Origin of the sequence: Streptococcus downei MFe28, assembly GCF_900459175.1 — a bacterium.
In the GTDB taxonomy this organism is placed as follows: Bacteria; Bacillota; Bacilli; order Lactobacillales; family Streptococcaceae; genus Streptococcus; species Streptococcus downei.
In genome coordinates this window covers 2,015,760-2,070,759 of the sequence record NZ_UHFA01000002.1, presented here as the reverse complement: position 1 = coordinate 2,070,759, position 55,000 = coordinate 2,015,760, and the positions used below count along the sequence as shown (strand labels likewise).

General features: G+C 42.9%; 65 protein-coding genes, 1 tRNA gene and 1 pseudogene (2 of these 67 only partly in view). 54 read left to right on the top strand and 13 right to left on the bottom strand.

Features of this window, described 5'->3' with window-relative positions; genetic code table 11:
* Positions 1-691: the end of an isoleucine--tRNA ligase gene (ileS, locus tag DYE66_RS09940; RefSeq protein ID WP_044123725.1), read on the top strand. 2,105 nt of this gene lie to the left of the window's left edge; 691 of the gene's 2,796 nt are visible here — the last part of the coding sequence; the start codon falls outside the window, past its left edge; the stop codon is at positions 689-691.
* Between the two features lie 329 nt (positions 692-1,020).
* On the opposite strand, the gene DYE66_RS09935 is transcribed toward ileS, so the two are convergent.
* The 3 genes from DYE66_RS09935 to DYE66_RS09925 all read right to left on the bottom strand — a co-directional run bounded on the left by DYE66_RS09935 (position 1,021) and on the right by DYE66_RS09925 (position 4,351).
* Entirely contained in the window at positions 1,021-1,323 is a 303-nt protein-coding gene (locus DYE66_RS09935) for a DUF1827 family protein (protein ID WP_002996895.1), read from the bottom strand.
* Between the two features lie 64 nt (positions 1,324-1,387).
* Entirely contained in the window at positions 1,388-1,840 is a 453-nt protein-coding gene (locus tag DYE66_RS09930) for an NUDIX hydrolase (RefSeq protein WP_002997123.1), read from the bottom strand.
* Between the two features lie 213 nt (positions 1,841-2,053).
* Entirely contained in the window at positions 2,054-4,351 is a 2,298-nt protein-coding gene (locus DYE66_RS09925; RefSeq protein ID WP_044123724.1) for an ATP-dependent Clp protease ATP-binding subunit, read from the bottom strand.
* Positions 4,352-4,561: 210 nt separating this feature from the next.
* Between DYE66_RS09925 and argF the strand changes: the two genes are divergently transcribed.
* From argF to DYE66_RS11190, 12 genes are all read left to right on the top strand, one after another.
* Complete coding sequence (gene argF, locus DYE66_RS09920) at positions 4,562-5,536, top strand: ornithine carbamoyltransferase (protein WP_002996892.1); 975 nt, start codon at positions 4,562-4,564, stop codon at positions 5,534-5,536.
* A 228-nt stretch (positions 5,537-5,764) separates the two neighbouring features.
* On the top strand, positions 5,765-5,995 hold the full coding sequence (locus DYE66_RS09915) for a DUF1797 family protein (RefSeq protein ID WP_002996805.1): 231 nt from the start codon (positions 5,765-5,767) through the stop codon (positions 5,993-5,995).
* 62 nt (positions 5,996-6,057) lie between these two features.
* Positions 6,058-6,645, top strand: coding sequence for a hypothetical protein (locus DYE66_RS09910; RefSeq protein WP_115325167.1), 588 nt, complete (start codon positions 6,058-6,060; stop codon positions 6,643-6,645).
* A gap of 287 nt (positions 6,646-6,932) precedes the next feature.
* Positions 6,933-7,625 carry an amino acid ABC transporter permease gene (locus DYE66_RS09905; protein WP_002997193.1) on the top strand — a complete coding sequence of 231 codons (693 nt, stop codon included), beginning with the start codon at positions 6,933-6,935 and terminating at the stop codon, positions 7,623-7,625.
* The gene (locus DYE66_RS09900; protein WP_002996920.1) at positions 7,622-8,356 is read left to right on the top strand and encodes an amino acid ABC transporter ATP-binding protein; all 735 of its coding nucleotides are present in this window, start codon (positions 7,622-7,624) and stop codon (positions 8,354-8,356) included. Before DYE66_RS09905 ends, DYE66_RS09900 begins: the two co-directional genes overlap by 4 nt.
* A 289-nt stretch (positions 8,357-8,645) precedes the next feature.
* On the top strand, positions 8,646-9,122 hold the full coding sequence (locus tag DYE66_RS09895; protein WP_002996574.1) for a ferrous iron transport protein A: 477 nt from the start codon (positions 8,646-8,648) through the stop codon (positions 9,120-9,122).
* Position 9,123: 1 nt separating this feature from the next.
* On the top strand, positions 9,124-11,277 hold the full coding sequence (feoB, locus tag DYE66_RS09890; RefSeq protein WP_002997451.1) for a ferrous iron transport protein B: 2,154 nt from the start codon (positions 9,124-9,126) through the stop codon (positions 11,275-11,277).
* A 419-nt stretch (positions 11,278-11,696) separates the two neighbouring features.
* On the top strand, positions 11,697-11,843 hold the full coding sequence (locus tag DYE66_RS09885) for a FeoB-associated Cys-rich membrane protein (RefSeq protein WP_002997166.1): 147 nt from the start codon (positions 11,697-11,699) through the stop codon (positions 11,841-11,843).
* Between the two features lie 285 nt (positions 11,844-12,128).
* Positions 12,129-12,986 (top strand): bifunctional methylenetetrahydrofolate dehydrogenase/methenyltetrahydrofolate cyclohydrolase, encoded by an 858-nt coding sequence (locus tag DYE66_RS09880; RefSeq protein ID WP_002996854.1) that lies wholly within the window; start codon positions 12,129-12,131, stop codon positions 12,984-12,986.
* Positions 12,983-13,825, top strand: a complete 843-nt coding sequence (locus tag DYE66_RS09875) for an NAD(P)H-hydrate dehydratase (protein ID WP_002996646.1) — start codon at positions 12,983-12,985, stop codon at positions 13,823-13,825. Before DYE66_RS09880 ends, DYE66_RS09875 begins: the two co-directional genes overlap by 4 nt.
* A 134-nt stretch (positions 13,826-13,959) precedes the next feature.
* A complete protein-coding gene (locus tag DYE66_RS09870; protein ID WP_002997409.1) occupies positions 13,960-14,247 on the top strand; it encodes a hypothetical protein in 288 nt (95 codons plus the stop codon).
* Positions 14,248-14,270: 23 nt separating this feature from the next.
* Positions 14,271-14,594: a DUF6036 family nucleotidyltransferase gene (locus DYE66_RS11190; RefSeq protein WP_002996999.1), complete on the top strand. Its 324-nt coding sequence runs from the start codon at positions 14,271-14,273 to the stop codon at positions 14,592-14,594.
* Between the two features lie 276 nt (positions 14,595-14,870).
* On the opposite strand, the gene DYE66_RS09860 is transcribed toward DYE66_RS11190, so the two are convergent.
* Positions 14,871-15,527 carry a prepilin peptidase gene (locus DYE66_RS09860; protein WP_002996790.1) on the bottom strand — a complete coding sequence of 219 codons (657 nt, stop codon included), beginning with the start codon at positions 15,525-15,527 and terminating at the stop codon, positions 14,871-14,873.
* Between the two features lie 265 nt (positions 15,528-15,792).
* Here DYE66_RS09860 and DYE66_RS09855 point away from each other — a divergent pair, with 265 nt between their 5' ends.
* The 18 genes and pseudogenes from DYE66_RS09855 (at position 15,793) to DYE66_RS09770 (ending at position 29,725) form a co-directional block, all read left to right on the top strand.
* Positions 15,793-16,317: a Dps family protein gene (locus DYE66_RS09855; RefSeq protein WP_002996912.1), complete on the top strand. Its 525-nt coding sequence runs from the start codon at positions 15,793-15,795 to the stop codon at positions 16,315-16,317.
* Between the two features lie 232 nt (positions 16,318-16,549).
* A complete protein-coding gene (locus tag DYE66_RS09850; protein WP_029236882.1) occupies positions 16,550-16,774 on the top strand; it encodes a YqgQ family protein in 225 nt (74 codons plus the stop codon).
* A complete protein-coding gene (locus DYE66_RS09845) occupies positions 16,767-17,732 on the top strand; it encodes an ROK family glucokinase (RefSeq protein ID WP_002997312.1) in 966 nt (321 codons plus the stop codon). Before DYE66_RS09850 ends, DYE66_RS09845 begins: the two co-directional genes overlap by 8 nt.
* A 75-nt stretch (positions 17,733-17,807) precedes the next feature.
* Positions 17,808-18,197: a rhodanese-like domain-containing protein gene (locus DYE66_RS09840; protein ID WP_002997091.1), complete on the top strand. Its 390-nt coding sequence runs from the start codon at positions 17,808-17,810 to the stop codon at positions 18,195-18,197.
* Between the two features lie 101 nt (positions 18,198-18,298).
* A tRNA-Thr gene (locus tag DYE66_RS09835) sits at positions 18,299-18,369 on the top strand.
* 73 nt (positions 18,370-18,442) lie between these two features.
* Entirely contained in the window at positions 18,443-19,207 is a 765-nt protein-coding gene (locus DYE66_RS09830) for an alpha/beta hydrolase family protein (protein WP_002997228.1), read from the top strand.
* Between the two features lie 2 nt (positions 19,208-19,209).
* On the top strand, positions 19,210-20,148 hold the full coding sequence (locus DYE66_RS09825) for an AEC family transporter (RefSeq protein ID WP_002996423.1): 939 nt from the start codon (positions 19,210-19,212) through the stop codon (positions 20,146-20,148).
* A gap of 40 nt (positions 20,149-20,188) precedes the next feature.
* A complete protein-coding gene (locus DYE66_RS09820; RefSeq protein ID WP_002996786.1) occupies positions 20,189-20,443 on the top strand; it encodes a DUF1912 family protein in 255 nt (84 codons plus the stop codon).
* Between the two features lie 202 nt (positions 20,444-20,645).
* Entirely contained in the window at positions 20,646-20,984 is a 339-nt protein-coding gene (locus tag DYE66_RS09815) for a helix-hairpin-helix domain-containing protein (protein ID WP_002962117.1), read from the top strand.
* A 355-nt stretch (positions 20,985-21,339) separates the two neighbouring features.
* Positions 21,340-21,909: a TetR/AcrR family transcriptional regulator gene (locus tag DYE66_RS09810; RefSeq protein WP_002996434.1), complete on the top strand. Its 570-nt coding sequence runs from the start codon at positions 21,340-21,342 to the stop codon at positions 21,907-21,909.
* A gap of 103 nt (positions 21,910-22,012) precedes the next feature.
* Positions 22,013-22,291: pseudogene (locus DYE66_RS11150) on the top strand (hypothetical protein).
* A 41-nt stretch (positions 22,292-22,332) separates the two neighbouring features.
* The gene (locus tag DYE66_RS09800; RefSeq protein WP_002997213.1) at positions 22,333-23,094 is read left to right on the top strand and encodes a ferredoxin reductase domain-containing protein; all 762 of its coding nucleotides are present in this window, start codon (positions 22,333-22,335) and stop codon (positions 23,092-23,094) included.
* Positions 23,095-23,396: 302 nt separating this feature from the next.
* Positions 23,397-23,963 carry a GNAT family N-acetyltransferase gene (locus tag DYE66_RS09795; RefSeq protein WP_044123723.1) on the top strand — a complete coding sequence of 189 codons (567 nt, stop codon included), beginning with the start codon at positions 23,397-23,399 and terminating at the stop codon, positions 23,961-23,963.
* A gap of 36 nt (positions 23,964-23,999) precedes the next feature.
* Positions 24,000-25,091, top strand: coding sequence for a hypothetical protein (locus DYE66_RS09790; RefSeq protein ID WP_244914172.1), 1,092 nt, complete (start codon positions 24,000-24,002; stop codon positions 25,089-25,091).
* On the top strand, positions 25,084-27,735 hold the full coding sequence (locus DYE66_RS09785) for a valine--tRNA ligase (RefSeq protein WP_002997072.1): 2,652 nt from the start codon (positions 25,084-25,086) through the stop codon (positions 27,733-27,735). The genes DYE66_RS09790 and DYE66_RS09785 overlap by 8 nt, the downstream gene beginning before the upstream one ends.
* 114 nt (positions 27,736-27,849) lie before the next feature.
* The gene (gene relB / locus DYE66_RS09780; protein WP_002997275.1) at positions 27,850-28,146 is read left to right on the top strand and encodes a type II toxin-antitoxin system RelB/ParD family antitoxin; all 297 of its coding nucleotides are present in this window, start codon (positions 27,850-27,852) and stop codon (positions 28,144-28,146) included.
* On the top strand, positions 28,127-28,477 hold the full coding sequence (locus DYE66_RS09775; protein ID WP_002996813.1) for a type II toxin-antitoxin system RelE/ParE family toxin: 351 nt from the start codon (positions 28,127-28,129) through the stop codon (positions 28,475-28,477). Before relB ends, DYE66_RS09775 begins: the two co-directional genes overlap by 20 nt.
* Before the next feature lie 150 nt (positions 28,478-28,627).
* Positions 28,628-29,725: a HEPN domain-containing protein gene (locus DYE66_RS09770; protein ID WP_002996732.1), complete on the top strand. Its 1,098-nt coding sequence runs from the start codon at positions 28,628-28,630 to the stop codon at positions 29,723-29,725.
* A 99-nt stretch (positions 29,726-29,824) separates the two neighbouring features.
* Here DYE66_RS09770 and DYE66_RS09765 read toward each other — a convergent pair whose 3' ends face one another.
* Complete coding sequence (locus tag DYE66_RS09765; RefSeq protein WP_002997078.1) at positions 29,825-30,112, bottom strand: Txe/YoeB family addiction module toxin; 288 nt, start codon at positions 30,110-30,112, stop codon at positions 29,825-29,827.
* A complete protein-coding gene (locus DYE66_RS09760; protein WP_002996844.1) occupies positions 30,109-30,348 on the bottom strand; it encodes a type II toxin-antitoxin system Phd/YefM family antitoxin in 240 nt (79 codons plus the stop codon). Before DYE66_RS09760 ends, DYE66_RS09765 begins: the two co-directional genes overlap by 4 nt.
* Before the next feature lie 199 nt (positions 30,349-30,547).
* On the opposite strand from DYE66_RS09760, the gene DYE66_RS09755 reads away from it, so the two are divergent.
* Positions 30,548-31,597: an ATP-binding protein gene (locus tag DYE66_RS09755; protein ID WP_019788103.1), complete on the top strand. Its 1,050-nt coding sequence runs from the start codon at positions 30,548-30,550 to the stop codon at positions 31,595-31,597.
* 106 nt (positions 31,598-31,703) lie between these two features.
* Positions 31,704-31,991: a UPF0158 family protein gene (locus DYE66_RS09750; RefSeq protein WP_167410117.1), complete on the top strand. Its 288-nt coding sequence runs from the start codon at positions 31,704-31,706 to the stop codon at positions 31,989-31,991.
* A gap of 217 nt (positions 31,992-32,208) precedes the next feature.
* On the opposite strand, the gene DYE66_RS09745 is transcribed toward DYE66_RS09750, so the two are convergent.
* Genes DYE66_RS09745 through DYE66_RS09730 form a run of 4 tightly spaced genes read right to left on the bottom strand, consistent with a single transcriptional unit; the run spans position 32,209 to position 35,196 of the window.
* Entirely contained in the window at positions 32,209-32,859 is a 651-nt protein-coding gene (locus DYE66_RS09745; protein WP_002996692.1) for an amino acid ABC transporter permease, read from the bottom strand.
* A 14-nt stretch (positions 32,860-32,873) separates the two neighbouring features.
* Positions 32,874-33,581 carry an amino acid ABC transporter permease gene (locus tag DYE66_RS09740; protein WP_002997337.1) on the bottom strand — a complete coding sequence of 236 codons (708 nt, stop codon included), beginning with the start codon at positions 33,579-33,581 and terminating at the stop codon, positions 32,874-32,876.
* Positions 33,582-33,596: 15 nt separating this feature from the next.
* Complete coding sequence (locus tag DYE66_RS09735) at positions 33,597-34,418, bottom strand: transporter substrate-binding domain-containing protein (protein WP_002997113.1); 822 nt, start codon at positions 34,416-34,418, stop codon at positions 33,597-33,599.
* A gap of 13 nt (positions 34,419-34,431) precedes the next feature.
* On the bottom strand, positions 34,432-35,196 hold the full coding sequence (locus tag DYE66_RS09730; RefSeq protein ID WP_002996862.1) for an amino acid ABC transporter ATP-binding protein: 765 nt from the start codon (positions 35,194-35,196) through the stop codon (positions 34,432-34,434).
* A gap of 220 nt (positions 35,197-35,416) precedes the next feature.
* Here DYE66_RS09730 and yycF point away from each other — a divergent pair, with 220 nt between their 5' ends.
* From yycF to DYE66_RS09715, 3 genes are read left to right on the top strand one after another with little or no spacing between them, the layout of a single operon-like run.
* Entirely contained in the window at positions 35,417-36,124 is a 708-nt protein-coding gene (gene yycF / locus DYE66_RS09725) for a response regulator YycF (RefSeq protein WP_002996549.1), read from the top strand.
* The gene (gene vicK, locus DYE66_RS09720) at positions 36,117-37,478 is read left to right on the top strand and encodes a cell wall metabolism sensor histidine kinase VicK (RefSeq protein WP_002996580.1); all 1,362 of its coding nucleotides are present in this window, start codon (positions 36,117-36,119) and stop codon (positions 37,476-37,478) included. Before yycF ends, vicK begins: the two co-directional genes overlap by 8 nt.
* Positions 37,471-38,280 (top strand): MBL fold metallo-hydrolase, encoded by an 810-nt coding sequence (locus tag DYE66_RS09715; RefSeq protein ID WP_002997143.1) that lies wholly within the window; start codon positions 37,471-37,473, stop codon positions 38,278-38,280. The genes vicK and DYE66_RS09715 overlap by 8 nt, the downstream gene beginning before the upstream one ends.
* 118 nt (positions 38,281-38,398) lie before the next feature.
* On the opposite strand, the gene DYE66_RS09710 is transcribed toward DYE66_RS09715, so the two are convergent.
* On the bottom strand, positions 38,399-38,788 hold the full coding sequence (locus DYE66_RS09710; protein ID WP_019784487.1) for a MerR family transcriptional regulator: 390 nt from the start codon (positions 38,786-38,788) through the stop codon (positions 38,399-38,401).
* A gap of 79 nt (positions 38,789-38,867) precedes the next feature.
* Between DYE66_RS09710 and DYE66_RS09705 the strand changes: the two genes are divergently transcribed.
* A complete protein-coding gene (locus DYE66_RS09705; RefSeq protein WP_002996535.1) occupies positions 38,868-39,620 on the top strand; it encodes an SDR family NAD(P)-dependent oxidoreductase in 753 nt (250 codons plus the stop codon).
* Between the two features lie 73 nt (positions 39,621-39,693).
* On the opposite strand, the gene DYE66_RS09700 is transcribed toward DYE66_RS09705, so the two are convergent.
* Together DYE66_RS09700 and trkA are read right to left on the bottom strand one after the other, a co-directional pair.
* Complete coding sequence (locus DYE66_RS09700) at positions 39,694-41,133, bottom strand: TrkH family potassium uptake protein (protein ID WP_002997365.1); 1,440 nt, start codon at positions 41,131-41,133, stop codon at positions 39,694-39,696.
* Positions 41,134-41,143: 10 nt separating this feature from the next.
* Positions 41,144-42,493, bottom strand: a complete 1,350-nt coding sequence (gene trkA, locus DYE66_RS09695; protein ID WP_019788512.1) for a Trk system potassium transporter TrkA — start codon at positions 42,491-42,493, stop codon at positions 41,144-41,146.
* Between the two features lie 391 nt (positions 42,494-42,884).
* On the opposite strand from trkA, the gene DYE66_RS10840 reads away from it, so the two are divergent.
* From DYE66_RS10840 to DYE66_RS09625, 17 genes are all read left to right on the top strand, one after another.
* Positions 42,885-43,046 carry a hypothetical protein gene (locus DYE66_RS10840; protein ID WP_019781142.1) on the top strand — a complete coding sequence of 54 codons (162 nt, stop codon included), beginning with the start codon at positions 42,885-42,887 and terminating at the stop codon, positions 43,044-43,046.
* Positions 43,047-43,052: 6 nt separating this feature from the next.
* Positions 43,053-43,178, top strand: a complete 126-nt coding sequence (locus tag DYE66_RS11090) for a hypothetical protein (protein ID WP_019793816.1) — start codon at positions 43,053-43,055, stop codon at positions 43,176-43,178.
* Between the two features lie 12 nt (positions 43,179-43,190).
* Positions 43,191-43,358: a hypothetical protein gene (locus DYE66_RS10835; RefSeq protein WP_019786407.1), complete on the top strand. Its 168-nt coding sequence runs from the start codon at positions 43,191-43,193 to the stop codon at positions 43,356-43,358.
* A gap of 2 nt (positions 43,359-43,360) precedes the next feature.
* Positions 43,361-44,215, top strand: coding sequence for a replication initiator protein A (locus DYE66_RS09690; protein ID WP_115325165.1), 855 nt, complete (start codon positions 43,361-43,363; stop codon positions 44,213-44,215).
* Between the two features lie 5 nt (positions 44,216-44,220).
* Positions 44,221-44,844 carry a hypothetical protein gene (locus DYE66_RS09685; protein ID WP_115325164.1) on the top strand — a complete coding sequence of 208 codons (624 nt, stop codon included), beginning with the start codon at positions 44,221-44,223 and terminating at the stop codon, positions 44,842-44,844.
* 156 nt (positions 44,845-45,000) lie between these two features.
* Entirely contained in the window at positions 45,001-45,585 is a 585-nt protein-coding gene (locus DYE66_RS09680; protein WP_244914171.1) for a hypothetical protein, read from the top strand.
* A gap of 308 nt (positions 45,586-45,893) precedes the next feature.
* Positions 45,894-46,205 carry a hypothetical protein gene (locus tag DYE66_RS09675; protein ID WP_019781290.1) on the top strand — a complete coding sequence of 104 codons (312 nt, stop codon included), beginning with the start codon at positions 45,894-45,896 and terminating at the stop codon, positions 46,203-46,205.
* Between the two features lie 20 nt (positions 46,206-46,225).
* The gene (locus tag DYE66_RS09670) at positions 46,226-47,359 is read left to right on the top strand and encodes an LPXTG cell wall anchor domain-containing protein (protein WP_115325162.1); all 1,134 of its coding nucleotides are present in this window, start codon (positions 46,226-46,228) and stop codon (positions 47,357-47,359) included.
* A gap of 133 nt (positions 47,360-47,492) precedes the next feature.
* Entirely contained in the window at positions 47,493-47,717 is a 225-nt protein-coding gene (locus tag DYE66_RS09665; RefSeq protein ID WP_019795369.1) for a hypothetical protein, read from the top strand.
* A 94-nt stretch (positions 47,718-47,811) separates the two neighbouring features.
* On the top strand, positions 47,812-48,393 hold the full coding sequence (locus DYE66_RS09660; protein WP_115325161.1) for a hypothetical protein: 582 nt from the start codon (positions 47,812-47,814) through the stop codon (positions 48,391-48,393).
* 45 nt (positions 48,394-48,438) lie between these two features.
* Positions 48,439-49,188, top strand: coding sequence for a hypothetical protein (locus tag DYE66_RS09655; RefSeq protein ID WP_115325160.1), 750 nt, complete (start codon positions 48,439-48,441; stop codon positions 49,186-49,188).
* A gap of 41 nt (positions 49,189-49,229) precedes the next feature.
* Positions 49,230-49,484: a hypothetical protein gene (locus DYE66_RS09650; protein WP_115325159.1), complete on the top strand. Its 255-nt coding sequence runs from the start codon at positions 49,230-49,232 to the stop codon at positions 49,482-49,484.
* Positions 49,474-49,695 carry a hypothetical protein gene (locus tag DYE66_RS09645; RefSeq protein WP_115325158.1) on the top strand — a complete coding sequence of 74 codons (222 nt, stop codon included), beginning with the start codon at positions 49,474-49,476 and terminating at the stop codon, positions 49,693-49,695. Before DYE66_RS09650 ends, DYE66_RS09645 begins: the two co-directional genes overlap by 11 nt.
* A gap of 64 nt (positions 49,696-49,759) precedes the next feature.
* Complete coding sequence (locus DYE66_RS09640; RefSeq protein WP_115325157.1) at positions 49,760-50,182, top strand: hypothetical protein; 423 nt, start codon at positions 49,760-49,762, stop codon at positions 50,180-50,182.
* A complete protein-coding gene (locus tag DYE66_RS09635; protein WP_019786342.1) occupies positions 50,163-50,504 on the top strand; it encodes a hypothetical protein in 342 nt (113 codons plus the stop codon). The genes DYE66_RS09640 and DYE66_RS09635 overlap by 20 nt, the downstream gene beginning before the upstream one ends.
* Entirely contained in the window at positions 50,491-52,866 is a 2,376-nt protein-coding gene (locus DYE66_RS09630) for a VirB4-like conjugal transfer ATPase, CD1110 family (RefSeq protein WP_115325156.1), read from the top strand. Before DYE66_RS09635 ends, DYE66_RS09630 begins: the two co-directional genes overlap by 14 nt.
* A 111-nt stretch (positions 52,867-52,977) precedes the next feature.
* Positions 52,978-55,000, top strand: the 5' portion of a protein-coding gene (locus DYE66_RS09625) for a phage tail tip lysozyme (RefSeq protein ID WP_115325155.1). It continues 665 nt past the right edge of the window; the window shows 2,023 of its 2,688 coding nt (coding positions 1-2,023); its start codon is at positions 52,978-52,980; the stop codon falls past the right edge of the window.

Below are 55,000 nucleotides of genomic sequence, written 5' to 3'. Positions count from 1 at the left end.
CGTCTATAAGGCCGTTAACAACTTCTTAACGGTAGATTTATCTGCCTTCTACCTAGACTTTGCCAAGGATGTTGTCTACATTGAAGCAGCCGATAATTTGGCCCGTCGGCAAATGCAAACCGTCTTCTATGATATCTTGGTTAAGATTACCAAACTCTTGACTCCTATTCTTCCTCATACCTCTGAGGAAATCTGGTCCTACCTAGAAGATGAAGCTGAAGAATTTGTTCAGTTGGCTGAGATGCCTCAAGCAAGAAGCTTTGCTAACCAGGATAGCCTGCTAGAAGCTTGGGACGCCTTTATGACTTTCCGAACTCAGGCACAAAAGGCTCTAGAAGAAGCTCGTAACGCCAAGCTTATTGGTAAGTCACTAGAAGCGCACTTGACGGTCTACGCCAGCCCAGAAGTAGCTGCGGACTTGGCAGCACTCAATAGCGACCTGGCTCAATTGCTGATTGTTTCAGAACTGACGATTTCCCAAGAAGAAGCACCCGCAGATGCCCTTCGCTTTGAAGGTGTGGCCTTTAAGGTTGAGCATGCTGCTGGTCAGGTTTGTGATCGTTGTCGCCGGACTGATGTTACGGTCAAGGAACGCTCTTACGGCGTCACCATCTGTGACCACTGTGCGGATATTGTCGAAAACAATTTCCCTCAAGCCGTTGCTCAAGGCTTTGAAGTCAAGGCTAAATAAGACCTTGTATCATAAGAAAAAGCTTTACAGTCCGCCAGGATTGTAAAGCTTTTTTACTAGACTTTTTAAAAATCAGAGCTTGCCACCGTTGTACTCAATGAAAATCGAAAGCCCCGAGGTAACGGCATGGGTAATCGGACGTGGCACAAGGCCAACTCTCGGTGTCACAAAGGTTGAATAAGTTCAAGATGCAGCCAAATCTGCTAACCTTACCCTGACTGTACAAGAAGTCCTGCCGCTAAGTTCATTACCCTCAAGGACTTTTGATTTTTCTTGACTATCATAAACTGGCAAAAGAAAAAAGCCACTTATCCAAGTAGCCTTTGTCTTTATGCACTTGTTGGAATTGAGATTTCAATCAACTTTTCTGTGTGACTTGATTTGATTTTATCAGGGATAATAATATCAGGATCAATTTTCCTTTTGAAAAAGAATTCGCGAATGGTTTCTATTTCGCTATCCTTGATGGCCCGGTGCCGATTCGAAATCAGGAGCTCATAGTGACCAGGTGCTTTAGAAAAGACGACATCGCTGTTACCAGCAGAATAAACTTCAACTAATTCAGCATCGGTATTGCGCAGCTGATTACGAACAAGCGACGGGTGGCTGCTCGTTGTGTTTATTAGTCTCATTGAAGACCTCCTTGTGAACCTTGCATAGTCATATTATAGCACGATTTTTTGAAAAAAGTGGGAGTTAGAAAAAATTGTGAGATTTTTTCCATTTCTCAATGCCCCACTTGTGGCTACCTCTTTTTAGCTTTTCTAGAGCCTGGTCAATAGGGAACCAGGCTAGATTGTTGAAATCTTCTAGAGGTTTATCAACGGCAGTGTAGCGGGTTGCTTCGTAAATATAGGCAGGATTGTAGAAGTAGGTGTCGCGGTGGCTGGAATAAAAGTACTCATCGGCCTGACCGTAATACTCACCCAGCTCTGCCTTGAAGCCCAGCTCTTCAATCAGTTCACGTTCTAGAGCAGACAGCTGGTCCTCACCAGCTTCAATTTCACCACCCGGCAAGAACCAGGCTCCGTTTGGTGCCTGAACCAAGATGATTTTTGTCTGCTCTGGATTAGGGATAACGGCATAGACCCCATAGCGGGCGACATAGTCCTTGCCTGCCTCTTTTTGGCCAAATGTAGGAGTGGTCATAGGAATTCCTCGTCTCTAATTTCTTGAGTTTATTATAACACATGAAGGCAGACTAATTATTTTCTTTGGCTGAAAATCTTCTAAGTTCGCCTAATAGCCCGAAATTTTTTACTAATTAAGAGGTGAAAACTTCTTTTCTGGACTTGTGATAAGGTCTCTACTATAGGAAGCTAAAAAACCTGTCTCTAGCTAGGGACAGGCTTCTTGGTAGGGCTATTCTTTAAGGGACTTTTCCTCTTGGGTAGCTTGGCTGACTTTAGCAGCCTTGATGCTAATCTTACCGTTGGAGGTCATGACGGCCTTGAAGTTCTTTTCACTAGGATTTTCTAGGTAGAAGTCGGTAATGGCATCTTCGATATGGTCTTGGATGGTCCGACGTAGAGGTCTAGCTCCCATCTTAGGATCATAGCCGAGGTCAACCAATTTTTCCTTGACCTTGTCGGTAACTTCCAAATGAAGGTCATTGCTGGACAAGCGTTTGTTGACATCGTCCAACATGAGGTCGACGATATGGAGAAGGTTGTCCTTACTCAGAGCCTTGAATTCAATAATACCATCGAAACGGTTCATGAATTCTGGGCTAAAGAAGTTGCTCAATTCTCCAAGGACGGAATTGGTCCGACCTTCGCGGGCAGCTCCAAAACCGACAGAAGCTTCAGATTTACCGGTACCGGCGTTTGAAGTCATAATGATGATGGTGTCTTTGAAGCTAACGGTCCGACCTTGGCCATCGGTCAAACGACCATCGTCGAGAACTTGCAGGAACATGTGCATGACATCGGGATGGGCCTTTTCAACTTCATCCAACAGGATAAGGGAGTAGGGGTTGCGGCGAACCTTTTCGGTTAACTGACCAGCCTCTTCATAACCAACATAACCTGGAGGGGCTCCGACCAATTTAGCCACGGCATGTTTTTCCATGTATTCGGACATATCAAAGCGAATCATGCTGTCAGCTGATCCGAAGAGCTCAATAGCTAGTTGCTTGGACAGCTCGGTCTTACCGACACCAGTTGGTCCAACGAAGAGGAAGCTTCCAATTGGCCGATTTGGGGCACCGAGTCCGACACGATTACGACGAATAGCCTTGGCAATCTTATCAACAGCGTCATCTTGGCCAATAACCCGAGACTTAAGATCGTCTGCCAGATTAACCAGTTGGGACTGTTCTTTTTCTTTCAAATCACCGACTGGGATATTGGTCTTTTCTTCAACGATAGCCTCAATATGCTTTTCGGTGATGACAGGAATATCTTGCTCATCCAGTTGCTGGGACTGCATTTCCTTGTACTTGGCAATCTGATCGCGGAAGTAGGCGGCCTTCTCAAAGTCTTCTTCACGAGTGGCTTGAGCCTTGAGATTCTCAGCCTCGACCAAGCGTTGGTCAATTTCCTTAGGATCAACGAAATTGAGTGTCAGGTTCATCTTGGAACCGGCCTCATCCAAAAGGTCAATGGCCTTATCAGGCAAGAAGCGGTCCTGGATATAGCGATTGGAGAGAAGAGCCGCAGCTTCAATTGCCTCATCAGTATACTTAACATGATGGTAGTCCTGATACTTGGCTTGGATACCATGGAGGATGGTGATGGTTTCTTCAACGGAAGGTTCATCCACCTTGACAGGCTGCATCCGTCTTTCCAGGGCAGCGTCCTTTTCGATAATGCGATATTCATTGAGGGTGGTGGCACCAACCAGCTGTAGGTCGCCACGAGCTAGGGCTGGCTTGAGGATATTACCAGCATCCATGCTACCGTCAGACGTACCACCGGCACCGACGATTTCATGGATTTCGTCGATGAAGAGGATGACATCCTGGCGCTGACGGATTTCTTCCATCAACCTTTGCATCCGTTCCTCAAATTGACCGCGGATACCAGTTCCTTGAACTAGGCTGACCACATCTAAACGGATGACTTGCTTACTCTGCAATTTTTGCGGAACACTGCCATCGACAATCTTTTGGGCAAGGCCCTCAACAACAGCCGTTTTACCGACACCTGGCTCACCGATGAGAACAGGATTGTTCTTGGTCCGACGATTGAGAATTTCAATAACTCGGACGATCTCTTGGTCACGGCCGATTACAGGGTCAATGTCGCCCCTACGGGCCATATCAGTGATGTTGATTCCAAATTCATCCAAGATACCTTGGGCTTGTTGGGGCTGAGCTTGCGGTCTGCGGCCCTGATTGCCACCGCCGTTATTACCGCCTCGGTTACCACCATCGCCACCATTGCGTCCCGCCTGTGATTGGGGAGAATTTGGTAGGTCTGGGTTAAAGGCACGGAAATTATTGAGATCTCCGAAGAAATCGTCAAAGAATGAATCCATGGATTGGTTTTGATGGCTTTGAGGATTTTGGCTGGTTAAATTACTGTTGAGAATATTTTCTGGATCAGCCTTCATAATCCGGTAGCAGTTTTGACAGAGATCAATCTGCTTTTGCTGGCCGTTGACATTTGTATAGAGATGTATGCTCGCATCATTGAGCTTACAATTTTGACATAACATAGGAAACCTCCGATCTCGACCGATAGTCAATAATGGTCAAAATCTATGGTGTTATTATAACACTCAAACTATAGAAAGCAAGTAAAAAGATTGTTTTTTTAGCAGATGAAAAGCTAGAGTGCTAAAAGTGAATAAAATACAAAAACGTCTTGACATTTCCGCAAAATAAGGTAGAATAACTGTATAAAAATTCAGAAAAAGGAAAAAGATATGGCTAAATCATTTTTAAAAGAGATAGATTTCACAAAGGAAGAGCTCCTAGGCTTGATTGATTCAGCTGCCAAGTTTAAAACCCTCAAAAAGAAGAAGCAGGCGCATAAATATTTAGAGGGGCTCAATATTGCCCTGATTTTTGAGAAGACCTCAACCAGGACTAGGTCAGCCTTCACGGTTGCTGGACAGGACTTGGGAATGAATGTGACCTATCTGGGGGCTGGAGAAACCCAGCTGGGCAAGAAGGAGTCTGTGGCGGATACGGCTAAGGTCCTAGGCTCCATGTTTGATGGCATTGAATATCGGGGCTTTAAGCAGGAGGATGTCGAAACCCTGGCCAAGTATTCTGGTGTCCCCGTCTGGAATGGCTTGACCGACAGCTGGCATCCCACCCAGATGATTGCCGACTTTCTGACACTCAAGGAACATTTCGGTAGTTTAGAAGGCCTCAGCATTGCCTATGTTGGAGATGGTCGCAATAATATGGCTAATTCCCTCTTAGTTACTTCGGCTATTTTAGGGGTCAACTGTACCATTATTGCCCCAGAAAGCCTGCAACCAGAAAAAGCGGTTCTTGATTTGGCCAAGAAGCACAATAGTGGAGCCAAGTTAGAGATAACTGCAGATCCTGCAGCAGTCAAGGGTGTGGATATGATTTACACCGACGTCTGGGTCTCCATGGGGGAAGATGTGGACTTCAAGGAAAGGATTGATTGGCTCCTCCCCTACCAAGTCAACCAAGGTCTGCTAGATTTGGCACAAAATCCCGACCTCATCGTCCTGCACTGTTTGCCAGCCTTCCATGATCTCAACACTAGTATTGGTCAAGAAATTTACGACAAGTATGGCTATAGTGAGCTGGAGATTACTGATCAGGTCTTCCAGAAGTACAGCCCCGTTATTTTCCAAGAGGCAGAGAACCGCATGCATGCTATCAAGGCCATTATCTATCAATCTTATCAAGAGGATTAGGTCCTACCAGAAGAAATTCTTTCTAGGCTAATGGAGACCTTGCTTATCGAATTTCAGTAAAATGGGTAACTTCTAAGAGATAAATTTCCCTATTTAAGGCTTTGACCTATCTCATTTCCCTAGTTTATGGTAAAATAAGACTGATTAAAAGATAAAAGGCACAAGGGGATAAAGTAGTTATGGGGGAAATTTTTCCCACCCTCATGTGCTTAGCTAAGGAGAATCTACATGGAATCACATTTGGTGAGAATCATTGATCGTCTCAATTTGATGACGACAGATGGGGGTAATTTGAAAAGGAATTTCGAGCGTGATGGCCAAGTCGTTGCGGAAGTTTCTTTTGCCAATGATCCTGAAAATGGTCCAGTATTCACATTGCGTGATGTTAAAGCGCGTGAAACCTATACTTTCGATAGCATTGACTTGATTGCTATGGAAATCTATGACCTGCTTTACTAAGAATTATCAGAAAATCAGACTCTCCTAGTGGTCTGATTTTTTTGCTGTGAACGGAGGAGACTATGACAGAAAATACGAATTCAGGAGCCAGTAAGTACCAAACCTACCTTATCATGAAGAACACCGCATCGAGCTTAGGGTTTATAGCACTCGTTCTCGTCCTTCTCATAGGGGCGACCCCTCGCCAGTCTTTCATCTATTCCAATCTTTTTAGCTTCCTCTGGACAGGCTTGAAGGTAGGAGGCCTGCAAGGCGGTGAGTGGCTGGTCTTGATAGCCTGTGGGCTCCTTGCCTTGACAGTCATTCTAGGTCAGATTAATCTGATGCGATACGTGAAAATCAAGGGAACCGATAAGGTCTTGCAATGGCTAACTTCTTGTCTAGGCATCATAGCTAGCCTCCTAATGGGCTACTGTCTGCTGGTTGGTTTAGTCTTAGTACCTGGCATTTTCTCCTTGCTACTTCTCATTCTTCTAGCAGCCAGCCTAGCCCTAGCTATTGTCAACCTTTTTGTCGGAATGGATTTCTCATTTGCGCCCGTGACCAGTAGCCAGTCAAGCACTGATAGTAGCCTTAGTCAGCCTGCTCAAAGTAAGCAAGCTACTGACAAGTCTGTAGCAGAAGAAGAGGAAAACTCACCATTTTTCTAAAGCAATTTAGATAATTGGAGCGATAACTATGCCTCGCCTAAAAAGCTGATTGGAGGTCTCTGCCAGCCTGGCAGGGCTTCCAATTGGCTTTTTATTTATCTGTCCTCTGACCTTTTCAAAAAATATACAAGAATCAATGAAAAATCAGAAAATTATAAAATGATATTGTATTATTATTCATTTTATGGTAAAATAATTTACAAATTTATTGACAAGGTGGCCTTGAAAGTGAGCCACTAATTGTCATGAGAAAGCTGCCTTTGGCTATCTAAAATAGGAGTAAATCTGTGAATTTCGATTTTTCTTTCTTGCCCAAATATTGGGGTTATTTCAACTACGGTGTCCTTGTCACCGTTATGATTTCTGTCTGTGTAGTCTTTTTGGGGACCATTCTAGGGGTCCTAGTCGCTCTAGCAAAACGCTCAAATATCAAGCTGTTAAATTACCTAGTTAGCTTTTATGTCTGGGTCTTTCGCGGAACTCCCATGGTTGTGCAAATCATGATTGCCTTCCTCTGGATGAATTTTAAGAGTGCTCCCACCATTGGGTTTGGAACAGTGGAGCTTGACTTCTCCCGCCTGATTCCAGGGATTATCATCCTTTCGCTTAACAGCGGGGCCTATATCTCTGAAATCGTTCGGGCTGGGATTGAAGCTGTTCCCAAGGGACAAGTGGAAGCGGCCTATTCCTTGGGGATTAAGCCAGCCAAAGCTATGCGCTATGTGGTTTTACCCCAGGCCTTCAAGAATATTTTGCCAGCTCTGGGTAATGAATTTATTACCATCATTAAGGATAGTTCCCTCTTGCAAACTATCGGGATTATGGAACTCTGGAATGGGGCTCAGACTGTTCTAGCAACCACCTACGTTCCGCTGGAACCTCTCTTGTTTGCAGCCTTCTACTACCTCATGTTGACAACCGTTCTGACGGCTGGTCAGAAGTGGCTTGAAAATCGTCTTGGGAAAGGACAAAAAGCATGACTGATACCTTGATTAGTATAAAAAATCTGCATAAATATTTTGGTAAGAATGAAGTCCTCAATGGGATTGATTTGGACATTGAAAAAGGCGAAGTTGTTGTTATCATTGGCCCGTCGGGTTCGGGTAAATCAACTTTCCTTAGAACCATGAATCTTCTGGAAGTTCCGACCAAGGGGACTGTTAGTTTTGAAGGTGTTGATATCACTGATAAGAAAAACGATGTTTTCAAAATGCGTGAAAAGATGGGGATGGTTTTCCAACAATTCAATCTTTTCCCTAATATGAATGTCCTAGAAAATATTACTTTGGCGCCAACCAAAGTCAAGGGTCAATCTAAGAGTCATGCTGAAGAAAAGGCTTATGAACTCTTGGAGAAGGTTGGGCTTAAGGACAAGGCCAAGGCCAATCCTACCTCTCTTTCAGGCGGACAGCAGCAGCGGATTGCCATTGCCCGTGGTTTGGCCATGGATCCTGATGTCCTCCTCTTTGATGAGCCAACGTCAGCCCTCGACCCTGAAATGGTCGGAGAGGTTTTGGCTGTTATTCAAGACCTAGCCAAGTCTGGTATGACTATGGTCATTGTCACCCATGAAATGGGCTTCGCAAAAGAAGTGGCCGATCGGGTCATTTTCATGGACGGTGGCGTTATCGTTGAGGAAGGAAGTCCTCAAGAAGTCTTTGACCATACCAAGGAAGACCGAACCAAGGACTTCTTAGGGAAAGTACTCTAAATCAAGAGAGATAGATTGATGGACCCCAGTAGATGGGGTTCATTTTTTAGTAAGGGTAAGGTTGAGATAGTCAAAGGGCTAGCCCCAAAGTCGCTAGCTTGCGACCAATAGCAATGGATGGGCGAAAATAGCTGGTCAACCAGAGCAATTCCTTCAAAAAGGGGCTAGAGATTCTAATCTTTGGCTCCTTTTTGAAATGATTCCAATCTTCTGAAAACGCTTATTTAACAGGCTTTTCTATGGTATAATGAAGGCAGAAAAATTTTCCGAACGGGTAGAGGAGGCCTAAATGATTTTACAAGAGGCGGATTTGAACAAATCCTACCAGATTGCCAGCATTAATCTACCAGAAGTTAGTCTGCGCCATCTGGCTAATCTGGGCCTCAAGGTAGGCACGACTCTTAAAGTTCTTTCCAAAACCAAATCCAGCGCTATTATCGTCTTAAAGGCTAATCGTCTGGCTTTTGATACCTCGATTTTGGCCAATATTGATGTGACCGAGCTGTCCGAGGAACAGGAGACTCTCCCTCTGTCTGACTTAGAGGTAGGTCAGTCTGCCTATATTGACAATATCCTTGCCCTCAATGAAGCCAAACGTCGCCTGATGGATATGGGCCTGACTAGGCATACCAAGATTTACCTCCGTAAGGTTGCTCCTCTAGGCGACCCTATCGAAATTAGCTTGAGGGGTTATGAATTATCCCTGAGAAAGTCAGAAGCCCAAATGATTAGTGTCGTTAGAAGTAAGGATCAGGAGGAGGATTAGTATGACAGAAATTGCCCTTATTGGTAATCCCAACAGCGGTAAGACCAGTCTCTTTAACCTCTTGACGGGGACCACTCAGCATGTGGGAAATTGGCCCGGCGTTACCGTTGAGCGAAAGAGCGGTCAGGTGAAAACATTGCCAGGGGTCAACGTCCAAGACCTGCCAGGGATCTATTCCCTTTCGCCCTATAGTCCAGAAGAAAAGATCGCTAGGGATTATCTCTTAAGCAACCATGCCGATGCTATTTTAAATGTCGTGGATGCCACAAATCTGGAGCGCAATCTCTATCTGACTACCCAACTGATTGAAACGGGCCTTCCAGTCACTCTAGCGCTCAATATGAGCGATGTACTCAAAAGCCAAGGTAGGACTATTAATAGCGAGAAGCTTGCCTACCAGTTAGGCCTGCCGGTTATTGCTACCAGCGCTCTAAAAAATACAGGTGTGGACAAAGCTATTAAGAAGGCCAGCCAAACAACCAAAGCTAGGGTGGATGACATCCAGTATCCGACCTATGATGACAAGTTTGAAGCGGCCCTGGCTCAGATTATCCAAGTACTGGGGCAAACGGTTCCCCAGCGCTCCAATCGCTTCTATGCCATTAAACTTTTTGAACGAGATAAATTGATCACTTCCGAAGTCAACCTTTCTCCTTTTCAAAAGTTAGAGATTGACGACATCATCAAGATTACCGAGGAAATCTTCACCGAGGATTCAGAGACTATCGTGGTCAACCAGCGCTATGCCTTTATCGAACGCGTTTGTCAAATGGCTCAGAGTCAAGATGATGACATCAAAATGACCCTGTCGGACAAGATTGATAAGATTGTCACCAATCGCATTTTGGCCCTGCCAATCTTTGCTCTGGTCATGTTCCTGGTTTACTACCTCTCCATTCAGACGGTGGGTACCATGGGGACAGATTGGGTCAATGATGTTCTCTTTGGCCAATATATCCCTGATCTTGTGACCCAATTCCTTCAAGACCTGCATGTGGCAGACTGGCTCCAATCCCTGATTGTCAATGGGATTGTTGCTGGTGTCGGAACGGTACTAGGTTTTCTGCCTCAGATTTTTGTCCTCTTTGTCTGTCTGGGCATTCTGGAAGATATCGGCTATATGAGCCGAATTGCCTTTGTCATGGATCGCATTTTCAGGCGTTTTGGCCTTTCGGGTAAATCCTTTATTCCCATGTTGATTTCAACAGGCTGTGGGGTGCCAGGTATTATGGCCAGTCGGACCATTGAAAATGAGCGGGACCGCAGGATTACGATTATGACAACGACCTTCATGCCTTGCTCGGCTAAATTGTCCATCATCGCTCTGATTGCAGGGGCCTTCTTTCCCGACAGTCCCTGGGTGGCTCCAAGCACCTACTTTATGGGAATGCTGGCCATCATCTTTTCGGGAATTTCCCTCAAGAAGACTTCTTTCCTAGGTGGCTACACCAGTCCCTTCATTATGGAGCTACCTAGTTACCATCTGCCTAAGGCTAGAGCGGTTCTGCGGTACGCAACTGGCAAGGCTCTGAGCTTTGTCAAGAGGGCTGGGACCATTATTTTTAGCTTGACGGTTCTGATTTGGTTCCTGTCTTCCTACAATTTCACCTTCCAAGCGGTCGAAACGGACCAGAGTATCTTGGCCAGTCTCGGCCGTCTCCTAGCCTGGATTTTCACACCCCTGGGCTTTGGGAACTGGAAGGCGACTGTGGCAGCTCTGACAGGTCTTGCGGCCAAGGAAACCGTGGTGGCTACCTTTGGGATTCTCTACCACAATCCAGACGCGACGGAAACCAGCAAGGCTCTCTGGACCAGCCTCCAAGGGGACTATACAGCCCTGGCGGCCTATTCCTTTTTGACCTTCAACCTCCTTTGTGCCCCTTGTTTTGCGGCCATCGGAACCATACGCCGGGAAATGGGCAATCTCAAGTGGACCCTCTTGGCCATTGGCTTTCAAACAGGCCTAGCCTACTTGGTCAGTCTGGTTATCTACCAGTTAGGGCTAGTCTTTCTCTACGATCAAGCCTTTAGCCTGTGGACAGGCCTAGCCTTCTTGATTATTGGGCTCATGCTCTACTTTATCTTGAGAAAACCACGCCAAATCAAGGAAGAAGTCATTAGCTTAGACAACCTTCCCTTGGCTGATCGAACTTAATACTCAATGAAAATCGAGATTAGCCGAGGCAAGGAGTAATGACATCAAGTCACTAAAGTGACTGATGTCCAACGGCAATCTCCATAGCGATTGCCTAGCTCCCTTACTAACCTCACAAAGTTGGTGAAATCGACCAACTTTGCTCTGCATCGCACGAACTGTAGATAGCTCAAAAGGTCTGGTAGACCTTTTGAGGTTGGAAATAGGGAAAGCTTTGCTTTCCTCAGTAAGTACAGCAAGGTGAGTTAACGACGCGACGCGAGGTAGGAACTGTCGTTGCCACAGTTTATACAGAGTTAGCCAGGGATATAGAAAACTACAATCGTAGTTTTCGTAGTCACTCTAATGAGAAATCATAGAGTGACTTTATCCGTGGATAAATTTTGATTTTCGAAGAGTATAAAAAGGAGATGTAAACCATGTCAACCTATATTATTGCAGGTCTGATTGCTCTGGCTGTCATCGCAGGTCTGCGCCATTATATTAAACAAAAGGGTTCCTGTGGGGACTGCGATTGTGCCTGCCCCGTCAAAGAAGAAATGCACAAGCACCAGAAACTCAGCTAGTTGGTCATAGACTAGAAAGCTTGATGGTTGCAGGGAATTGAGGTCACTCCTAGTCTACCTATCCAAGATATTCTTTGGGCCATCAGGCACCCATGAGAAAGCCATTCCAAAAGGGGTGGTTTTTTGCTATAATGGGAGCAAGAATTTGGGGACTTTCGTCCAGTGGATGAAGGTAGTCTGAGACTAGGCACTAAAAGCCAAGGGACTCAAGATTTAACTCTAGCTTTTCAAGAAGATTAGACAAAAACTAGCCTGTTCAGGCAAGAAAACTAATTGGGAGTAAGCATGACAGCAAAGATCATTGATGGCAAGGCTCTGGCCAAGAAAATGCAGGGCCAGTTGGCAGAAAAAGTAGCCCAGCTAAAAGACCAGCATGGAATCGTTCCAGGTCTGGTGGTTATTCTGGTCGGTGATAATCCTGCTAGCCAGGTTTATGTCCGCAATAAGGAGCGCTCTGCTCTAGCTGCTGGCTTCACCAGCGAAACCGTCCGCCTATCGGATAGTATCAGCCAGGAGGAGTTGCTGGCTCTTATTGAGAAGTATAATCAGGATCCAGCCTTCCATGGGATTCTGGTCCAGTTGCCCCTCCCTAGCCATATTAACGACAAGAGGGTCATTTTGGCCATTGACCCCAAGAAGGATGTCGATGGTTTTCACCCCATGAACACCGGCCACCTCTGGTCAGGCCGTCCTCTCATGGTTCCCTGCACGCCAGCTGGCATCATGGAAATGCTGAGGGAGTATGAGGTTGACCTAGAAGGCAAGAATGCCGTCATCGTTGGTCGTTCTAATATTGTCGGCAAGCCTATGGCCCAATTGCTCCTGGACAAGAATGCGACCGTCACCCTGACCCACTCTCGCACCCGTCATCTGGATCGGGTTTGTAAGCGGGCCAATCTCCTGATTGTTGCAATCGGTCAGAGAAATTTTGTGACTAAGGATTATGTCAAAGAAGGGGCAGTCGTGATTGATGTCGGTATGAACCGTGATGATGATGGCAAGCTGATTGGTGATGTCAAGTTCGACGAAGTGGCTCAACTGGCCAGTCTCATTACGCCTGTTCCCGGTGGTGTTGGCCCTATGACCATCACCATGCTCCTGGAACAAACCTATCAAGCAGCCCTGAGAAGTGTGAGCTTATGATGATTGATGAAAAAGTCCTTAAAAATCTTATCCAGCCCCGTCCCCTTAAGAGTCATAAGGGGACTTTTGGGCGTGCCCTCCTCATTGGTGGCCTCTACCCCTATGGTGGTGCCATTATTATGGCTGCCCTAGCGACGGTCAATAGCGGAGCTGGTTTGGTGACGGTGGCTAGTGCCCCTGCCAATATCCCAGCCCTGCATAGTCATCTGCCGGAAGCCATGGCCTTTGACCTAGCTGATCAGGCCCTCTTAACTCAGCAAATTCATTCCAGCCATGTCATCCTGATTGGCCCAGGACTGGGAGATTCCCCTCTGGCACAGAAAGGCTTGGATCTAGTTTTGAGTCAAGTGCAAGCAAATCAAACCCTGATTATTGATGGCTCAGCCCTAGATTTACTGGCCAAAAAAGACCAAATTAGCTGGCCTACGCAAAAAATAGTCCTAACCCCTCATCAAAAGGAATGGGAGCGCCTCTCAGGTATCGAAATTTCCCAACAGAATCAAGAAAATGCTAGGGAAGCTCTGGCCCACTTTCCCAGCCAAACCATCCTAGTGGCCAAGTCCCATCAAACGACAATCTATGACCAGACTGGCCAAGTCGCTCAATTGACAGTCGGGGGTCCTTATCAGGCAACCGGTGGCATGGGCGATACCCTAGCAGGTATGATTACGGGCTTTGTCGCCCAGTTTAGGGAAGACCTCTTTAAGAGCGTGGCAGGAGCTAGTTACCTCCATTCAGCCATCGCCGACGACCTAGCCCAAGATGCTTATGTTGTCCTCCCAACCCGTATCAGCCAGGAAATTCCAAGCTGGATGAAGAAGATGAGTGAGGAGGATTAGAGCAAATTCAATTGAGGAGTAAATTTTTATGGGCTAAATTCTATTCTCTTTATAAACCAAGTGAGAAATTGAAATAAGGGGTTTGATAGGCTATAATGAACTTAAAGGACAGTTGAAAAAGGAGGAAAAACCTGATGACAGCTTGGTATGATTACATGATTAAGGCAAGCAGAGAATCTCAAGGTGATGGGGACTTGTGGTTTAGATACCTGTACAAGGTAATTCAAGACAGTGATACAAAATTAAGCCCAAAAGATGTTGAAGAACTCCTCAATAGTCACCAACTCAGCCCTTTTCAAAAAGTGACTCTTCATGATGCTATGACAGAAGGAACCTATACAAGGGAACATGTGCTGAATGCTAATAGGAAGTCAACCTCAAGAGATATTCTACAGCTTTACAGAGAGGGGAAATATGGATAAAAAGACCTTATTTGAAGCTTTAAATGAAGAAGGAGGATATTACTCTAGAAGTTATCGGTGTTGGAGGTTTTGTCCTAGAGTATTATAATTTACGCGGAACACAAGATGTTGATGCCTTCTACCAGGAGAATACTAAGATTTTAAGCATTATAAAACAGGTGGGTGACAAGTTTGGCGTCAATGAGCCAGATGAACTTTGGTTGAACAACTCTGTATCCAATCTGAATAAGGTACCGCCAAAATCAGCTTGCAAAGTCATCTACAATTTTTCTAATCTCAAGGTCTTAATTCCGACTCTTATTTACATAGTAGGAATGAAAATGGAAAGTGGAAGAAATCGGGATTGACAGGATATTGGTGAGATTATTCGTTTAGCAAATATTTCATCTCCTAAAGGGCTCCTTAATGATTTGAAGGGTTACAATTTTAATATTAATATATCAATTTTATTGGAGGCATTCGAGATTGCTTATGGTACAGAATGGCTTGCAGAATATATGAGCAATCACATAGATGAGTTTAAAGAGTACTAATAAAAAGGGTTGAAGTATCTTGTTAATGATATGATTGTTTTGCCATATTATACCTTGTATCTTGGTTCTAAGAACCAAATACCAGGCTCCTCACCCCATCTCCATCAAACCCAACTCCACCAGATAAGCTAGACTCAAGAAGGGCAGGAAAGGAACTGCTCTTTTTTCTTTGTGACTGATGATAAAAAGAATGGCTAGGAGGCTCCCCAACTGAATCAACCAGAGCAGGGAAGGCAGGTCGAGGGTCAAGGCCAAGAGGGCCAGGTAGTAGAGGTCGCCCTCGCCAATGCCCAAGGGAAGAATTTGCGCTAAAATTCCTAAGAGGAGAAGGACTAGGGCGGTGGTATTGCTCCCCCAGAAAAATAGTGTGACTAGCCCTGCCAATAAAATGATGATTAAGGGATAGTCTTGATTTTTCAGGTCGTAGAGGCTGAGGGTCAGGCTGAGCATGACCAAAAAGACTTGTGTCCAACTCAATCCACCTACCCAGCCAAGATAGAAAGCCAGGGCACAAGCGGTTTCTAAAAGGCAATAGCTGACAGGGATTTTGGCACTGCAAAAACGGCAACGAAAGCCATTAGCCATTTCCGAGACAATGGGAATCAAGTCCCAAATGGCCAAGGTTTGACCACAAGAGTCGCAATGACTGCGGGGCCAGAGAATTGATTTTTCTGGGAAGCGGTCGACCACCAGACCCAGAAAGGAGCCTAGACTGGCTCCTAGTAAGAGAATTAAAAGTGTTTCCATACTTATTAGTCCGAAAATAATTCAAATGGTTGCATAATTGTTGACCTTGGACTATAATAAGGGTGTCAGTAGATAAGAATGATTCTAAATAAGAATTATCTGTCAACTGACCAATCCTAAAAATCCTTTCTGGGACTGTTTTATATAGATCAAGAGCTTAGGAAATGTTCTATGAAAATAGAGGCGAGGGAGCGTTCGACTTTCCAGAACCGTCAATGTTTTCATTCGGCACCATACCTAAGTTCAATTATAAGGAGGTTTTCTTATGTCTAATTCCGTAGAGGCAATTGCCAATCAAGAGGCTCAAAGAGCTCAAAATCTTTCAGGTTCTCGTCCCAAGACCAAGGCTGTCCTCAACCAAGCTGTTGCGGACTTATCCAAGGCTTATTCCATCGTTCACCAAGTCCACTGGTATATGCGAGGACGTGGTTTTCTCCATCTGCATCCAAAGATGGACGAATACATGGATGCCCTCAATGCTAATTTGGATGAAATCAGCGAACGGTTGATTACCCTGGGAGGCGACCCTTATTCAACCCTAGCTGAATTTGACCAAAATTCCAACCTGACTGAGGAAAAGGGGACTTGGGACAAATCCATGGAAGACCACCTGCGTCGCTTGGTAGAAGTCTATACTTACTTGGATAAACTTTACCAAGTCGGCCTTGATGTGACTGATGAAGAAGGCGATGCCCCAAGTAATGACATCTTCACAGCAGCTCAGGCAGATGTTGAAAAAACTCTCTGGATGCTCCAAGCCGAACTTGGCCAAGCCCCAGGCTTGGATTAAAAACATGACATTTTCAAAATCGACGTCATTTTGAAAATGCAAGAGTGAAGTAGCTAGGGAAGCTACCATAGCTTGAGCAATTTATAAATAATAGGAAGGGACGACCTTTGGGGCCGTTCTTTTTTAGACCAAGCCTCTTTCAACACTTGTCAGAAAATCAGACTTGAGAAAAATTCAGAAACCGCTTCCTGATGACCTTGAAAGCGTTCGCTTTTTTTGTTACAATTTGCTTATGAAAACCTTGTACGATGTTCAGCAGTTGCTCAAACGCTTCGGTATAATCGTTTATCTGGGCAAGCGGCTCTACGATATTGAAATGATGAAAATTGAGCTAGAGCGACTTTACCAGTCGGGCCTTCTAGAAAAGGAGGACTATCTGACAGCGGAGTTAATTTTGCGACGGGAGCATCGCTTGGAAAAAGAAAGACTAGAAGCGAAAGGTAACAATCATGGCTAAGAAATTATTGGGAATTGACCTCGGTGGGACCACCATCAAGTTTGGCATTCTAACGACGCAAGGAGATGTCCAAGAAAAATGGGCGATTGAAACCAATATCTTGGAAGAAGGCAAGCACATCGTACCTGATATTGTCGAGTCCCTCAAACATCGTCTGTCACTCTACAATTTGACCAAGGACGATTTTATCGGTATTGGTATGGGTTCGCCTGGCGCTGTTGACCGGGATAAAAAGACCGTGACAGGAGCCTTCAACCTCAACTGGGCCAAGACTCAAGAAGTTGGTTCGGTCATTGAAAAGGAGGTTGGCATTCCCTTTGCTATTGACAATGATGCCAATGTCGCTGCCTTGGGTGAAGCCTGGACAGGAGCTGGTGGCAATAATCCTGACGTGATTTTGGTGACCCTCGGAACTGGTGTCGGTGGTGGCATTATCGCTGATGGCAACCTCATCCACGGGGTTGCTGGTGGCGGTGGTGAAATTGGCCATATCAATGTTCAACCTCAGGATGGTTTTGAGTGTACCTGCGGTAATAAAGGCTGCTTAGAAACCGTGGCCTCTGCAACTGGTGTCGTCCGACTGGCTCGCTTGCTAGCGGAAGCCTATGAAGGCGATTCGAAAATCAAGGCCGCTATTGATAATGGCGATAGCGTCAGCAGCAAGGATATCTTCCAGGCTGCAGCAGCTGGGGATAAGTTTGCGGATTCAGTTGTCGAAAAGGTGGCCTACTACCTAGGCCTAGCAACTGCAAATCTGGGCAACACCCTCAATCCAGATTCCATTGTTCTGGGGGGCGGGGTTTCAGCGGCTGGTGAATTCCTTCGCAGTCGGGTCGAAAAATACTTCCTGCAATTCGCCTTCCCTGCTGTTAAGACCTCAACAAAGATTAAGATTGCCGAGTTGGGAAATGATGCCGGCATCATCGGTGCAGCTAGTTTAGCCCGCAAATTCGCTTAAAATGTAATTCTCGTCCGCTGACCAACCTTGGCGGACTTATCTATTCTGAATTTGTAAAAGGAGAAAATTTCTACTATGTCACAAATGCTCATTAATTGGATTTTAGTCGCTGTCATCCTACTTGGCTTTATCGCCTGGGCAACTTGGCGCTATTTTCGGATTCGTCGTGCTGCCAAGTTCATTAATAATAGCGAATTTCAAGAGCTCATGCATCAAGGACAGATTATTGATTTGCGAGGCTCCAAAGCTTTTCAGGACCAACATATCCTAGGGGCACGTAATTTCCAAATCCAACAATTCAAGGAATCTCTATCTTCCTTACGCAAGGACAAGCCTGTCCTCCTTTATGATAATATGCGGGGCCAAGCCATTCAAAGGGCAGTCCCCATCCTCAAAAAGGCTGGTTATACTCAGGTTTATGTCCTAGAATCTGGCTTTGAAAACTGGAATGGCAAGACCAAGTAGGTCCAAGTTTGCAAGTCTTGAAAAATTTAGGGAAATTTCGGGTAAATTTTTCAAATTTATATCTTGTCAGAGAAAAGCGACTATGGTATTATAGATAGGTAGCCGCTGTAGTTAAATGGTATAATAGAGCAATGGTAATGCTCCGTTCCGAGTTCGATTCTCGGTGGTGGCAGTCTAGGTGAGAGGGTTGAAACGTCTGTTTCAACCCTCTCTTGCATTATATTGGCACACAGGAGGTGCAGAAGATGACTGTTCAAGATTTATGGCTCAAACGAGATGACTTTAAGATTTATGGCAAATACTATTGTCCAGATGAGGGTACAGGCAAACTTCCCTTGATTATCATGTCCCACGGGTTTAGGGGCAGTCACTTGGGCACCCAGGTCTATGCCCAGGCGGCATATGAGGCAGGTTACGCCGTCTATTCTTATGATTTTGTCGGCTCAGGAGATGGCTCTGCCAAGCAGAGTGAGGGGGATTTCCTTGATATGTCCGTCCTAACTCAAGCAAAGGACCTAGAAGCTGTCCTTATCCAATTACGGGAGCGACCTGAAATTGATTCCAATCGTGTCTATCTCATGGGCGAGAGCCAAGGGGGATTTGTCTCTGCTTATGTAGCTGGTAAAATTCCTGACCAGATTGCAGGGCTAGTTCTTCTTTACCCAGCCTTTGTCCTCCAAGATGATGCTAAAAAGCGGGTGGAAGCCTACGATAATGGTCCTCAAGCCACTATTGTTATGGGGACCCAAATCGGTGCCATCTATAATCAGGATGCCCTCTCCTTTGATATTTATCAAGTGCTGGCTGGCTATAGGAAGCCAGTCCTCATTGTCCATGGCGATAGCGATAAGATTGTGCCCCTAGCCTATTCTGAGCGGGCCCAAGCCAGCTATCATCAGGCACAATTACTGGTTCTGCCAGGAGCTGGCCACGGTTTTCATGGCCAAGATATTCAAAGGGCGACTCAAGCCATGCTAACTTATTTAGCGGACCGTGAAGGGGGCGAGTGACCTTGTCTGTCTTTTTACAGAGTATCTCAGGCATTATCACCATCATCATTATGATAGCGGTCGGCTATGTCCTAGCTAGGCGAGGCTGGTTTGATGACAAGTCGTCCAGCTTGATTGCCCGCCTAGTCACCCAGATTGGTCTGCCCTGTTATATGATTGAGACCATTGTTGGTCGTTTTTCAGCGGGTGACCTCAAGACCATGTTGCCCCAGTTGCGCTATCCAGCTATGTCCATGGTTATCCTTTTAGCTATTGCCATGGCCTTTGCCCAAATCTTTCAGGTCAAAAAGTCCCACCGCGGTCTCTTCACCTCCATGTTCTTTAACTCCAACACCGTCTTTGTTGGCCTCCCCATCAATCAAGCCCTCTTTGGCGATGCTAGTGTTCCCTATGTTTTGGTCTATTACATGTGTAATACCACCTTCTTTTGGACTATTGGTCTCTATTTGATTCAACGAGATGGCGAATTGGGTCAAGGGCTCAGCTGGAAGGACAGCCTCAAGAAAATCTTTTCGGCTCCCCTATTAGGCTTTATGGTGGGCGTAGCCTTGGTTCTTCTAAGAATCAAGTTACCTCATTTTCTCTTGTCAGATTTGACCTACTTGGGCAATATCACCATTCCCTTGTCCATGATTTTCATCGGAATTTCTATTGCCAAACTGGGTCTGTCCAACCTGCGCTTGGGTAAGGACCATCTCCTCATTCTCTTAGGACGATTTATGGTGGCTCCCCTGCTTATGACCTTCATGGTCATGCCAACCAGGATGCCCCACCTGATGAAGGAGGTCTTCATCATCCAGTCGGCCATGCCAGTTATGACCAATGCCCCTGTTGTCTCCAAACTCTATGGGGCCGATGCCGATTATGCAGCTGTCATGGTAACCGAGACCACCCTCATGACCCTAGTCGTTATACCAATCTTGATGGTTTTGCTGGGCTAGGTTATAATGGTACCTAGCTATTATAAAAAAGGAGTCGTCAATGACCTACGAACAAGAATTTTTAAAAGACTTTGAAGACTGGCTCAAGACCCAGATTTTAGTCAACGAAACTGCTGTCAAAACCAGCCAGCAGGTCTGGGAAGAAGATGGCGACGAGCGAGCTAAGGAAGCTGCAATCCGCTATGAAAGTCGCCTAGATGCCTACCAATACTTGCAAGGAAAATTTGCCAACTACCATCAAGGCAAGTCCTTCCATGACCTACCTGATGATTTGTTGGGAAAACGGAGCTATTGATATAGGGACAAGAAAAGTTGTTCCGAGACTTTCTTCTCGTTCATTTACTTGACATAGAATTGCCCCCAAATTAGCCATGAAAGTGCAAAATTAGATTACAATTCTGTAAAGAATGGCCTGGAATAGCGATTTCTGGGCTTTTAAGTGTTTATTTTCTGAAAAGAACCTGCTATAATAGTAAAAAAAGTTTTTGGAGTTAAGAATGTCAAAAAAGAAAAATCGTAAAAAAGCACTGAAATTGCAAATGAAACGTCAAGGTCTCATCAAGGGCCAAGCTGCTCAAGAGACTGCAGCGGTCAAGCCGGCGGCTCCTAAGAAGCCAGCTCAAACGAAGGCCCAAGTCAAGTCAGCTCCTAAAGCAGAAGCGACTGATGTTTTTGCAGGTCTCAGTGCTGCTAAGCAAGCTAGTCTTGAAGAAGCAGGCTTTAAGTCACAAGCAGACTTTGCCAAAGCTTCTGAAAAAGATGTCTTAGCTGTCAAGGGCATTGGCCCAGCAGCTATTACTAGCTTGAAAGAAAACGGCGTTGTATTTGCTGACTAATCAAGAAATTGCAATATAAGCGGTAGTGGCTGATTAAAATTAAAAGCTTGCACTACCGTTCTTAATAGAAGTTTAATCCTATCTGGCACCATGCTGGATAGTTTTTTTGTTCTAATAGGAGAAAAGTTTAGTCCCTCACTTAGGAGATTGTTTAGACTGCCCCAACCTAAGCGACTTCAGTCCCTCGAAAAAATTGTGCTTTTCCTCGGATTTGGATAGCGAGGTGAGTAACCAGAGTTTAGGAAAATGTAAGATTTTTACGGTTGCTGATTGACAATTACTGTAAAAGGTATTAAAATATGAATGAACAAAGGTAATAATTCATTCATTTTTTTTAAAAAAGAAAGGAGCTTCCATGACTATCGACAAAAAACAGCAACTGAAAGCTGTTGCACACGAAATCTTCTCCCAGAAAGGCTATAAAGCGACGGGTATTTCAGAAATTACTAAGCGAGCTGGTGTAGCAGCTGGAACTTTTTACAATTATTATGCCGCCAAGGAAGATATTTTCCTTGATGTTTACATTGACGAAAATAATCGTGTGAGGCAGATTATAATGGATGATATTAATTGGCAGGGGGAGTTGCCAGAGGTAGTGGGTCAGCTCTTTGGGAAGTCGCGTAGCCTGATTTCTACCAGTAAAATCATGTCTGAGTGGTATAATCCCGCTGTTTCAGATTTATTGCATAGTTACTATGATTCGGAGAAAGGCAGAGCTGATAATGCTTTCCATCAGTTTTTGCAGACGACCTTCACTAAGCGGATGCAGGAAGCAGGTTTTACCGCTGAGAAAATCCAAGAGGTCTTCCAGGTTTATCAGCTCTTTTATTATATGGACATGCATATTACCGAGCAAGATTTTCCAAATATTAGTCAAACTATTGAAAGCCTAGCAACCTACTTTGTCAAAGGACTTTTGAAATAAGGAATTCCACTTCTTTATTTTTACAAAGATATGAATGAATGTTAAAATCTATTCATTCATATTCATCGAAGGGGATACGATTATGAATAAAAATGAATGAAGTATTGCAGGCCTTTGCCTTACGATCGTGGAAGCTTTGGTTCTTGTATGGAGGATGACAGAGTTCCCTGTCGGACTTAACCCTGATTTCATGTTTTTTGCAACAGGTGGGTGTCCTTCTGGCGATAGGGCTCTGCATGATTTCGGGTCTGCCTGCTATTTTTCAGGTCGGTGGTATCTGCCTAGTGCCCCTCGTTACTAAGTCTACATCTACAGTCTGCCGGATGTGTCTAGGATTGTTAAACTAATGGGCTTTGTACCAGTTATCGCTCTGACCGCTTGACTGTCTCTTAAGTTTTAGAAATAGGTGCTAAGGAGTAAGAAATGAAAGGACATTCTAAAATGCTAAAAATAATTCTAATATTGCTTGCTATCGGACTAGTAGGCTGCTTGATTACTTGGGGCGTGATTGCTTATCTGGGGCGTAGCCAAGCTTTGACCGTGAGGTCTATTGAAAACCCAAGTGGTGATCTTTATCTCATTCATCTCAAAAAGCCGAAAAATATGACTTGGGAGCCAGGCTCTTACGCTAAAGTTACCCTTCCTGAGGCCGAAGAAAGTGGGCAAAAGAGCCGATGGTTGACTCTGGCTTCCAATTCTGATGAGAATGAGATTCTCCTTCTCACTCACAAGGGTAGCAGTAGTTTCAAGAAGCATCTGACATCCCTGTCTGTCGGCTCCAAGGTCAAAATTAGTTGGATAGAATCCTCTCTAAAAATTAAGGATAAGCAGACACCGTTGGTTTGCTTTGCTTCAGATGTAGGAATTGCAGCCTTGCGTCCTTTGGCACTTAAACAGGCTGGCAAGCGTGAAATAGTCCTCAATCACTTAGATAAAGGCGTTAACGTTTTTGATGAAGAAATGAAAGGACTGGCTAATCAAGAATCCCTGTTCACTTATGACAGAAGCGCTAGTCTTTCTCAAAGTAAGGCTAGTCTTGAAAAAGCTGTGAAAAAATACGGAAACAGGGGCACTTATCTTGTGGCTGGTCAGCCAGATGATGTTAAGGCGATGAAGGCTTTTCTGGCTGACCAAGGTATTACTGCTGATAGGATTAAAAGCGAAACTTTCAGAGGATTGAAATAAGGAACAGACTCTAGGAAGGAAGTAAGAAAATTCCCTATCTATGCTTCAAACGGAATTGCAATTTATCGAAAAATCTGCTAGAATTAGAAAAATCAGAGGTGTTTTGAAACCCATTTGTTACAGAAAGCGGTCCTGCTGAGAAATCCGCACAGATGTCAAAACTGGTTGCTGAAAAATTAAGCGAAGCAGATAATTAAGTTGCGGACGCTAACCGTCCGAATTTGGGTGGTACCGCGGATAACACATTCGTCCCTGTCATATAGATGGCAGGGGCGATTTTTTGTAGAAAGCGAGGGAGGAAGATGACAAGAGCAGCATTACCAAAACGAATAGAGACCGAGCGACTTGTCTTGCGAGTCCGTACAGTAGCTGATGTCGAGGATATCCATGCCTATGCTAGTCTGCCAGAGGTTGCCTATCCAGCAGGCTTTCCACCCGTCAAGAGCTTGGAAGATGAGATTTATTATCTGGAGCATATCCTTCCCGAGCGTAATGAAAAGGACAATCTCCCAGCTGGTTACGGCATTGTGGTCAAGGGAACCGAAACCATCATCGGTTCTGTCGATTTCAACCATCGGCACGAAGACGATGTGCTAGAACTTGGCTATACCTTGCACCCAGACTATTGGGGACGAGGCTATGTGCCCGAAGCGGCGAGTGCCTTGATTGACCTAGGTTTTAAAGATTTAGGTCTTCACAAGATTGAACTGGTCTGCTTTGGCTACAATGTCCAAAGCCAACGAGTTGCAGAGAAGCTTGGTTTCACTCTTGAAGCTCGCATGAGGGATCGCAAAGATGCCCAAGGAAATCGCTGTGACAGTCTGATATATGGCTTGCTGAAGAGTGAGTGGGAGGGTTTAAACTGTTAGTTGAACTGTTCGAAAAATTTGAACAGTTGGGATTTATTGAAGAATTTCGAAAGCGAGGTTAGAAGATTGGAAATAAGCCAGATTATTACTCTAATTAGTGGAGCTGGTCTAGGGGCTATTTTGAGTGCAATTTTAGTTTTCGTTAATAATAGTAAAAGAAATCAACTTGATTATATTACTAAAGAACGCTCTGAATGGAGAAAAAGCATAAAGTTGATAATTGTTGATTTACTAGACGGAAAAAATAGGAAGTCTGCAGTTAGTAGACTTAAATCACAAATCAATCCATATGGCTCTGATATGAATGTAAAATATATTAATGATTATTACATGAAAGATGGACATATTTGGGATCTTTTAAGTAATTTTGATTACTCAGAGGAAAAGTCACAAAAGCTCAGTCAATACCTAGAACTGCTCCTGAAATATGATTGGGAACGTTCAAAAAATGAGGTAGGAATTGGTCGTGCTGCCCTATGGAATCTTTTAAGATGGGGACTGATATTTTTAAATACAATAATGTTTTTCTGGGCAAACAATGTAAACAACATACTCAATATATATTTATCTTTTTTTTCAACTATTTTTTTAATTTTGCAATATTTCCTGATAAAATTGCTATCTAAGCTCAATTTTGATTCGCGAAAAGAAAAAATAATTTTATTCCTTTCTTTCATAATGGTGTTTGTATTCCCTTATTTATATTCCCTTTATTTAACAATTATTTTATTAAATTTTTATAATCTGATTAAAGTAAATTTGCTAGTAGACATCCTGCCAGTAATCTTAATGCTAATTATAATTTCTTCAGAAATTTTTTTCCTTTATCAAATTTTCGATATAGGTCATAAATATATTTCTCAAATAAAAAAGATAGAAAAAAATAAGACAGATTTAGAGTTGAAATATTACGGAATTTATAATTTAAACTATAGATTGAAACAAAAATCATGGGATATAAAATATAATATAACAAAAGAAGATGTTAATAAACTAAAAAAAGAACAGATAAAAATACGCAAGAAAATAAATAAGAAACAAAATAAGAAATTAAAAAAGAAGCTAATTAAAAAATTAATTAAAAAACTAATTAGGAAACTAATAATTAAGGAGAACACACATGTCTAAAGAACTTTCACCTAAATACAATCCAGCCGAGGTTGAGGCTGGTCGTTACCAAAAATGGCTTGATGAAGATGTTTTCAAGCCTTCAGGAGATAAAAAGGCTAAGCCTTACTCTATCGTCATTCCGCCACCAAACGTTACAGGTAAGCTTCACCTTGGTCACGCTTGGGATACAACTTTACAAGATATCATTATCCGTCAAAAACGTATGCAAGGTTTTGATACGCTTTGGCTTCCAGGGATGGACCACGCGGGGATTGCGACTCAGGCTAAGGTTGAGGAGCGCTTGCGTGGTGAGGGCATTACGCGTTATGACCTGGGTCGTGAATCTTTCTTGACGAAAGTCTGGGAATGGAAAGACGAATATGCCGCTACTATCAAGGAACAATGGGGCAAGATGGGTCTCTCTGTAGACTACTCACGTGAGCGTTTCACCCTTGATGAAGGTTTATCAAAAGCCGTTCGCAAGGTCTTTGTCGAGCTTTATAAAAAAGGCTGGATCTACCGTGGTGAGTTTATCATCAACTGGGACCCAGCAGCTCGCACAGCCCTTTCTGATATCGAGGTTATTCACAAGGATGTGGAAGGTGCCTTCTACCACATGAACTACATGTTGGAAGATGGTTCACGTGCTCTTGAAGTGGCAACAACTCGTCCTGAAACCATGTTTGGGGATACTGCCGTAGCGGTTAATCCAAATGATGACCGTTATAAAGACTTGATTGGTCAAAATGTTATCTTGCCAATCTTGAACAAACCTATCCCAATCGTTGGCGATGAACACGCAGATCCTGAATTTGGTACTGGTGTGGTTAAAATCACTCCTGCTCATGACCCTAATGACTTCTTGGTTGGTCAACGTCATAACTTGCCGCAAGTCAACGTCATGAACGATGATGGTACCATGAATGAATTGGCTGGTGAATTCAACGGTATGGACCGCTTTGAAGCACGTAAGGCCGTTGTTAAGAAATTGGAAGAAATCGGTGCCCTTGTTGAAATCGAAAAGATGACTCACTCAGTTGGTCACTCAGAGCGTACAGGTGTGCCTGTTGAACCACGTTTGTCTACTCAATGGTTCGTCAAGATGGACCAATTGGCCAAAAATGCTATCGCAAACCAAGATACAGACGATAAGGTTGATTTCTACCCACCGCGTTTCAATGATACCTTCCTTCAATGGATGGAAAATGTCCATGACTGGGTTATCTCTCGTCAGCTCTGGTGGGGTCACCAAATCCCAGCTTGGTACAATGCTGAGGGTGAAATGTATGTTGGCGAAGAAGCACCAGAAGGCGACGGATGGAAACAAGACGAAGATGTCTTGGATACTTGGTTCAGTTCTGCCCTCTGGCCATTCTCTACCATGGGCTGGCCTGATGTCGACTCAGAAGACTTCAAACGTTACTTCCCAACGTCAACGCTTGTCACTGGTTACGATATCATCTTCTTCTGGGTGTCTCGTATGATTTTCCAATCATTGGAATTCACAGGTCGCCAACCATTTAAGAATGTCCTTATCCACGGTCTCATCCGTGACGAGCAGGGCCGCAAGATGTCCAAGTCTTTGGGCAATGGTATTGACCCGATGGATGTTATTGATAAATATGGTGCTGACGCCCTGCGTTGGTTCCTGTCCAACGGTTCAGCTCCGGGCCAAGACGTGCGTTTCTCTTATGAAAAAATGGATGCCAGCTGGAATTTCATTAACAAGATTTGGAATATTTCCCGCTACATCCTTATGAATAATGAAGGCCTGAGCTTGGATGAAGCCACAACCAATGTTGCCAAAGTAGCAGCAAGCGAAGCAGGAAACGTGACAGATCGCTGGATTCTCCACAACCTCAATGAAACCATCGCCAAGGTCACCGAAAACTTTGACAAGTTTGAGTTCGGTGTGGCTGGCCATATTCTCTACAATTTCATTTGGGATGAATTTGCCGACTGGTATGTCGAGCTGACCAAGGAAGTCCTCTACAGCGATAACGAAGCGAAAAAAGTCATCACCCGCTCCGTTCTCCTCTACACCCTGGACAAGATTCTCCGTCTGCTCCACCCAATCATGCCATTTGTCACCGAAGAAATCTTCGGCCAAATCTCAGATGGCTCCATCGTGGTTGCCGACTATCCGACTGTCAACCCAGCCTTTGAAAATCCGGAAGCCCACAAGGGCGTGGAAAGCCTCAAGGACCTGATTCGTGCCGTTCGTAATGCGCGTGCCGAAGTCAACGTTGCGCCAAGTAAGCCAATCACCATGCTGGTCAAGACCAGTGATAGCGAGCTGGAAGCCTTCTTCAAGGCCAATGTCAACTATATTAAGCGCTTCACCAATCCAGAGCACCTGGAAATTGGAAGCAGACTTGAAGCGCCTGAGCTCTCCATGTCAGCTCTTATCTCTGGTGCAGAAATCTTCTTGCCGCTCGCAGACCTGCTCAACGTGGAAGAAGAATTAGCCCGCCTCAACAAGGAACTGGCCAAGTGGCAAAAGGAACTGGATCTGGTTGCTAAGAAATTGGGTAACGAACGCTTTGTCCAAAACGCCAAACCAGAAATCGTCGAGAAAGAGCGACAAAAACAAACCGACTACCAAGCTAAGTATGATGCCACAGTGGTGCGGATTGAAGAGATGGAGAAGTTGGCCAAGTAATATAAAAAAACAAAGCAATCTCACATTTACTACGTGGGATTGTTTTTTCTTGCCAAATCTATCGAAAAAGTATATATAATAAGCTATACAAAAAAATAGTTTGGAGGATAGTTTATGCCAGCTATAAAAGAAGGAACTCAGGTTTCATTTAAGACGGATCCCACGCTTTTGCGGAAGGCCAAGAAGGTTTTAGCAGATAATGGGACGGATATGACTAAGACTTTAAATCTCTTTTTGCAAAATGTAGTAGAGAGAAAAGAAATTCCATTAATGACAGAGGACGAGCTCAGACGTGAACGTTTAATTAACCAGCTTCAAACCGAAGTAGCTGAGAGTATCGCTGAATATAAGGCTGGACGCAGTATTCCCTTGGAAGAGGTAGCGAAACGTTATGGAATTGAAGACTTATAAAGTTGTTTTGTCATCAAGAGCCCTTAAGCAGATTGATACCATTCATGATTATATTGCCTTACAGCTCCAATCTCCCCTGGCAGCGCGCAAACGGGTTCAAAAGATGATACTTGCCACCAGACGGTTGCAAGTCTTCCCCCATGCTGGATTCAATGTGGATGAGAAATTAGGCATTAGACTTCATACCGATTTTCAGACCTATGGTTTTGTGGAGGGGAAATACCTCCTCTTCTATACCATTCATGAAGAACAGTCTCTAGTGCTTATTTCCCACATCCTCGATTACCGCAGTGATTATCTAGAATTGCTGATGCAAGATGGTTCGGAATGATAGACATTGATGTTGAATTTTTATAGTGATATAAATGGACGTATTGCTGGGATGGTGAAGTTGGAAACGTGAAAGTAACACAACTGGGAAGGAATGTGTTCTTTTGCTGTAACTTTTAATCTTATATGAAAATTATAAAGGAGAGTTTTTATGAACATAATAGTAACAGAAATTAACTTTTTGGAAATTGAACCGGAAGATTGTCTAGATTTTGATTTTATACTAAGCGACCAAAGCAATATCTCAGTTAAATTGACAACAGCACATCGTTTTTTAGAAAACAAGAAGAGTTTTTCTAAAAACTTTAAAGAAAAGTTTGGAACTGTTCGCTATGACGAATTCTGTAGAAAACTGATACTTGCAGAGATTATTAAATTTTCCCATGATGATAACATAATTCATAGAGAGTTAGCTGCTACTGCAGTAAACAATGTTGAAGTAAAGAACCTTGCCGATAAGATTTATTCAAGTTATCAATATGATTTACAAATAAAGGCAGTGTCATTGTCAACAGCTATCTGGCTAATTAAAGATTCATGTGTTCAATCTACTTTGTCCTATACAATTTTAGATAATAGTTACAGTTCAGCAGCTAGTTCAGATATGTACTATACACTAGCTAATGGTAGTCACAAGTCCTCAGTAATTAGGAAAGATGAGATAAAGCGATTAAAAGATTACTATGAATTAGTTTATCCTCTAATAAATAAGCGTATTGGTAATAAAGAAATAGAGATGACTCATATTGGTCCTAATTTTGCATCATTGGAGAACAGCAAAATTGATAGAAGTGGTTTTTCGAGTTACACGAGAGCACTCGTATTTCTTCAAGAAGCAAGAAATAGTGGTTTACTCGCCTCAAAGATTGATAAGTATTTACAAATTTTACAATGCCTATATGCATTTTCTGATGGTACAAGGCGAATAGGAAGAAAACTGAGAAATATTTCGGCGAATCTTCTTACAGACGATTCTAAAGAAAAGAAAATAATCACTGATAATATTGCAATAGCGTATAAAATAAGATCAAGACACACTCATGGCAATAAATTAAATTTTAGTCAAAGAGAAATCGAAGATATTTCCAAGAAATTAGATGAATATGTTAGAGGTATATTATTAAAATTGTTACCTAATAAGGAATTAAATTACTCTGATGAAGAAACGCAAATTTTTGTTAGAGATAGAATGTTAGAATTTAACGAGGGAAACTTCACTAATTATTTTAAAAGAATTTTGAAGCGGTAATTCCAGGTATAAACTTCATAATAAACCTAAAAATGGTACGAATCTATAATAATAGTAAAACCGCCACTTAAAACTAGCTTGTAAGTAGCGGTTTTTGTACTATTTCTTTGGTACTCGTTGCTCATAGTGAGACCATGCTGACCAGATTTTAACAAGCTTTTGCTTTTTATCAATGGTATAAACAACTCTGTGCTGAACATTGATACGCATGGAATAAATCTCTCTATTTTTAGGGTTTAACTTTTCCATACGTCTGACACGACTATAAGGATTTTCTTTGAGAATAGCAACAATTTCATTAAAATCCTCTTTCAAGCTTGCCTGCTCTAATTTTGGGATATCATCCCGTTTGACAAGTTTATGAGGGATTATAATCCATTGACTCATAGGGCATCCTCGAGTGAAAAATCATCTTCGGTTTCATTTTCCATACGGTCGAGAACTGTAGATAGAACACCCGTATTTTCAAGATATTGTAGTTCCTTTAACGCACGGTAATCTGCCAAGGACATAAGAACCACACCATCCCCCTCGTTACCAACAGAAATTTCCAATTCCTCGTGATTTTCGATAACCGATTTTGCAACATTGTAGATGTCTTTTCTGAAACTTGTAAGATTCATCTCGTTTCCTCCAATCTTTACCATTATAGTAACGTATCTTTTGACGTACGTCAATGCTTTTTTTTGTTTTTGATTGTTTAGCTTACCGTGAGTTCGTTCATTTACTACTCCTTGCCAAAACTTATATAAAGTTATATAATAAAACAAAAGTTATATAAACTTATATAAGAATGTTAAAGTTATAAAAGGAGAGAAAATTATGGAGAGTAACCCTTTTACTTTGGGCTTCGGGAAGACTCCGCATACCTTCATTTCCCGTACCTCGGAGATACAAAATGTCATTGAGGATTTTAATTCGGACTTGTCTGCTTCGCAGTCTTATTTGATTACCGGGGTGCGTGGTTCAGGAAAAACAGTGACCATGACAGCAATTGCCAACTCTTTGAAAGAAGAGGGGGAGTGGATAATTATCAATCTCAATCCCAATCGTCCTCTTTTGGAGACTTTAGTTGTCAAGCTTTACGATCAGCCAGATTTGCAGCCCTTGTTTATCAAAGCCAAGTTTAATTTATCCTTGTTTGGATTAGGGGCTTCCTTTGAGAAGGTGGCACCGGTTAGTGATATCGAAGTGGCCTTGGAGAAGATGCTAAATCAGGTTAAGGAAATTGGGAAAAAGGTCCTAGTGACCATAGATGAGGTGACCAAGTCAGAAAATATTAAGATTTTCACAAGTAGCTTTCAGCTCCTAATCAGAGAAGACCTGCCAATTTTTCTCTTAATGACCGGTCTTTATGAAAATATTCATGAACTCCAGAATGACTCTACCCTGACCTTTCTTTACCGTGCCCCAAGAATTAATCTCGAACCTCTGGATATGGTATCCATCAAGAATCGCTATAAGGAGATTTTTAAAATTCCTGCTAGTAAGGCTAAAAGAATGGCTGAACTGACCAATGGCTATTCCTTCGCCTTCCAGACCCTGGGTTACTTGTGTTGGAAGAATCGAGACTTCTTGGAGGATGAAACCGCCCTCTTACCTGCCTTTGATGACTATCTCCAGAGCTATGTTTACCAAAAATTATGGACGGAAATTTCTCCCCAAGATCGCAAGGTTCTGTCTGCCCTATCTGGTGAAAAGCCAACTAAAGTCAAGGTGTTAAGGGAGCAACTAGGTTTTAGCTCTAGTATGATGTCGGTTTACCGAGAGCGCCTTAAACGAAAAGGTCTGATAGATGTTAGTCATTACGGCTACCTCTCCCTGACACTTCCGCGTTTAAATCACTATATTTTGGATTATGAAGAAATGTAAAGATGCAGGTCTTAGCGTGCTCTTTTTTCGAAAATAAGGGAGGCCAATAAACACAGTTGAGTGGTACTGATTGTCCTCTTATTACGACAAAGAAAAGGACGACCTTTTGGACGCCTTTGATGACACGGTCAATGGTACAAGGGACTTAGATTGGATTGATGATATTGAGTTCAATGAAAGGGGGAATTATGTTGCCTTGCCCTCCTTCTTTGATAGAAATGACTATCTGTTGATGAAAGACTTTATTGCAAATAGGTCTTCAGCTGACCAAGAAATAGCTTTGTCTAAGGCTATAATCGGTCATGGTGCCTTTAGGCATTTTAAAAAGTTGCTCTACCAATTTGGACTAGAAGAAGATTGGTATCGCTTTATACTCAATAAAAATCAAAAATAGCCAAGGCAACGAACTGCAGGCAGTACTTGGGTACGGCAAAGTGAGTTAACGATGGATAGTCTTGATTTTTGAAGAGTATTAGTCCAAAATCTGGTCATTTCATACCAATTGGCTTAAAAATTCTTTGATTTTTCACCCCACACAAAAACCGACTAGCGCTTGCTAATCGGTTTTTCTTAAGTCTTACTTCTTGCTTCAAATGGACTTGCTTGCCAGATTACTCTGCTGATTGTTCCCACTTCTTGGAGAGGTGGCGAGAATAGCTGGAGATGAGGAAGTTGACGAGGAAGTAAGCTGCTGCCACCATAAAGTAGAGGGTGAAGATTTGGCTGGTTTCAAAGTATTTGCCCATGAGGATTTGGCTCTTACCGAAGAGATCTTGCAAGGCGATGACGGAGTAGAGGAAGCTGGTATCCTTTACGACCGTAACGAATTGCGAGATGATGGATGGCAACATCTTGCGGATAGCCTGGGGTAGTACGATGATGCGTAAAACCTGAAACTGGGTAAAACCTTGGGAGAGACCGGCTTCGGTTTGCCCCTGGTCAATGGCATTGAGACCACCTCGAATAATCTCTGCTAGGGCAGCCGAAGTAAAGATGGTGAAGGCCGTAATCCCAGCTATGGTAGCCTGCAGTTGGAAGACCAAGAAAACAATGAAAATCCAAAGCAGGTTAGGGACATTGCGGACGAACTCAATATAGATACTGGCAATTAGTTTGACAATCTTATTTTTTCCATTACGCATGACAGCCAGAATCATTCCAAAAATAGTCGAGAGGACAATAATGATAAAGGAAAGATAAATAGTTGTCCAGAGCCCTTGGGCTAGGAATTTTAGATTATAGGGTGCTAATAAATCTGACATTACTGACCTCCCTTCTATAAGCTATAGGTCTTCTTGTTGGCTTCCTCTTTACGACGGCCCCAGCTGGCTACTGGGAAACACATGATAAAGTAAAGGAAAGCCGCGCCAGCAAAGGCAGGAACATAGTTGGTGGTATCATAAGCCCAGGCCTTGGCGGTGAACATTATATCTGCCCCTGAGATGATGGCAACCGTTGAGGTATTCTTAATCAGGTTAACCACCTGGTTGATCATCGGTGGAATGATAATTCTCACAGCCTGGGGCAGGATGATGATGGACATGGTCTCGCGGTAGGTGAAGCCTTGAGAAAGGGCAGCTTCTGTTTGTCCACGAGGAATGGACTCAATACCAGAACGAATGACTTCTGACATATAAGCACCAGTATAGACCCCAACACAGAGGACAGAGGTCCAGAAGGCTGGTACCTTGATAGCTCCATTGGTCAAAATGGATAGACCATAGAAGACAAAGACAAAGTGGACTAGGAGAGGTGTGTTTTGGAAAACCTCAACATAGACCCGAGCGATTGCCTTAGCCAGCTTGTTGCGAGAGGAAGACATGGCTCCAAAAATCAGCCCCAAGGCTAGGGCGACAATCAGGGCACAAACAGCCATGCCCAGGGTATAAAAGAATCCCTTGGCGAACTGTCCGAAGTTGGCAAAGTAATCCGCCCAACGTGAAAGGGCGTAAGGATTGGTTGTATCTGTTGCTAGAATAAACATAAACTTAGCTCCTTTCTAGTTATTAGCAGGTTTGGCTGGTGTGAGTTTGTATTTTTTATAAAGCTTTTGCAAACTACCATCTTTTTGCCATTTAGCTAAGAGACTATTAACATATTCAGTCACCTGGCTGTTAGACTTTTTGCTGGCAATTCCATATTCCATGGTGTCAAAACCTTGATCAAGAATCTTGTTATTCTTACTGACATAACCAGTCAGAATGGATTTATCTACGGAGAAGGCATCAACCCGATAGGCCCGCAAGGCTGTTACCAATTCAGGATAACTTCCTAGTTGAACATATTTGAATTTAATCCCATTATCAGAGGCAAAGGTTTCCAAGGAAGCCTTGGTTTTAGACCCCTGCGCAACCCCGATGGTCTTTCCATCTAGATCTTTGGGATTATTGATACCGGAATCTTTGTTGACTAAAAAGCCAATCTCGTCATAATAGTAAGGGTTGGAAATACTGAAGTTAGCCTTACGCTGATCATTGATAGTATAGGTAGCAATCATGATATCAGTTTGCCCATTATCTAAGAGCGCTTCTCGAGTCTGGGCCGTTACAGCTGTATATTGAACTTTGACCCCTAAGGTATCAGCGATTTTCTTAGCAAGATCAATCTCCATGCCAGTGTATTTGTCATTTTTTGAATCATAGTAACCAAAGTTGGGGACATCTTGCTTAACTCCAACCTTGAGTACACCAGCATCCTTGATCTTTTGAACTTGTGCCGGCAATTTGGCCTGACCAGCCGCTTGCGCTGGGAGCCCCCTAAACAGTATGAAACTTCCTAGAGCAAGCAGCAGGGTTGCTAGTATGAGGGAAAATTTCTTCATAGTATCATCACCTCTATTCAATCGAAACTCTTTCGCTGGTATGGTTGATAATTTTAGAAAGGAATTGCTTGGCACGCGGTTCTTTTGGATTGTCAAAGAAACCATCAATATCAGTCGTGTCTTCTAAAATTTCACCATCAGCCATGAAAATGATGCGGTCAGCAACACTGCGGGCAAAGCCCATTTCGTGGGTAACAACCACCATATTCATGCCTTCCTTGGCTAGGTTTTGCATAACTGCTAGGACATCCCCGATGGTTTCAGGGTCCAAGGCAGAAGTTGGTTCGTCAAAAAGTAGAAGCTCAGGATTCATAGCTAGGCCACGTGCGATAGCGACCCTTTGCTTTTGCCCACCTGATAGCATGCCTGGATAGGAATCCTTACGGTCCCACATATTGACATAGGTCAAATATTTTTCCGCAATCTTTTGTGCTTCCTTGGGGTCCATGCCCAAAACCCGTACCGGAGCCAGGGTAACATTTTCCAGAACCGTTTTGTGAGGATAGAGGTTGAAGTGCTGGAAGACCATACCGACTTCCTTGCGCAACTGAACCAGTTCCTTATTGGAAGCATTGGAAACCTCGTGGCCATTGACCTTGAGGCTGCCAGTCTCGATGCTTTCTAAAGCATTCATGGTGCGAATAAGGGTTGATTTCCCAGAGCCAGAAGGGCCTAAGAGAACAACCACTTGACCTTTTTCAATTTCAAGATTGATATGACGAAGGGCGTGATAGTCACCATAGTATTTTTCAACATTTTTGTATTCAATAAGTGCCATAGAGTCCTCCCTTGTTAGAGATATGAGTATAATATTTTTTGATGTCAGAAAATCTAACGTGATATAAATTTTACCACAAGCGAAAACTTCTGTCAATATTTTCAGAAAATTTATACAAAATTGAAATAGTCTTGTAAACCCTCAGTATTTCTATTATTTGCTGACTTTTGTTATAATAAAGGGTAAAATACCAATAGATAGGAAAAATGAGGTAAGAATGATGAAAAAGGTTCTTGTTGTCGACGATGAAAAGCCGATTTCAGATATAATCAAATTTAATTTGATTAAAGAAGGATATGAAGTAGTAACTGCTTTTGATGGCAAGGAAGCCCTCAAACAGTTTGAAGATGAAAATCCTGATTTAATTATTTTGGACTGGATGTTACCAGAACTAGAAGGTCTAGAAGTCGCTAAGGAAATTCGCAAGAGTAGCCATGTCCCAATCATTATGCTGTCTGCTAAGGATAGTGAATTCGATAAGGTTATCGGTCTAGAAATCGGGGCAGATGACTATGTCACTAAACCATTTTCTAACCGTGAACTTTTGGCACGGATTAAGGCCCATCTGCGTCGAACTGAAAATATCGAAACCGCAGTCGCTGAAGAAAATGATACTTCCGATAGTGAGCTGACCATCGGTGACCTGCAAATTATTCCAGATGCCTTCGTTGCTAAGAAGCGGGGGGAAGAATTAGAATTGACCCATCGTGAATTTGAACTCCTCCATCATCTGGCGACCCATATTGGCCAAGTCATGACTCGTGAGCACCTCTTAGAGACTGTTTGGGGTTACGATTACTTTGGTGATGTCAGAACGGTAGACGTAACCATCCGTCGCCTGCGTGAAAAAATTGAGGATACTCCAAGCCGTCCAGAATATATTTTAACCCGTCGTGGCGTTGGTTATTATATGAAGTCTTATGAATAATAATCCTGTTGTTGAAAATCTCAATACTTTTGAATTAGCCCTACTTATCCTCCTGGCTCTGGTAGCTCTTTACTTTATTTATCAGGCGGTACGGGAATACCGCAATGCCAAAACCGTCCGAGCTATCAGTCAGAAGGTGACCAGCTTGATTGCTGGTGATTATACAGAGGATCTTCATTTAAAGGGAGATTCTGAATTGATTGAATTGGGGACTAACGTCAATGACTTGTCTGATGTTCTCCACCTGACCCACGAGAATCTTTCTCAGGAGCGCAACCGGCTGGCTTCTGTCCTCTCCTATATGAGCGATGGGGTCTTGGCTACTAATCGGGTTGGCAAGATTACCATGATTAATGATACGGCTCGCAAGCAGCTTAATCTCACTCGAGAAGAAGCACTTGAGATGAATATCATGGATTTGATTGACTCAGATGACTATAATTATCGTGACTTGATTACCCAGACCCCCGAGGTGACCCTCTATCGTCGCAATGAATACGATGAATTTATCACCTTGCGGGTCAATTTTGCCCTCAACCGTCGGGAGAGTGGTTTTATTTCTGGTCTGGTTGCCGTTCTTCACGATACGACCGAACAGGAAAAGGAAGAGCGAGAACGCCGTCTCTTCGTCTCGACCGTCAGTCATGAGTTGCGCACGCCGCTGACCTCGGTCAAGTCCTACCTAGAGGCCCTCAATGAAGGTGCCCTCAATGAAGAGGTGGCACCGAGCTTTATTCAGGTGTCCCTAGATGAGACCAATCGCATGATGCGGATGATTTCTGACCTCCTGCAATTATCGCGGATTGACAATGATACCAGCCATATTGAGGTCGAAATGACCAATTTTACGGCCTTTATTACGGTTATCCTGAATCGTTTTGACCAGATTAAGAGTCAGCAGGATTCCGACAAGGACTATGAAATTGTTCGCAACTATCCCTTGAATCCCATCTGGGTTGAAATTGATACCGACAAGATGACCCAGGTGCTGGATAACATTCTCAACAATGCCATTAAATATTCACCAGACGGTGGTCAAATTACCGTTTCAATGACAACCACAGAGACTCAGTTGATTATTTCCATTTCTGACCAAGGACTGGGGATTCCTAAGAAGGACCTGCCTCTGATTTTTGACCGCTTCTACCGTGTTGATAAGGCCCGCAGTCGGGCCCAAGGTGGAACTGGTCTGGGCTTGGCCATTGCTAAGGAAATTATTAAGCAACATCAGGGCTTTATCTGGGCCAAGAGCGAGTACGGTAAGGGTTCAACCTTTACCATTGTCCTCCCTTATGACAAGGAGCCTGATGATTTTGATGATGAATGGGAGGAAGATGAGTCCGTCGATGACTAATCAAGGTTTTAAATACAGTATTTTAGCTTCGGGTTCCTCAGGGAACTCCTTTTACTTGGAAACGGACAAGAAAAAGCTCCTCATTGATGCGGGTCTGTCTGGTAAGAAGATTACCAGCCTCCTAGCTGAAATTGACCGCAAGCCAGAAGACTTGGATGCTATCCTAGTGACCCATGAGCACAAGGACCATATCCATGGTGTTGGGGTGCTGGCTCGTAAGTATGGCCTGCCCATCTATGCCAATGAGAAGACCTGGCAGACCATGGATGCCCACAATATGATTGGTAAGGTTGACCCTGAGCAAAAGCACATCTTTGAGCGAGGCAAGGTCATGACCTTTGGTGATATTGATATTGAAAGTTTTGGGGTCAGTCATGATGCCATTGATCCGCAATTCTATCGCTTTATGAAGGATGACAAGAGTTTTGTCATGCTGACAGATACGGGCTACGTCAGTGATCGTATGGCTGGTTTGATTGAAAATGCCGATGGCTACCTGATTGAGTCCAACCACGATATTGAAATCTTGCGCTCAGGTGCCTATCCTTGGAGTCTCAAGCAAAGGATTCTATCGGACAAGGGCCACCTGTCCAATGAGGATGGATCTGAGACCATGATTCGCACCATCGGAAACCGCACCAAGAAAATATACCTGGGCCACCTCAGTAAGGAAAATAATATCAAGGAACTAGCCCACATGACCATGGAAGACAACCTGACCCAGGCTGACTTTGCTGTCGGTCATGATTTCAAGGTCCTAGATACCTCGCCTGATGATGCCACTCCGCTAACAGATATTTAATACTCTTCAAAAATCAAAACTATCCATCGTTAACTCACTTTGCCGTACCCAAGTACTGCCTGCAGTTCGTTGCCTTGGCTATTTTTGATTTTTATTAAGTATAAAAACTAGCAACTCCTCAGGGATTACTAGTTTTTTTCTGCCTGTAGTCTTCGATGGCCTCTTGATAGTATATGATTTTCTGGGTCAATTTCTTACGGTGTTCAAGTAACTGCTCAATTTCTTTGTCGAGTCTATGTGTATGATGATTTAATAATTCCATTCTCTCTTCTAGAGTAGAGTTACCTTCCCTTCTCAAATCTGAATAGTGCTTAATCTCTTTTAGAGGCATGCCTGTGTCCTTAAGACGGTTGATAAAAGCCACCCAGTTAAGGTCAGTAGCACTATATTTCCTGCGATTTCCTGAGTCCCTGCTGGGTTTTAAAAGTCCTTCTTTTTCATAGTAGCGAAGGGTATAAATGGATAAGTGGCACAGTTTTGAAAATTCGCTGATAGAATAGTTTTTCATAGATTCACCTTTTTTCTTGACCTAGAGTAAACTCTAGATTGTAGACTAATTATAATCAAAAAATGAAGGAGTGACAAGAATGAAAGACAAAACGTATGTTTGTATCACAGGTGCCAGTTCGGGAATCGGACGAGCGACAGCAAGACTCTTTGCGAAAAAAGGTTTCAATCTCATCTTAGTAGCCCGTCGACAAGATAGGCTAGAAAAACTGAGAGAAGAGCTAAAAGAGAGTTATGACAAAATAGAGATTATTATCAAGCAGGCTGACTTAGAGAAAAGAAAACAAGTCTACCAGTTGTATGATGACTTGAAACCCTACTTTATAAAGGTTTTCATTAATAACGCAGGCTTTGGTGACTATTCAAGCCTTGCCAAACAAGACTTAAATAAGGTCTCCCGAATGCTTGCTTTAAATGTGGAAGCCTTGACTATTCTTTCAACACTTTATTTGAGGGATTATCAGTCCGAGGAAGGCTGCCAGTTAATTAACCTTTCTTCCAGAGGGGGCTATATGCTCGTTCCTAATGCAGTAACTTATTGTGCCAGTAAATATTATGTAAGTGCCTTTACAGAAGGACTGGCTCTGGAATTGCAGAGACAAAACCTACCCATGCGGGCTAAAGTTCTAGCCCCTGCAGCCACGCAGACAGAATTTGGAGCTTTGGCCAGCGGTGAGGCGGATTATAATTATGATGAGCATTTTAAAGACTACCATACTAGCCAAGAGATGGCACAATTTTTGTATGATCTATACACCAGTGATAAAGTTGTGGGGGTAGTGGATGTCAAAGATTTTTCTTTTCATTTATCAGGCCCTCTCTTTAAGTATTAGCTAACTTGTAGGAGATAACTCATTTAAACTAAAAACAGGTTTTCCTTATTGGAGACCTGTTTTTAATAATGGCTTAATATTTAGACCAAGTTTTGGGAATAAAGAGCAAGAGGACGGGATAAATTTCCAGGCGTCCGGCAATCATGGCCAGAGACATGAGGAATTTTGCCCAGGGACTGAAAATGGCGAAGGTATCTGCTGTTCCCAACATGGGGCCAATATTATTGAAGGTTGAGGCAACGGCGCTGACGACCACCATAAGGTTGTTGTTGTCCAAGCTGATAACCATAACCAAACCTAGAAAAATCATGGTATAGACCGCTAGGTACTTGAGGATATTATGCTGGGTTGCCTTGTCTAGAGGGGTGTGATTGACATGGAGGGACATGATCCGATTAGGATAGAGGGTCTTGAGGATTTGATTTTTAGTAATCTTAGTGACAATCAGAGACCGCATGACCTTGAAACCACCAGCCGTTGAGCCTGCCGACCCCCCGATAATCATCAGCATTAACAGTATTGTCTGAGAAAAGAGGGGCCACTTGGTCAAATTGGTGATGCCAAAGCCCGTTGTTGTGATAACGTTGGAAACCTCGAAGAAGGAATACTGCAGGCTCTGAGACCAAGACCCATAGAGATGGAAAATATTCAAGAAAATTAGCAGGGTTGCCACAGCAACAATTCCTAGATAGGTACGCAATTCTTCATCGCCAAAGAAAACTTTGAACTTGCGTATCAATAAGAAGTAGTAGAGGTTAAAATTGATGCCAAAAAGCAGGGTACCAATGGAAACCACAATTGTAATGAGACTACTGTGGTAATGGGCGATGCTGTCGTTATAAACGGCAAAACCACCTGTACCAGCTCCACCCATAGCGGTGATGAGGCTGTCAAAAATGGGCATACCACAGGCCCAAAGAATAACTGCAAAGATGGCAAACATGATCAGGTAAATGATATAGAGGATTTGCGCTGTATCCTTGAGTTTGGAAACGACCTTACCAAAGACGGGTCCTGGAACTTCTGCCCTCATAACCTCTAGGTGGGCATTTTTAGAATTCTCCATAATGGCTAGGGCAAAGACCAGCACCCCCATCCCGCCAATAAGGTGGGTGAAGCTCCGCCAAAAAAGGAGGGCGTGGGAAAGGACGGCCGTGTCGGGTAAGATGGTTGCTCCTGTCGTGGTAAAGCCAGAGCTGACCTCAAAAAAGGCGTCAATCAGACTAGGAATTTGGCCAGAAAAGACAAAGGGAAGGGCTCCAAAGAAGGACCAGAGAATCCAACAGAGGGCAACGATTAACAGGCCCTCCTTGGTGTAGATCCGGTAATTTTTGGGTTTGATAATAGAGCCAGCCAGGCCTAAGACTATAAGGATACCCATTGTTGCCAGGAGGCTAGTGAAGACTGGCCAACCTTCATGATAGATTAGGGTGACTGCTAGCGGAACGCTCAGTAGGCCTGCTTCAATGAGCAATAATTTCGCTAAAAGAAAGCGAACCATGGATCGATTCATTTAAGCCACCTCATTTCAACAAATCATAGATATGGGTAACCTTGGTCAGTAGAGTGACTACGACAATCTTATCACCAACCTCATAGGTGTCCTGACCCGTTGGAAAGAGGGGGAGCCCCTTACGAATAATGGCAGCTACCAGAACACCCTTCTTGAGTTGGACTTCTGATAGCTGTTTACCCGCAATCTTATTCTTCTCGCGAATCTCAAACTGTAAAGTTTCGATGCGACCATTGGCAATATGGTGGACAGCATCCAGGGTCGAAGAGTCCTGGGCATTAACCCGGCCACGGATAAAGTGCATCATGCTATCAACAGCAATGGACTTGGGTGTGACGATACTAGAGAAATTATCGGTGTCAATAATTTCTAAGAGACTGGTTCGATTGACCTTGGCAATATTCTTTTCAATTCCCAAGGTGTCCAGAAACATAGAAGAGATGATATTTTCTTCATCCACACCAGTCAGGGTAGCAACGGCATCGTAATTCTCCACCCCTTCTTCAACTAGGATGTTTTTAGCGGTTCCGTCCCCCAAAACGATGGGAACATTTGGAAATTCTTGGCTGAAATATTGGCTACGCTTTTCGGTAATTTCAATAACCTTGAGCTTGATCTTGGTATTTTTTAAGAGGTTGAGGAGGTAGTAGGTGATTCGACCTGCCCCAATAATCATCATGTTCTTAATGACCTTGCTCTTGACAAAATTATGGAAGAGAATCATCTCAACCCGGTCACCAGTCACATAAATTTTATCGCCCGTCAGCAAAAGATCATCGCCATCTGGTATAATAATTTGATCCCCTCTTTTGATAGCGCAGACCAAAATATTGCCAAATTTCTGGCGGAATTGGTCCAAGGAGAGGTCACAAAGACGACTTTTTTCGGTGATTTTAAATTCCATCAGCATAATTCGGCCATTGACAAAATGTTCAACGGACAGGGCACCAGGAAAATCAACACTGTTGGCAATATAACGAGCTGCTAGCAATTCGGGATTGACCACCATAGAAAAGCCGAGGAAATTATTATCCTTGAAATAGGCATTGGAATATTCAGGGTTGCGGACCCGAACGATGGTCTCTCTGGCCCCCATTTTCTTGGCTAGGACGGCTGAAATCATATTAACCTCATCCTGGTCAGAAATCGCCACAAAAATATCGCAGTACCCCACATCGGCCTGCTCTAAAATCTTGTAATTGGCCCCATTGCCAACAATTCCCATAATGTCTAAGCGCCTGCTAACCCGACTGAGAACTTCTTCTTTTTCCTCAATCAAGGTCACATCGTGCTTTTCCTCAACCAGAGAACGACAAAGGGCGGTACCAACCTTACCCCCACCGACAACGATAACTTTCATTCTTCTTCCTTAACTTAAGTCATGATAGCAGGAGATTTCAGTCTCAAATAAGTCGTTTGGAAATATCTTATAAGAGCTCGGTCTGAAATCCTCCTTATTATGATTAAAAGACAGCCTAAAAGGCCTAGAACTAATATAATATCATACTCCTTTTTTAGGGAAAAAGCACCCTTTTTAAAAAAATAATAACACTTGATACAAGACTGTCATAAACCGACTTGACCTGTGATAGATAGCTTTTGAAAACTGTACCAAAAGGTGTCAAAATTATTAAAATTTTTAGGCAGTAAGTGTCTAGAGTTTTGAGAAAACAAGAAAATTTAACAAGAACTATCAGCGGAACAGTGAAAACTGTTCCGCTTTTTTGCTAGTCAGAAGAAGGAGAATTATCATGACAGTTACCGAAAAAATAGTTCAGGAAGGTCATCATATCACTGGTGATGTTTATGAGCTAGATGGGCTTTATTATAAGGTCTTAGCCAAGTTTGGTAAGGTCCTAAAATACTGTCCAGTTATCAGAGTTGATAAGGACAGTCTTGATTGTTGGAGGTAGAAGCAGATGCCAGAAAATGGATTAGAAATTGTATTAGACATAGATACATTAGAAATCTATGAAGTGATTGAACCAGAGGTTGAAGTTGAAGAAGTTCAACTTAGTTTGTTTGATGATATGGCTTTAGCCTGAAAGGAAATGCTGATGAGTAATAAAGAGACCGCTATGAGAAATATGATTTTGCAACAAATCATGACGAGTATGAGGATTAATCTGGACAAAGCTAAGAAGCAGCTGGCAGAGTTGGAAAGCTTTGGGCTTATAAAGTTTGACTCGGATGGCAACTTCTATTTAAAGGTATTGGAGGACTAGAGATGAGTAGAATTTCGATTGAACAGGTTCAAACCTCTGAGCGTTTTGCTAAAATTCCCATGGTTCTTTTGGAGGAAACTTATTATCGCCAGTTAAGTGCAGAGTCAAAATTAATGTATGCTATTTTTCTTAATCGTTTTCAACTGTCCATTAAAAACAATTGGGTAGATGATCATGGTTTTGTCTACCTCATCTATACCATTGAAGAGCTCTGTAAAATTCTTGGTTATGGTAAGAACAAAGTTATTAAACTCAAGAAAGAATTAGCTAAGTATGGACTGCTTGAAGAGGTTAGGCAAGGATTAAACCAACCAAATTTAATCTATCTTCAAAACGTTGAAACCGATGAGGCTATTCTTCATTCAGAGTTTGAAGATGTAAAAACAGGTGCTAAACCCTTGGCACAAGCGGAAGTTTCAAATTTAAACTTCCGGAAGTTTAAAAATCAAACTTCAAGAAGTTTGAAAAATAAACCTCAAGAAGTTTCAAATTCAAACTCTAATAAGACTAATAATAATAAGACTAATAATAATAATAAGACTGATTTTAATATTAGGGAGGAGGACGAGGATAGAGAGTCTAACGAAAATTCTGAGAATATAAAGACCTCTCAAAAAATTGAAAAAGCGACCAAGTATGACAAGGACTATATTTACCAGATTGTCTATGATCGATTTATTGCTGAGGGTATTCCTCAAGCTACGGTTGATTATCTGGCCATGGGGAACTTTGACCAACGGTATCAGTACGCTTTGGAAAATATGAGATACGCTCCTAATGCCGAAGCGGTGGCTGACTATGTCTTTACTGGGCTCAGCTCGGACCTGCAACTGGCGATGAGGAAGGTTAGGGGGTAAGGCAGATGTTTACAGAGTTTCACAATTTATTTCAGCCATTATCGAAATTGATTGAAAAACAACAAGATATTATTACTAAACAAATGAGTTTCTTTTATCTGGGGTTACTTTTGCTTTTTCTTATTCTTGTGGAGTATATCATCTGTCGGCTTGTTGAGGAGTTTACACTAATTCTAGTGAACGATTGGTTTGCAATTACAGTCCCTATTGGTTTATTAATTTCTTCAGGCGTCTTATTTATGTGTGCTGTTATTGAAATCCCCTATGTAAACGAAGCAAGAACTCAGATAGAATATTTGCAGAAGCAACCCAAGAGCACAGAAAAGCGTTTGACCAACTATTTGAAGACCCATGATGTGACCGTTGAGGAAAAGACAGTAAGTAGCCTTAAGGGTAAAGAAGACACCGACTATAAGTTTTTATGGTTCGGTTCTAATAAGTCAGTTGATCTGTATATCAATAAAGCTGAAAAGCTTGAACAAATCACAATAACTCCGAAGGATAGCCACTCCTCTAAACTATTGACCTTCTTTGTAGTTTATAAGAATGATACAAAGGTTATCTTGAGGTCTGAAGATGGAGACGTGGCTATTAGCTTGAAAGAATATCAGAAATTAGTTGAAAAGTAGAGGAGTCTTATTTATGAAAAAAGACATAGAAGAGAAGCGAGATAACGATGAACAAGAGTCTAGCTGGGCACACATATGCTGTATTTCTATTGCCGTCGTGATTATTGGTCTACCACTGCTTTACCCTCTTATTAAAAAGTTGGTAGGAGGATGATGATGGTTAAAGAAAGTGAACTTGCTAAGAAAAATGCTGAATTGAGGTTGGCTCTAGGCAACGAAAAAAAGTCCAGCCGTAACGCATTGCTACCTCAGGTAATTGCGTTTGAGGAAGTTTTGGAAAAGAAAATTATTGAGCTTGACCCTTCTTCAATGTCTATTACAGAGGAAGGATGGATTCTCCTTTGGGAGCCAAAATATTTTGACGATAGGATGCTTGCAGGAGTTCTCTATTCCTCCTATTTTTCGACACTTTTTTCTCACAACGATATTCGTCCTTATAATTTTCCTGAGATAGAAGCTGAAGTTAGACGATTTGAGAAAGAACTGGCAAAAAAAGGATTTATACTGACAGTAAATGATTTAGATAACCCTGTTATTTATGTTGCCCCCCTTTCCTCCCAAATGGTTTTATTGGCCCGCTATCAAAAATGGATGGGTATAGGTCTTATAGCATTTGGGGTATTGGTTGCTGCCCTTCTTCATTTCTTTGGAAGGGCAACTAATGCCTTTATCGAAGTTCTTTATCTCTTAGTGGGTTCTTTCATTGTGGTCGTAGGGCTTATGATAGTTTCCGATAGCTAATAAAACCTCTTTGACCTGAGTAGGTCAATAAACTGCTTGATTGGTCTTTGACAACTGAATAGACCCACTGTCCCAATCAGCGTGGCTTGGTATAAAAAGAAGAAGCGGGGGCGGTGTCATTGGAGCCAGAAATTCATATCTGGTGCCAGCCACAGTAACGATAAGGCATGGCCTCATTACAGGAAGGTCATAAGCCTAAGGAGTTTGCGGTTACTAGACTAGAAACCGTGCGTAAGAAATACGGCAGAGACCTACTAGGTCTTTCGAGATGGCTACGATTTTAGCCTTTTATTCAAAGGAGAAACCCCATGAATGAAATTAAAAAAGCATTTGATACTGAAGTCAGTATCTCAGATTTACGACAACTAGGAAAAAGTGGTAATGCCACGGCCCGACTTGATAGCGGAGAGATTATAGACTTGAAACCTAAGTATGGACTTAGAAGAGAAAAAGCTCTCATCGACAATCAAGAAGTAGAGGTTCAAGTGATTGATTATTACCCTAAAATTTACAAGCATATTCGGACGATTAAACGTCGGAACCTTATCATTGCTCGCAAAGTCAAGCGGGGAAATCAATGTATCTTGCAACTGACGGGCAAAGGCTACCACCGTTCTTAAAACTAGAAAAGGAGATCATTATGAAGAAAAAACAACTTGTTACTTTGATGGCAGCGACTGTTTTGGCGACAGCCTCAAGTGCTGCTTATGCGGACGAGGCCAGCTCAAACCAAGTGTTACCAAAATCGGCCGAAACGACTCAGTCAGTAACGCCTGACACGAATAATACTGGTAGTGGGGATGCTGTCAACAACGGTACTACAGACCAAGGTCAGGCAGGTAATACGGATACTACCAGTTCTTCAACACCAGCTAATGATTCAGAACCTTCACAATCTGGGGACACGGATTCTGGTTCAGAGCTAGCCCCAAGCGCTCCGTCTACGACTGATCCCTCAACCACACAACCCAGTTCAGATACACCTGTAACACCAAGTAACCCTGGCACAGACGACACGGCACCAACCACCCCAGCGACTCCTGACAATGGAAATGCGGCAGGAGATGATAGCCCAACACCGGATCAACCAGCCCCAAGTTCACCTGATAACGGTTCGGGTCAATCAGGGGATACCGACTCCAGTTCAACGACACCAGAGCCCGACCAAGGCCAAAGTCAACCGTCAGGCCCTTCTAGTCAAGCTCCTGATGACTCCAATGCCCCTTCATCCTCAACGGATAAGGGCAATGCCAGTTCATCCAATCCATCAAGTGGGGCTACTAGTGATGATAGTGCGCCAACGACTGATCAAGACCAAGGTTCCCAAACAGAAGCTAACAAGCCTGCTGCACCGTCAGCGGATCAGCCAGCAGCTTCTCAATCCAATCAACCTAGCGCTGGCCAAGCCTATGTTCAAGGCCTCAGCCAAGTCGGATTGACCAGTGATGTCACTGGCCAAGTGGTCCAAGATGTGACCCCTGAGGCACCTGTTACAACTGATAATGGGTCTACCATTGTCTCTGTTCAAAATGGCCAACCCGTTGTCAGTCAAGCAGATGGCTCTACACAAGCTGTTGATCCTGGGACCGTTGGGGCAACCGTTAACTCTGATAAAACACTAAGTGTTAAGTCGGACGACGGACAAATGAAGACCCTGCCTAATACAGGTGATGGTGCCAGTTCGGCTGTCATGGCTTCTGGTTTAGTTATGGTATTCAGTGCTTTCTTGCTTTTCATGCAAAGCAAGTTCAATATCTTTTCTAAAAAGAACTAAGATGATTCTGTGAAAGGAGCTGAGGCTAATAAGGATTAAAATACTCAATAGAAACAGTTAACTTGCGACCCTAGTGGTCGCTTTTTTAGTGCCCTAAAAAAGGGCTAGGTTTAATTAAAAAGGAGAAAAATATATGCAGACTGCGATCGATGTTATTAATAAAATTGGTACCTTAGGCGGGGTTATTGGTCTTGGGATATTAGCTGCTAGCTTTCTACTCTTTATGATAGGACTAGGAAGTCAAGATAATGGGCGACAACAAAGTGGTACTATCGGAATGATTGCGGGTGGTGCTTTTGGTGTGGTTTGGAAGCTCATTTTTACGGCTATTGCAACGATGCTAGGTGCCATTGGATAAAAGTAAGGCAGAGGCCTTATTTTTAGGTTTAAAAAAATGTAAAAAAATAGTAGAATGAAAGTAAAATCAGGCAAGACAAAGAAAGGAGAAAGCCATGGCTGAAAGTTTTGATGCGGTAACTTGGATAAAAGATTTTGAGCAGGTTAATGGCCGTCCACCAACTTCACAAGAGGTTGAGGAAGCTCAAAACCTTATCAGTCGATATACGACTGAACAAGAGATGAACGCCTGGACAGATGAAAGCCAAACCATTGATGAAACTATTGAGCCTAGCCCTCAGACCCGCTGGGAAGCTCTGAATTCAAAGAGCTTAGGCTGGTTTTGGAAAACTCTCCTAATCATTATAAGTACACCAATTTATTTAATCAGGTTTTTCTTTAATCTGATAAAGGCTGGTATTGGTGTATTTGTGATCTGGTTTGTTGCTAAGCTAGTGCTTCTGGCTGCTTTAGCGATTGGATTAAGTTTAGCTAACATAGAGAACCCGAATGATGTTCCTGGTGTTATCAAGTGGTTCGGTGAGTTGCTATTTGGAAAAAATGTTTTTCAGAGTTCTTCTCTGCTTCCTAATTTTTTCCCCCATGAATCATTTGATGGCTGGTTAATTGGAATTCTAATTGTCATATTTGCCTTATTTTTTACTTTTTCAAACTACAATAAACAGTCTAATATGTAAAAGCCTATCGAGGCTTTTTTTTATTCCCTTGAAAGGGGTGATAGTTTGAAAGATACTGCAGGAGATTTAACAAAGTCACTTTATTCTTATAGTCCATCAGTAAATGAAGCCATAAATACGGTCAATAAATCGTTTCAAACAGTTGGGTTGCTCATCATTACGATGTTAATGGCTGTTGAGATGTTGTCTTGGTATCGGTATCTAAAGGACCAAAATGGTATTATAACTATCCAACTATTAGTTGAGATTACAATAAAATATGTGATTGCTAGCTTTCTAGTGATTTATTCGGGCTATTTTGTTAAAGAGTTTTTATGGTTTTTTGATAAATTAGCTACCAATATTGGTACAGATGTTCAAGAGGTTAAATTCGCTTATTCTGCCCTCAAAAAAGGAAATTGGGCTGCAAGAAATGCTATAAATGCAATGGCATTTTTATTTGGTGGTGCGGCAATCTTATCTATTAAGATAATCGCCTTCCTTAGATTTATTGAACTGTACTTGTTAAAGGCGGTTTCTCCTTTAATGATAGCGTTTTGGATGGCAGATAGTACTCGTCCGATTGCAGTCAACTTCTTTAAGCGAACAATGGCCATTGCTTTCCAAGCAATTATTATTATTATTTTGATTTTAATCTGGCAAGGATTGAAAACGGATACGGTTATGAATATTAGTCAAGATAGCTTTTTGGGTAACCTTGCTAGTGGTATTGCTTACCTGGGTAAATGTATTACATTTATTATCTTGCTCTTTGGTTCTCAACGTACCGCCAAGAGCCTATTCCAAGCGAACTAAACCAGTAGGAGGCTCTTATAGCTGTTTCAAAATTCTATGCGGTGGCTAAAACGATTGATGGTAAGAGACGGGTTGTTAATGCTTTTGAAGCATTGAGGCTTGCTGATGAGGACCCTTGGAATTATCCGATTGACAAGACTAAACAGGCCTTAGAAAAAGAAAGCGAGAGCCAGAAGAAAACTATTGCGACTTTAAAAAGTCGTGGTTTCTGGAAGCGATTATTCAACTTATGGTTATTAAGCAACTCAAATCCTAGAGTTGCTTTTTTGATGGAAAGGAAATCAGATGACAATTGAAGAGTTAGAAAAAAGAAAAAGGGACTATCAAAGGCGAAATAAAGACCTGGATAACTCTATAGCTCAAGCCAAGGATGAACTTTGGAGTCTTAGAGTTAGAACGATTGTGGCTTCTGAATTGGCTCGCTCGGCATACGAAGATGCTATGAGGCGAGCGGGTATCGTGAAGTCCTTTTATGGTCCCTATTCTCCTGAAAAGGATAAGGATTAAACTACCATGCCCATTTAGTAGTCAGATACTAGATGGGCTTTTTTGATGGAAGGAGGAAGTCAAGATGTCAAAAGCAATTTGGCTTTGGTGTTTATTGGGGGTAGGGGTGGTAGTGATTGGTGCGGTTATCCTGTTTAATGCAAGGGCTAAGCCAGCACCACAAAAGGTTGCCACTGGTCCAAAGCCAAAGCAACCTGTAAAGCTAAATGACCATTTTACCCTTAGTGAGGCAGATGTTAAAACTCTGGGAGAAAAGGGTCAGGTTACCGTTAAACTAAAAGGTCTTGTCTCTTCTCAGGAGTCTTCGAAAGTGACTATTTACGTTAGCCAAGTTCCTAGAACAAATGGCTATATTCAATTGGATGAATATGGCTTTAGTAATTTGTTGAAAGGGCAAGAAATTCCCATTGACTTTACAAGTGCTTGGGATAAGGCACGGACTATTTATTTAAGGAAGGAGGTTACTAATGAACCAGTTAGGGTCTAATTTTTTAAAAACATTAGACGGCTTTGAACGGGGGATTATAGGGCCGTTTACATGGCGGATGGTAGTCATGATAGTAGGAGTTCTACTTTATGGTGGTTTAGCTGCCTGGATGTCCATTGCGGGTTGGCCTGATATTTTTATTTATCTTGGAGTCATTATTGCGGCTCCATTCGTTGCTGTTGGGTTTAAGTGGGATCGCAAGATTACTGAATGGGTTAAATTTCAATTTACCATTCAAGAACGAGCTTATATGACAGAATATGAAAGTGAGGGATTTAATGATAAATTTGTTCAATCAAAAAATGTCCATGAATGGGATTAAATTAAGCATGGAGGAAAAAGCACGGCAGAAACAACTGAGACGAGCCATGAAACCTAGCAGTCAAAATACCATTCGCTATACCTCTCAGTTTGCAGATGGCCTAATGCACGTGGCAGATGAAACTTACTCTAAAACTTATCTGTTAGGAGATACCAACTATATTACAGCGACTGAGAAAACTCGTTCAGATATTATTGACTACTATGCTTATTGTTTGAATGGGCTAGATCCAGAAAACCATTATCAGCTACTCATTCTCAATCGTCCTGTCCCTTCAACCATGCTAGAGAATATCACTTATGACTTGCAAGGTGATGGGTATGATAGCTATCGTGAAGAATATAACGACCTTATCAATTCTCGTTTTGCGAAAGACCAGAATAACTTTAAGGTCGAAAAATTTATCACGGTTAGCACCAAGGCCAGAGATCGTAAGCAAGCCTACCGAAATCTAAATGATGTTCAAAAATCATTTGAAACTCAATTTCAAACGATTGATGTCCCTATTAGTCCACTCAATGGGACTGAGCGACTAAATATTTTCTCTGACTTATTACGGGATAATCCCTATCTTAATGTCAATTATCAAGACGTTGCCTTATCTGGATTAACGACAAAATCCTTTATTGCCCCTGGTCGCTTTAAATTTCCAAGCGACCATATGTTGTTAAATAAAAGAATGGCAAGAGTTCTTTATGCTAGGGATTATCCCTCCTTCCTAAACGATAAGCTGATTAAGTCCTTAATTGACATTGGGATTGAGTTGGCCATTTCAATCCATGCCCAACCCAAGGATATTAGTTCTGCTTTAAAAGAAATTAATACTGCGGAAGCTGGGGCCAATATGGACACAATCAAAGCACAAATGAAAGCCGCCCAAAAGGGTGTTTCTAATGAATTGGCAGGCTCTGGTAAAGCTAAGACTGTTTCAGAGGAATCAAAAAAATGGAAGGAAGAAATTGAGCAGCACGACCAAAAGATTTTTACAGGAGCTATCCAAGTTTTTATTAAGGCAGACAGTCAAGGAGAATTGGATGAATTCACTAATCGGGTTAAATCCGCTGGTCGTAAGCATATGGTTGAATTTGAGGAAGCCTTTTATCATCAAGAAGATGGCCTCAATGCTATTCTACCAATTGGGGTTAACTATTTAGACGTTAAGTCCGCTTTTATCAAGCCTGTTCGGGATTATACGACCTCTAACCTGGCAACGCAAATTCCTTTTACCAACGTTGACCTGCAATCTGATAGCCCGTTTGCTGTCTACTATGGCCAGAATCAAATTTCTAATAATATCATTACGGTTGATCGGCAGAGGGATTTAAACACGGCTTCTGGTGTTGTCATTGGGTCTTCTGGTTCAGGGAAGTCTTTCACGGTAAAGGGTGAAGAAGTTATTCCTACTTTGCTCAAATACACTAGGGACAGGGTCGTTATCGTTGACCCTGAAGAAGAATATACGGGAATTGGACGTGCCTTTGGTGCCCAAATCATTGATATTTACCCTGGGTCTGCTACTCATTTAAACGTGATGGATTTGCCAGATGCGGACAAGCTGGCCGTTGATGATGTGGATTCGATTGGTCAAAAATCCAATCTGATTATGGGACTCTTTGAAAACATTCTGAAAGAGGTAGAGGATGGCGATATTAGCTTGATTGACCGTGTCACTCGTCTGTCCTATGAACAGGTGACAGATAGAACACCTACTCTCAAGGACTGGTATAAAATTCTATCCGAACAGCCTGGAGAACGGGCTCAAGATTTGGCTGAAAAGGTTGAATCTTATGCGATTGGGTCGCAAAATATTTTTGCCTATGAAACCAATGTAGATATGTCTAACCGTTTCATCATTTTCAACCTGAAAAAACTAACTGGGAAGCTCAAGCCCTTTGCTCTAATGGTGGTTCAAGACTATATCTGGAACCAAGTTGTTGATAATCAAGGAAAATTAACCACTCACTTATTCTTTGACGAAATGCAATATCAATTTCAGACAGATAACCAGGCTGCCTTCTTTACGGACCTTTATGCACGGGTACGGAAATACGGGGCAATTCCTACGGGAATTACTCAGCACCCTGAAACCTTGCTGGAGAGGTCAGAAGGTCGGAAGCTCCTCCAAAATAGCGAGTTTATTATTCTGTTAAAGCAAAAGCCAGATGCACTTGAACAACTCAAGAGTGCCATTACTTCACTAACCCCAGAGCTAGAGAAGTATGTCCTCAAACCGAAAGCTAAAGGGACTGGCCTAATTATTGCGGGTGATGTTGTCGTTCCATTTGAAAATCCAATTCCTAAGAACACCCAACTCTTTAATTTGTTAGAGACAGATGCTTATGCAGCTGTCCCATCTAACTAATCACCATACAGCCTAAGTGCTGTGTGATCAGAGGATTTAGCCAGTTGGCTAAGTCTTGTGGTCACGCAGTACTTTTTTAGGCTTGCTAGTACAAAGAAAGGAGATGATTGTTTGGCTGAACACGAGTCAGGAGAGGAGCTGCTTAAGAAAGGCCCCTCGGTCAGAAAGCAGGTTAAGCAAAATACCGCTGAACTAAAGCAACTCAAACCAAGGGCTGCCCAAAAAGAGGCTAAGGCTAATTACAAGGAAGCTAAGGCGGACTACAGAGAAGCTAAAAATGTCGTTAAACAAGCCAAGGAAAATGTCAAAGTTGAGGCCAAAAAGACCTTTGGAAAGGTAGGGGACCAGAAATCATCTGAGAAACTTGAGGCTGCTAAGGCAACCAAACACCAGGCCAAAAAGGATAAGAAAGTTGCTAAAAAGACCTCTAAGAAAATTAAGAAGGTCCATCCGACCAAAACACAACGGGTTGGCCGTTGGGCCAAGACCAGTGTCCGCCAAGCGACCCGTTATGGTCTAGAGAGTGCTCTTAGCCAGGATGATACTTTAGGCTCTGTTGTCCAAGCTCGACGTAACGTCCGCCAAGCCAAGAGAACGGCAAAGGCTGGTTATCGGACGGGAAAGTATGCGGCCAAGGGTACTGCCTGGACCGCTAAGACGGCTTATAAAGGGACGAGAGCTCTTGCCAAATTTACTACTCAAGCCGTTGGGACGGTTGTTAAATCGGCTACGGCTGCTATTTTCTCTAACCCTATTTCTTGGTTTGTGGCTGGGATTGGAGCTTTGTTGCTACTGGTTGTTATCCTGGTGACGGCTATCTTCCCTACCAACGTGGTCCAGCAGACAGAGTACACGCTTAATCAGTCTTGGGTTCAAATCTCCCAAACGGATGCTAAAAAGAGTTCAGGCGATGATAAGTATTATACCGACATTGACTCTGTGCTTCTTTATATGAATTACCGCTACGGTGGTGAGTGGGAACCTGATGCCACTTGGGATGATGGCCGAGGTGGGAAAATCGCTGGCTTTATGCACTTTAATCACTTTTACGATGCCTTGGACGATATTTGGAAGAATATGTATAAGGACCCTGACAATCCTAAAACCATGGCGGACCTCTATGGTAAGAATAGTGATGTCAAGTGGATTAAGCTGGACTCTGATGAATTGGATGACTATAAGGATATTCTTGATAATCAAAAGGAAGTCGGGAAATATCCTAATATGCAAGAGCTAGAAGATCCTTTCAATCCGCCTGATGATAGTAAGGATAAGAAGAAAGACAAAGACAAGTCTGATAAGGAAAAGGAGGAAGATAAAGAAAAAGAAACCGTAACGATCAATGAGCGGTACGGCTATTATGGTAAGGAGCTTAAGACGGATACGGTCCTCCAATGTGATAAAAATACTAAACTTTACGCAGTAATGGATGGCACCGTTGAATTGACCAACACCGACCTAAAAGGTGACAATCCTGAAAAGCAAAAGTCCAAAAATAATGTCGTTATCAAAACGAAAAATGCGGAGTTTATGTATTTCAGTGTAAAGGGGGTCCGAGTTAAAGACGGTGACAAGATAAAGACTGGTGATGAAATTGGCCAATCAACCGATAGCCAGGTTGCTAATGGCCAACGGGTTGCCTACGCTAAAAAGTATGAAACGGCGGAAAAGGGGAAAAAAGTTAAGGTCAAGCATTCGATGAAAGACTATGTCTTTACCAGGAAGGATGATAAAGAGTCTTGGATGCTGATGAACCCTGGCTTTTACTTCCAGTTTGTCAAATACACCCAACAAACCAAGTCAGGCTCAACGGCTGGCGGTGGGAAGACCAGCTTGAGCGCTGATCAGGTCGCTCAAAAAGCTAATATCTCGAAAGAGAGGGCTCAGGATGCGATTGATATTCTCAATCATATGATGGGAGAAGAAGGGGCCACCTTGGAAGGGGCAACGGCTGTTTTGGCCATTGCCGAAAGGGAATCGGGCTTAGATCCTAAAGCGGTTAACCCAGGAGGGGGAGTCGCTGGTTACCTGCAGTGGTCGGGCTGGTCCAGTCAAATCAATGGGAACCGCTGGGGATCTGCTCCGAGCAGAACTCTGGACTCTAAAACTGAGTTGGCTTTGCTGAAGGCGGAAC

What these genes read in the sequence shown, in the direction of transcription:
- DYE66_RS09925 (WP_044123724.1), bottom strand. Translation starts at nt 4,351, where the DNA reads ATGTTATGTCAAAATTGTAAGCTCAATGATGCGAGCATACATCTCTAT.
- trkA (WP_019788512.1), bottom strand. Translation starts at nt 42,493, where the DNA reads ATGAAAGTTATCGTTGTCGGTGGGGGTAAGGTTGGTACCGCCCTTTGT.
- DYE66_RS09775 (WP_002996813.1), top strand. Translation starts at nt 28,127, where the DNA reads ATGGAATTGAAGACTTATAAAGTTGTTTTGTCATCAAGAGCCCTTAAG.
- DYE66_RS09640 (WP_115325157.1), top strand. Translation starts at nt 49,760, where the DNA reads ATGTCAAAAGCAATTTGGCTTTGGTGTTTATTGGGGGTAGGGGTGGTA.
- DYE66_RS10835 (WP_019786407.1), top strand. Translation starts at nt 43,191, where the DNA reads ATGAGTAATAAAGAGACCGCTATGAGAAATATGATTTTGCAACAAATC.
- DYE66_RS09845 (WP_002997312.1), top strand. Translation starts at nt 16,767, where the DNA reads ATGGCTAAGAAATTATTGGGAATTGACCTCGGTGGGACCACCATCAAG.
- DYE66_RS09645 (WP_115325158.1), top strand. Translation starts at nt 49,474, where the DNA reads ATGACAATTGAAGAGTTAGAAAAAAGAAAAAGGGACTATCAAAGGCGA.
- DYE66_RS09915 (WP_002996805.1), top strand. Translation starts at nt 5,765, where the DNA reads ATGGAATCACATTTGGTGAGAATCATTGATCGTCTCAATTTGATGACG.
- DYE66_RS09840 (WP_002997091.1), top strand. Translation starts at nt 17,808, where the DNA reads ATGTCACAAATGCTCATTAATTGGATTTTAGTCGCTGTCATCCTACTT.
- DYE66_RS09870 (WP_002997409.1), top strand. Translation starts at nt 13,960, where the DNA reads ATGACAGCTTGGTATGATTACATGATTAAGGCAAGCAGAGAATCTCAA.
- DYE66_RS09690 (WP_115325165.1), top strand. Translation starts at nt 43,361, where the DNA reads ATGAGTAGAATTTCGATTGAACAGGTTCAAACCTCTGAGCGTTTTGCT.
- DYE66_RS09665 (WP_019795369.1), top strand. Translation starts at nt 47,493, where the DNA reads ATGCAGACTGCGATCGATGTTATTAATAAAATTGGTACCTTAGGCGGG.
- DYE66_RS09935 (WP_002996895.1), bottom strand. Translation starts at nt 1,323, where the DNA reads ATGAGACTAATAAACACAACGAGCAGCCACCCGTCGCTTGTTCGTAAT.
- DYE66_RS09810 (WP_002996434.1), top strand. Translation starts at nt 21,340, where the DNA reads ATGACTATCGACAAAAAACAGCAACTGAAAGCTGTTGCACACGAAATC.
- DYE66_RS09930 (WP_002997123.1), bottom strand. Translation starts at nt 1,840, where the DNA reads ATGACCACTCCTACATTTGGCCAAAAAGAGGCAGGCAAGGACTATGTC.
- DYE66_RS09885 (WP_002997166.1), top strand. Translation starts at nt 11,697, where the DNA reads ATGTCAACCTATATTATTGCAGGTCTGATTGCTCTGGCTGTCATCGCA.
- DYE66_RS09740 (WP_002997337.1), bottom strand. Translation starts at nt 33,581, where the DNA reads ATGTTTATTCTAGCAACAGATACAACCAATCCTTACGCCCTTTCACGT.
- vicK (WP_002996580.1), top strand. Translation starts at nt 36,117, where the DNA reads ATGAATAATAATCCTGTTGTTGAAAATCTCAATACTTTTGAATTAGCC.
- argF (WP_002996892.1), top strand. Translation starts at nt 4,562, where the DNA reads ATGGCTAAATCATTTTTAAAAGAGATAGATTTCACAAAGGAAGAGCTC.
- DYE66_RS09700 (WP_002997365.1), bottom strand. Translation starts at nt 41,133, where the DNA reads ATGAATCGATCCATGGTTCGCTTTCTTTTAGCGAAATTATTGCTCATT.
- DYE66_RS09860 (WP_002996790.1), bottom strand. Translation starts at nt 15,527, where the DNA reads ATGGAAACACTTTTAATTCTCTTACTAGGAGCCAGTCTAGGCTCCTTT.
- DYE66_RS09765 (WP_002997078.1), bottom strand. Translation starts at nt 30,112, where the DNA reads ATGAGTCAATGGATTATAATCCCTCATAAACTTGTCAAACGGGATGAT.
- DYE66_RS09660 (WP_115325161.1), top strand. Translation starts at nt 47,812, where the DNA reads ATGGCTGAAAGTTTTGATGCGGTAACTTGGATAAAAGATTTTGAGCAG.
- DYE66_RS09730 (WP_002996862.1), bottom strand. Translation starts at nt 35,196, where the DNA reads ATGGCACTTATTGAATACAAAAATGTTGAAAAATACTATGGTGACTAT.
- DYE66_RS09755 (WP_019788103.1), top strand. Translation starts at nt 30,548, where the DNA reads ATGGAGAGTAACCCTTTTACTTTGGGCTTCGGGAAGACTCCGCATACC.
- DYE66_RS09910 (WP_115325167.1), top strand. Translation starts at nt 6,058, where the DNA reads ATGACAGAAAATACGAATTCAGGAGCCAGTAAGTACCAAACCTACCTT.
- DYE66_RS09815 (WP_002962117.1), top strand. Translation starts at nt 20,646, where the DNA reads ATGTCAAAAAAGAAAAATCGTAAAAAAGCACTGAAATTGCAAATGAAA.
- DYE66_RS09675 (WP_019781290.1), top strand. Translation starts at nt 45,894, where the DNA reads ATGAATGAAATTAAAAAAGCATTTGATACTGAAGTCAGTATCTCAGAT.
- DYE66_RS09830 (WP_002997228.1), top strand. Translation starts at nt 18,443, where the DNA reads ATGACTGTTCAAGATTTATGGCTCAAACGAGATGACTTTAAGATTTAT.
- DYE66_RS09770 (WP_002996732.1), top strand. Translation starts at nt 28,628, where the DNA reads ATGAACATAATAGTAACAGAAATTAACTTTTTGGAAATTGAACCGGAA.
- DYE66_RS09800 (WP_002997213.1), top strand. Translation starts at nt 22,333, where the DNA reads ATGAAAGGACATTCTAAAATGCTAAAAATAATTCTAATATTGCTTGCT.
- DYE66_RS09880 (WP_002996854.1), top strand. Translation starts at nt 12,129, where the DNA reads ATGACAGCAAAGATCATTGATGGCAAGGCTCTGGCCAAGAAAATGCAG.
- DYE66_RS09735 (WP_002997113.1), bottom strand. Translation starts at nt 34,418, where the DNA reads ATGAAGAAATTTTCCCTCATACTAGCAACCCTGCTGCTTGCTCTAGGA.
- DYE66_RS09895 (WP_002996574.1), top strand. Translation starts at nt 8,646, where the DNA reads ATGATTTTACAAGAGGCGGATTTGAACAAATCCTACCAGATTGCCAGC.
- DYE66_RS09670 (WP_115325162.1), top strand. Translation starts at nt 46,226, where the DNA reads ATGAAGAAAAAACAACTTGTTACTTTGATGGCAGCGACTGTTTTGGCG.
- DYE66_RS09685 (WP_115325164.1), top strand. Translation starts at nt 44,221, where the DNA reads ATGTTTACAGAGTTTCACAATTTATTTCAGCCATTATCGAAATTGATT.
- DYE66_RS09630 (WP_115325156.1), top strand. Translation starts at nt 50,491, where the DNA reads ATGAATGGGATTAAATTAAGCATGGAGGAAAAAGCACGGCAGAAACAA.
- relB (WP_002997275.1), top strand. Translation starts at nt 27,850, where the DNA reads ATGCCAGCTATAAAAGAAGGAACTCAGGTTTCATTTAAGACGGATCCC.
- DYE66_RS09715 (WP_002997143.1), top strand. Translation starts at nt 37,471, where the DNA reads ATGACTAATCAAGGTTTTAAATACAGTATTTTAGCTTCGGGTTCCTCA.
- DYE66_RS09850 (WP_029236882.1), top strand. Translation starts at nt 16,550, where the DNA reads ATGAAAACCTTGTACGATGTTCAGCAGTTGCTCAAACGCTTCGGTATA.
- DYE66_RS09795 (WP_044123723.1), top strand. Translation starts at nt 23,397, where the DNA reads ATGACAAGAGCAGCATTACCAAAACGAATAGAGACCGAGCGACTTGTC.
- DYE66_RS09635 (WP_019786342.1), top strand. Translation starts at nt 50,163, where the DNA reads ATGAACCAGTTAGGGTCTAATTTTTTAAAAACATTAGACGGCTTTGAA.
- DYE66_RS11190 (WP_002996999.1), top strand. Translation starts at nt 14,271, where the DNA reads ATGAAGAAGGAGGATATTACTCTAGAAGTTATCGGTGTTGGAGGTTTT.
- feoB (WP_002997451.1), top strand. Translation starts at nt 9,124, where the DNA reads ATGACAGAAATTGCCCTTATTGGTAATCCCAACAGCGGTAAGACCAGT.
- DYE66_RS09855 (WP_002996912.1), top strand. Translation starts at nt 15,793, where the DNA reads ATGTCTAATTCCGTAGAGGCAATTGCCAATCAAGAGGCTCAAAGAGCT.
- DYE66_RS09900 (WP_002996920.1), top strand. Translation starts at nt 7,622, where the DNA reads ATGACTGATACCTTGATTAGTATAAAAAATCTGCATAAATATTTTGGT.
- DYE66_RS09710 (WP_019784487.1), bottom strand. Translation starts at nt 38,788, where the DNA reads ATGAAAAACTATTCTATCAGCGAATTTTCAAAACTGTGCCACTTATCC.
- DYE66_RS09875 (WP_002996646.1), top strand. Translation starts at nt 12,983, where the DNA reads ATGATGATTGATGAAAAAGTCCTTAAAAATCTTATCCAGCCCCGTCCC.
- DYE66_RS09680 (WP_244914171.1), top strand. Translation starts at nt 45,001, where the DNA reads ATGGTTAAAGAAAGTGAACTTGCTAAGAAAAATGCTGAATTGAGGTTG.
- DYE66_RS09760 (WP_002996844.1), bottom strand. Translation starts at nt 30,348, where the DNA reads ATGAATCTTACAAGTTTCAGAAAAGACATCTACAATGTTGCAAAATCG.
- DYE66_RS09785 (WP_002997072.1), top strand. Translation starts at nt 25,084, where the DNA reads ATGTCTAAAGAACTTTCACCTAAATACAATCCAGCCGAGGTTGAGGCT.
- yycF (WP_002996549.1), top strand. Translation starts at nt 35,417, where the DNA reads ATGAAAAAGGTTCTTGTTGTCGACGATGAAAAGCCGATTTCAGATATA.
- DYE66_RS11090 (WP_019793816.1), top strand. Translation starts at nt 43,053, where the DNA reads ATGCCAGAAAATGGATTAGAAATTGTATTAGACATAGATACATTAGAA.
- DYE66_RS09705 (WP_002996535.1), top strand. Translation starts at nt 38,868, where the DNA reads ATGAAAGACAAAACGTATGTTTGTATCACAGGTGCCAGTTCGGGAATC.
- DYE66_RS10840 (WP_019781142.1), top strand. Translation starts at nt 42,885, where the DNA reads ATGACAGTTACCGAAAAAATAGTTCAGGAAGGTCATCATATCACTGGT.
- DYE66_RS09745 (WP_002996692.1), bottom strand. Translation starts at nt 32,859, where the DNA reads ATGTCAGATTTATTAGCACCCTATAATCTAAAATTCCTAGCCCAAGGG.
- DYE66_RS09820 (WP_002996786.1), top strand. Translation starts at nt 20,189, where the DNA reads ATGACCTACGAACAAGAATTTTTAAAAGACTTTGAAGACTGGCTCAAG.